Here is a 56051-nt window from a genome sequence, read left to right as displayed (position 1 = left end):
GGCGATGGGCTTCATGGAAGCCGAGATTTCCGTCCTGCAGGTCGAGAAGAGAATCCGCTCGCGTGTAAAACGCCAGATGGAGAAGACGCAGCGCGAATATTACCTCAACGAGCAGATGAAGGCGATCCAGAAAGAGCTCGGCGAGGGCGAGGACGGCCGCGACGAGGCCGCCGAGATCGAGGCGCGCATCAAGAAGACAAAACTCTCCAAGGAGGCCCGCGAGAAGGCGGAAGCCGAATTGAAGAAGCTGCGTTCGATGTCGCCTATGTCGGCCGAGTCGACGGTGGTGCGCAACTACCTCGACTGGCTGTTGTCGATCCCGTGGCAGAGGAACTCGAAGGTCAAGCAGGACCTGAACTACGCGCAGGAAGTGCTCGACGCGGATCATTTCGGCCTCGACAAGGTCAAGGACCGCATCGTCGAATACCTCGCCGTGCAGAGCCGCCAGAAGAAGCTGAAGGGCCCGATCCTGTGCCTTGTCGGCCCTCCCGGTGTCGGCAAGACCTCGCTCGGCAAGTCGATCGCCAAGGCGACCGGCCGCGAGTTCATCCGGATGGCGCTGGGCGGCGTGCGTGACGAGGCTGAGATACGCGGCCACCGGCGGACCTATATCGGCTCGATGCCCGGCAAGGTCATCCAGTCGATGAAGAAGGCGAAAAAATCCAATCCGCTCTTCCTGCTCGATGAGATCGACAAGATGGGCCAGGATTTCCGCGGCGATCCGTCGTCGGCGCTGCTGGAGGTGCTCGACCCGGAACAGAACTCGACGTTCATGGACCATTACCTCGAGGTCGAATACGACCTGTCGAGCGTGATGTTCGTGACGACCGCCAATACGCTGAATATCCCTGCACCCTTGATGGACCGCATGGAGATCATCCGTATCGCCGGCTACACCGAGGACGAGAAGGTCGAGATCGCCAAGCGGCACCTGATGCCGAAGGTTGCGCGCGACCATGCGCTTCAGCCGAAGGAGTTCTCGGTCGCCGACGAGGCCATCCGTGCCATCATCCAGACCTACACGCGGGAAGCCGGCGTGCGCAGCCTGGAGCGCGAGCTGATGAAGCTCGGGCGAAAGGCGGTCACGGAGATCATCAAGACCAAGAAGAAGTCGGTGAAGATCACGGCGAAGAACCTCGAGGACTATCTCGGCGTTCCGCGCTTCCGGTTCGGTATGGCGGAATCGGACGATCAGGTCGGCGTGGTCACCGGTCTTGCGTGGACGGAGGTCGGCGGCGAATTGCTGACGATCGAAGGCGTCATGATGCCCGGCAAGGGCAGGATGACGGTTACCGGCAACCTGAAGGACGTGATGAAGGAATCGATCTCGGCGGCGGCGTCCTATGTCCGCTCAAGGGCGATCGACTTCGGCATCGAGCCGCCGCTGTTCGACAAGCGCGACATCCACGTCCACGTTCCGGAAGGCGCTACGCCGAAGGACGGACCGTCGGCGGGCGTCGCCATGGCGACGGCAATCGTCTCCGTACTCACCGGCATCCCGGTGCGGGCTGACATCGCCATGACCGGCGAGATCACGCTGCGCGGTCGTGTGTTGCCGATCGGTGGTCTGAAGGAGAAGCTTCTTGCCGCACTTCGCGGCGGCATCAAGAAGGTGCTGATCCCCGAGGAGAACGCCAAGGATCTGGCCGAGATCCCCGACAATGTGAAGAGCGGCATGGAGATCGTGCCAGTCTCGAGGGTCGGTGAGGTCCTGCGCCACGCGCTGGTCCGCATGCCCGAGCCGATCGAGTGGACGGAGCCCGCGGAAGCCGTTCCGGCCAAGCCGGACGCTGGTGACGATGCGGGTAAGGCGCTTGCCCACTAAATCTTGGGTGGAATGCGTGACTATTGATAAGCCGGGCCTTGCGCCCGGCTTTTTCATGTGACAAACGGCGGAACTCCGGGATTTCTGCCGCGTTGGCGGTGGCCCGGCAGGGAGAGTTGGAACAAGAAACTCCGAAAAAGTCCGTTATCCGGCGGTTGCGTCCCTGGTCCCGGATTTCTCATGGAAGGAACTATTGATGAACAAGAACGAACTGGTTTCCGCGGTTGCAGAGTCGGCCAAGCTTTCCAAGACCGACGCGCAGTCGGCGGTCGAGGCAGTGTTCTCGGTGATCACCGGGGAGTTGAAGACGGGTGGTGACGTGCGTCTCGTCGGCTTCGGTAATTTCAGCGTTTCCAAGCGTGCCGCTTCGACCGGCCGCAACCCGCAGACCGGCGCGGAAGTCAAGATTCCGGCGCGTACCGTGCCGAAGTTCACGGCAGGCAAGGGTCTCAAGGACGCCGTCAACTGAGCCTTTGAAGTGATTTTTGCCGGAGCCGGGCTCGCCCCGGTTCCGGAAAACTGACAACCCCGTCGTTTTCGGCGGGGTTTTGTTTTGTGCAGGCTCCGGCATCGTAACGCCGCCGTCAGTCAGCCAAACCCTTGTCAAGCAACACAATCGGCGCGATTTGTGACGATTCAGCAACAGTTTCTCAAGAAGGACTGGAGTAGAAACGGGCAAGGCAATATTGCCCACTTCCCGCCATAAACCCGGAGCACCCGGAACATGTCTGAGGCGGGGCCTAGGACGACCCGTAGCCGCCGGTGATGCGGCCAGGAAGAGAATGCGCGGTTTTGTACCTTTCAAGTCCTGTCTGGGCGATGGCGCTTCGAGCGCGGCGCAACAGGTTCAGTCGATTCAAAAAGGCACCGACCGAAAATCCCCGATAGCTGGCTATGACGACGCGAGGATTGCAGGCGGGACGCATGTCGCCAGCGCCGGTCGCCGCACTTTGGTCGAATTGGATCGCCATCATCAAATGGTCGATCGGTGTGGCCCGGATGTGGTCCAGGGCCGACTTCGTTTCGGCAGGCATGTCGCGGGTAACGGGCGCGACATTTCAGGGGATTGTGAAGTGCAGTCGGCGGCATTCGGGCGTTTCACCGTCCGGGCCGGCAAGGCTGTCGCGCGGTCCCTTTCGTGTCGGACCGGGGCGCGGGCAAGGAAGATCAGGACGGCAAGCGACCAGCATAAGCAGGTTGTTGCCCGTTGGAACAAAATGTCGGTGGCGAGCGCTATGGTTATGGCGCCTTTTGTCGCCGGGAGTTCAGAAAAAGACTGCAATGCGTAGTTCGTCGGTTGTGAAATCGGGTGTGATGACGGCGCTTTTGGCCGCGGCGGTGTTTGCCGCCGGTCCGGCGCGTGCCTTCGACGAGCGCATTTTCGACGACAAGGGCGAGGTCAAGGCGCAGTCCAACCCGTGGGCGGTCTTCCAGTTCGGCTTCAGCGCTTACAAGAGCGGCCACAAGGAGCAGGCGGTCGAGGCCTACCGCTACGCGGCCGAGAAGGGCCAGCTCGGCGCCACCTGGAAGCTGGCGCGCATGTATGCGGAGGGCGACGGCGTCGACCGCGACGACTACGAGGCCTTCAAGTTCTTCAGCGAAATCGCCGAACAGGACGTCGAGCCCGGCAGCCCCGAGGAAAGCTACATGTCCGACGCGCTGGTGGCGCTGGGCAGCTACTGGCAGAGCGGCATTCCCGGCAGCCCTGTCGAGGCCAATCCGGCGGCGGCGCAGCAATATTACATGCGGGCGGCGGCGAACTACCGCAATCCCAACGCCCAGTTCGAGATGGGCAAGATGTTCCTCAACGGCGACGGCGTGAAGAAGAGCATCAAGCAGGCCGGTCGCTGGTTGCAGCTTGCCGCCGAGAAGGGCCATGCGGGCGCTCAGGCGACGCTCGGCAATCTGCTGTTCCAGAGCGGCAAGGTGGTGCGCGGGCTGGCGATGATGACCGCCGCGCTCGAGCGAGCCCCGGCGACGGACAAGAGCTGGATCCGCGGCATGCAGGAGGAGGCTTTCGCGCTCGCCCCCGAAGCCGACCGCCGCACGGCGATCGCGCTTGCGGAAGATTATCTGACCAAGGGCTCGCAGTAGGCGGGCGGCGTCACGCCGCCAGTTCAATCGCCACCGGCACGTGGTCCGACGGCTTTTCCCACGACCGTACATGCTTTTCGACAGACGCTGAAGCGAGCAGGTTCGCCGCTTCGGGAGACAGCATCTGGAAATCGATGCGGATGCCGTTGTTCTTCTGCCAGGCGCCGGCCTGGTAATCCCAGAAGGTGTAGACATCGTTCGAATCGGTGACGGCGCGCGTGGCGTCGGTGAAGCCGAGATTGACCAGCCGCCGCAGCGCCTGGCGGCTTTCCGGCTGGAACAGCGCGTCGTTCACCCAGGCTTCCGGGTTTTTCGCGTCGCCCGGTTCGGGGATGACGTTGTAGTCGCCGGCCAGCACCAGCGGCTCCTCCAGCGCCAGCCGGTCGCTCGCCCAGCGCTCCAGCCGGTCCATCCAACCGAGCTTGTAGGAAAATTTCTCCGTGCCGATCGGATTGCCGTTGGGCAGGTAGAGCGAGACGACGCGCAGTACGCCCTTCTCCGTCGAGAACACGCCCTCGATGAAACGCGCCTGTTCGTCGGCGTCGTCGCCGGGCAGGCCGCGATTGACCTCGTCGAACTTCAGCTTCGACAGCAGCGCGACGCCGTTGAACCCCTTCTGACCGTGCGTCTCGACCTGGTAGCCGAGCGTCTCGATCTCGGCGCGCGGGAACTGCTCGTCGACCGACTTGATCTCCTGGAGGCAGACGATGTCGGGCGCGCTGTCCCTCAGCCACGAGGTGAGATTGCCGATGCGCGCCCTGACGCCGTTGATGTTCCAGGTGGCGATTTTCATGAATCCCTCACGAGACATGTCTTGATGGCCGAATCGGCGGACAGTGCGACCGGGACCGGGCCATGCGGCAGGTCCGATGCCGCTCCGACTTGATACTGGGGAAGCGGCGTCCTGTCATCCGCAACCCGCCGCTCGACGCAATACTCCCGACAGTTCCGCCCCAAGCCTGAGCCGACGGAGGCGCGCGATCCGACCCGCCTCGGCGGTCTTGGGCCCGGTGCAAATGTCAGGCTGCCGCTGCGGCCTTCTGTTTGCGGCCGGGCAGCGTCATGGCGATGACGCCGGCGATGACGCAGACCAGACCGATGCCGGCAGTGGAGGTGACGGTCTCGCCGAGGAAGATCACGCCGATGCCGACGCCGATCGGCACCCGCAGATAGGCTTGCGCCGTCGTGCCGACCGAACCCAGGGTGTGGATCAGCCGGAAGTAGATCGCGAAGGCCAGTGCTGTTGAGAAGACCGAAAGGCCGAGCAGCGCAAGCAGCGATCCGGAAGACGGACTGAGCGTCCATGGCCTGTCAATTGCGACGCTGAGTGGGATCAGGAGGATCGCGCCGCAGATCATGGCGCCGGCCGCCGGCATCATCGGATCCAGACCCTTGAAATTCTTGCCGAAGATCACCGCTCCGCCGTAGCAGATGCTCGCGGCGACCACGGCAAGCTGCGCCCATAAGTCATTGCCGAGGCCGCTCAGCGCTTGCATGCCGATGATCAGGCAGATGCCGGCCATGCCGGCCGCGACGCCGAACAGTTTTCGCGCCGTTATCTGCTCGTGCCGGGTGATGGCCGCAGTGAGCAGGAAGGCAAAGATCGGCGTCGTCGAGTTGAGGATTGTCGCAAGTCCGGCGTCGACGGTGCGCTCGGCCCAGGCGATCAGCGTGAACGGTATGGCGCTGTTCAGGCAGGCCTGCACGAGGAAGCGTCTCCATGTCGCGGTGTCCCTCGGCAGGCGCAGCCCACGCCACCAAAGCACGGCGAGCAGAATCAAGCCGGCGATCAACGTCCGTGCGGCAATCAGCGTGATCGGCGGGATCGTCTCCACACCGATCTTGATGAATGTGTAGGAAGCGCCCCACAGCGTCGCGAGGGCAAGCAGCAGGGCGAGTTCGATGGAGGTCTTCGGTGTCGTGGGCATGATATCAGGCGTTCCGATGTTGTCCTTCGAAGACTTCTATCGCGGCGCGCTGCCGGGATGTTTCGATCGTGGCCGAACTGTCGGAGGAAGGCGATCAACTTTCCACAATCGCGCCCCGATCGTCGCACGACGATGACAATCTCGTAGCTTGCGGGTCGGCAACGCGCTAGCTTCGACGATTGGCAAGGACTGGTCCAAGGGAACTGCCTGTCTTCGCCACACCCGGGGGTAGATCATGAGCGAAACGGAAAGCCGGGAGGAACCGGGAACGTACCGCCGCGTCTGGCCGGCGGTGGTGGCTGTTATCCTGCTGCTGGTCGCATTGCCGGTCGCGGTGCTGTTCGATCTGCGCGACCTGACCGAGCAACTGTCGCGCCGCCAGGCCAACGACATCAGCAAGATTATCAATGACATCCGCGGTTTCTACGCCAACGACGTGGTGGCGCGGGTTCTGCAGGCCGGCGATACCAAGGTCACGGCTACCGACAATTACCGGGTCACGCCCGGCGCCATCCCGATCCCCGCGACTTTCTCGCTGGAGATCGGCAAGCTGACCAGTTCACGCGACAACACCGTGCGCTACGACTTTCTCTCGGACTATCCCTTCGCCGGGCGCGAGCCCCATATCCTTGATCCGTTCCAGAAGCAGTCGCTGGCGACGTTCCGGCATGATCCGTCGATCCAGACGCTGGAGGATGTCGAGGGTGGCTGGAGCCCGACGGTGCGGGTTGCGGCGCCCATCCGCATGACACAACCTTGCGTCACCTGCCACAACGCGCATCCCGCCAGCCCCAAGCACGACTGGAAGGTCGGTGACGTGCGCGGCATCCAGGCGGTCTCGGTGACCCAGCCGCTGACCGTCGGCTCTCTCGGCTTCCGCTACCTCTTTGTCTATTTCGCCGTGGCTGTCGCCACCGGCATCGCCTTCATCGTCCTGCAATGGCGGCAGGCGCGGCAGCTCAGCCTCGTCAACAACGAGCTCAAGGACGCCAACAATTTCCTCGCCACGGTCTCCTTGAAGATCGCCAAATACTTGTCGCCGGAGATCTACAAAAGCGTGTTCAGCGGCGAACGCGATGTGAAGGTCACGGCGGAACGCAAGAAGCTGACGATCTTCTTCTCGGATATCGTCGACTTCACCGCCACGACCGAGCGCATGCAGCCGGAAGAGCTGACGGCGCTGCTCAATGACTACCTGACGGAAATGTCGCGCATCGCGCTGGCGCATGGCGCGACGGTGGACAAGTTCATCGGCGACGCGATCCTCGCCTTCTTCGGCGACCCGAACACGCTGGGGCCGCGTGAGGACGCCCGCGCCTGCATGCGCATGGCAATCGCCATGCAGGACAGGCTGCGCGAATTGCAGGTGAAGTGGCGCGACCAGGGCATCGAAAAGCCGTTCCAGGTGCGCATGGGCATCAACACCGGCTTCTGCAACGTCGGCAATTTCGGCAGCGAGGACCGCATGGACTATACGATTATCGGCGCCGAGGCCAACCTGGCGGCCCGCCTCCAGGCGATCGCGCCGGCTGGCGGCATCGTACTCTCTTACGAAACCTTCGCGCATGGGAAGGACATGGTCGACGCCCGCCCGATGGAGCAGATCAGCATCAAGGGCATCAGCCGCGCGATCACCCCCTACAAGGTCGACCGCACGCTTGCCGGCGCCGAGGCGTCGGCAACGGTGATCAGCGAGAACGAGGACGGGCTGTCGCTGAAGCTGGATGTTTCAGGACTGGATGCAGCAAAAGCCGCCAGATTGCGTGGAAAACTCCAGGCAGCGCTGGCAGCGCTCGATTCGAAGATGGGGCAGCTATCGTCGGCTCCAGGGCCGGAAAAGGCCGGGGCGTAGGCCCTCAGATCGAAAAACTGGTGCCGCAGCCGCAGGAAGCGACCGCGTTCGGGTTCTTGATCTGGAAAGACTGGCCCATCAAATCATCGACGAAGTCGATGACAGAGCCCCCCATATAGACAAGCGACAGATCGTCGATCAGCACGGTCGCACCGTTCTTCTCAATCGCTACGTCGTCGTGGTTTCGCGCGTCGGTCAGGTCGAATTTGTAGGAAAAACCTGAGCAACCGCCGCCTTCGACCGCGACGCGCAACGCGGTCTTGCCGGGTTCCTTGGCGACGATGGCGGCGATGCGCTTGGCAGCGGCATCCGTCATCTCGACCTTCATCGCAGACTTGGCGTCGGCATTCATAGCGTCACCTTGCGTTCGCTCATGCGCAATAGGTATGAAGCGGGCGGTGGCAAGTCAACCGGCGGCACATCATGGAGCAGGGCGAACTGGGCGATATCGGCTTCGGCTATCGGCCGCGCGCGCCCTGGGCCTGCGATCCCGCGCAAAGCCGGGGGCGGCTGTTCGACGAGGTGGAAAGCCCGACCCGCACGCCATTCCAGCGTGACCGCGACCGGATCATCCACTCCACCGCCTTCCGCCGCCTGAAGCACAAGACCCAGGTGTTTGTCGCCCACGAGGGCGACCATTTTCGCACGCGGCTCACCCATACGATCGAAGTGGCGCAGATCGCCCGGGCGCTGGCGCGTGCCCTGCGCTGCGACGAGGATCTGGCAGAGGCGTTGGCGTTGGTCCACGATTTCGGCCACACGCCGTTTGGCCACACCGGCGAGGATGCGCTCAACGACAAGATGGCGGAATGGGGCGGTTTCGATCACAACGCCCAGTCGCTGCGGGTCGTGACGCGGCTGGAGCGCCGCTACGCCGAGTTCGACGGGCTCAACCTCACCTGGGAGACACTGGAGGGGCTGGTCAAGCACAACGGCCCGCTGCTCGGTCCTGACGGGCAAGGGCTGAAAGGCCCGGTGCCGCGCACCATCCTCGACTACAACGTGCTGCACGACCTTGAACTCGGCCGCTACGCCAGCCTGGAAGCCCAGTGCGCGGCGATTGCCGACGACATCGCCTACAACACCCATGATATCGACGATGGCTTGCGTGCTGGCCTGCTGACGCTCGGCATGCTCAGCGAGGTGTCGCTGCCCGCCCGTCTGCTGGATGAGGTGCGAAATCTCTATCCGGCGCTCGACGCGGTCCGCACCGGCCACGAGTTGATGCGCCGGCAGATCACCCGGATGGTCGAGGACGTGATCGCCACCGCCAGCCGCAACCTCGCCGAGATCAAACCCGACAGCGCCGACGCGGTGCGCGGCGCGGGCCGCGCCATCGTCGCCTTCTCGCCGGACATGGCGCCGGAGGAGAAGGAGCTGAAAGCCTTTCTGTTCAAGCATATGTACCGGCATCCGGAAGTGGTGCGGGTGCGCGTCGAGGCCGACCGCATCGTTCGAAAACTCTTCGATACCTACTACGCCGATCCGCGCGCCATGCCCGACGGGTGGCGCGAGGGGCTCGACCGTGCCGAGCCGCGCGTCAAGGCGCGCCATGTCGCTGATTTTCTCGCTGGAATGACCGACACCTACGCCATCAAGGAGTACGAGCGCTTGTTTGACCAGGCGCCCGATTTGCGATAGGGCAGGCGCGTTTCCGGCCGGCAACAGCCCGCCGCGTGCGGCATTTTCCAGGACTAAAGTGATGAACGTTTTTGCCGACTTCAACGATCGGATCAAGAGGGTTGTTGAAAACCTTGAATTGAAAAGCACTATCGGTGCGCCGCTTGACCTGTCGCGTGTCGCTGTCGAGCCGCCGCGCGACGCCAGCCATGGTGACCTGGCGACCAACGCCGCCATGGTGCTGGCCAAGGCAGCCGGGCAAAACCCGCGCGCGCTGGCCGAAACCATCGCCGCCGGCCTGCGCGCCGACCCGGATGTGGCCGAGGCCTCGGTCGCCGGCCCCGGCTTTGTCAACCTGCGGCTGCACGATGGCTACTGGCAGAACTATCTCGCCCGCCTGATCGAACTCGGCGTTGATTTCGGTCGTTCCACGATGGGCAAGGGCAGCAAGGTCAATGTCGAATATGTCTCGGCCAACCCAACCGGCCCGATGCATGTCGGCCATTGCCGCGGCGCGGTTGTCGGCGACACGCTGGCGAACCTGCTGGCCTTCACCGGCCATGACGTCACCAAGGAATATCTGATCAACGACGCCGGCGCGCAGATCGACGTGCTGGCGCGCTCGGTGCTTTTGCGCTACCGCGAGGCGCTCGGCGAGGAGATCGGCGAGATCCCCTCCGGCCTTTATCCCGGCGACTATCTCGTGCCGCTCGGCAAGCAGCTTGCCGCCGACTATGGTGACGGCCTGCTGAAAATGCCGGACGACGAGGCGATGGCGATCGTCAAGGACCGGTCGATCGACGCCATGATGGACATGATCCGCGAGGACCTGGCGCTGCTGAACGTCCATCACGAGGTGTTCTTCTCCGAGCGTTCCCTGCACGCCGACAACGCCAAGGCGATCCGCACGGCGATTGCCGAGCTGACGATGGCCGGCCACATCTACAAGGGCAAGTTGCCGCCACCCAAAGGCGAGAAGCCGGACGACTGGGAGGACCGCGAGCAGACCCTGTTCCGCTCGACCGCCGTTGGCGACGACATCGACCGCCCGCTGGTGAAGTCCGATGGGCAGTTCACCTATTTTGCCGCCGACGTCGCCTATCTCAAGGACAAGGTGCGGCGCGGCTTCGACCACACCATCTTCGTGCTCGGCGCCGACCATGGCGGCTATGTCAAGCGCATGGAGGCGCTGGCGCGCGCCGTCGGCGGCAACAGCCTGAAACTCACCGTGCTGCTTTGCCAGTTGGTAAAACTTTACCGGAACGGCGAGCCGGTGCGCATGTCGAAACGCTCGGGCGATTTCGTCACCTTGCGCGAGGTGGTGGAGGAGGTCGGCCGCGACCCGATCCGTTTCATGATGCTCTACCGCAAGAACGACGCGTCGCTGGATTTCGATTTCGCCAAGGTGACGGAGCAGTCGAAGGACAATCCGGTATTCTACGTGCAATACGCCTCTGCGCGCTGCCACTCGGTGTTCCGGCAGGCGACGGAGCAGCTTGGCGAGGTCGACGCCAGCCGGGCCGCGCTGACGAAGGACGTGGCAATGCTGTCCGACGAGAGCGAGATCGCGCTGGTCCGCAAGCTTGCCGAATACCCGCGGCTGATCGAGTCGGCTGCACAGTCATTGGAACCGCATCGGCTGGCATTTTACCTCTACGATCTGGCCAGCGCCTTCCATGCACAGTGGAATCGCGGCAACGAAAATATAGACTTACGGTTTGTTAAGGTTACCGACCGACAATTGACGCATGCCAGGCTCGGACTGGTCCAGGCGGTCTTGGACGTCATCACATCCGGACTGGGACTGATCGGAGCCGAAGCGCCAAGCGAGATGCGCTAGCAAAAAGGGGCCGCATACCGGCCACCGTTTGCCCACATTACGCTGGTATTGCGCGGCATTGCGTGGCGCCGTTCGCGTCGAGTTGTGTCGAAGTTCGGGATTTATAATGGCAGACAAAGCAAACCTGAAGATCGCCGCCCAGCCAGCAATCTCGGATGACGATCCTTTCGCGGAACTGACCCGCATCATGGGTTTCGACCCGCGCCAGCCGGTGAAGCCGGCCTCCATCGCAAAGCCGGCGAAGCCGGTCGAGCCCGCCAACGATGTTTTCAGCGAGACCGATCTCAGTCTCGACCTCGAGCGCGAGCTGATGGGCGACCTTGCGGACAACGAGGCACTGGCACCCGCCGTCGCTGCCGACCAGATCCCCGAGGCGTTTGCCGAGGAAGCGCCTGCGGCTTCCACGGAAGAGCCATCCGCGCCGGTTGCCGAGCAGCCGGAATATGACGAAGTCGCGGAAATGCATGCCAGGATCGCCGAAGCCGAGGCCGCCCATGCGGCGCGCGCTGCACAGCAGGCGCCGCCTGCCGAGCAGCCTTGGTTCCGTCCGATGGAAGCCGAGGATAATGCAGCTTCGGTTGAAGCCGAGGACGATGCGGCTCCTGTCGAAGTGGTGGCCGAGCAAGCCGATGAAGCCGAAATGTCGCTTGCCGAGGCCGAGATGTATGCCCCGGCCGAGCCCGAGATGCCGGCGAATGGCGAGGTTGAGCTTCCCGAGACCGCGCAGGCTTTGAGTGCGGAAGTCCCGGAAGACGTTGAGCCGGAACAGGCGGCTGCTCTGGAGCAGCCGGAAGCGGCGATCGAGTTCGCTGCTGAAACGGACGCCGAGGCAGCGCCGGAAATGGCTGCCGATGCGTCGCCGTCCGAATGGAATCTCGACCAGCACCTCGACACGGCCGTGGCCGAGCAGCGACAGCCAGGAGCCGAATACGAGGCGCATTCCGTCGAGGCGGCCGAAGTCGAGCCGGAACCGGCCCATGCAAATGCGCAAGACTTCGACCCGATCGATTTCGAACCGGTCGGGCACGAAGCACCCCAAGCGGCTGTTGCCGAAGCTCAGGAAATCGCGCCCGAGCACGGGTTGGAAGCAAGCCTGGAGCAGGAACTGAATGCCTTGCTCGGCAATGAGGCTCAGCCGGCTCGGGCTGCCGCTGATGTCCGCTACGAAGAACCGGCCCAGGCTCTTCCGGCCTATGAGCCGGAGGAAGAAGTCTTCGCGTCGCCGGAAGCTTCGTTTGATGATGAGGGCGAGGTGGCGCCTGCCGTCGATCATTACGCTCCCGCGTCGGTTCAGGCGCTGCCAGTCTATGACGAGGCCGAGGAACACAGCGACGATCAGGCCTACGGCACGAGACCGATTGACCTTGCGAATCACCATGGGCAAGTTTGGCAATCGAGTTCTGTCAAGCCCGTGACGCAAGCCACGGAAGACGATCTCGACAGTTTGTTCGACGATCAGGCCTTCGAAGCAGCGATAACCAATGCGGTCACCCGGGCGGATGTGGAGTCGCTTCAGAGCGAACCCGCTACCCGGCGGATGGAGGAATCGGAGGATTCCATGCCTCGGGATGGACACGATCCATATGCGGCGCTGGCCGCCCTCTCGGCGGATCTCAAGTCCGGCCGTTCGTGGCAGGACGCGGCGGTCAAGCCGGCCGAAGCCAATCCCTATACCCCGCCGCAGGTCGCCTTCGCCGGCTATCGCCCCGCCGCATCGGCGCCCGGTGTAGCGCGGCCGGAAATGCCCGACATCGAGACGGTGGACGTTCCCGAGCAGGCCGTCGCGCTGGCCGACGATCTGGATCTCCCCGAGCTTGCCTTCGAGGACGAGCCCACGCTCGCCCCGCGCTACGACGACATCGATGCCGAGTTCTCGCATTTGCTTCAGGACATGAACGTCCGCGGTGCTGAACCGGCCCCGGTGGCACAGGCTCAGTCCAGCAACTACAGCGCTGCCAGCTATCACAGCGACTATTTCGATGATCGTCCGGCTGTCGTGGCAGGTGCAGCCGTCGCGGCCACCGCAGCGGCCCGGCCGGCTTTGGCCGGCGACTATGACGAAGTCTATTCGGATGCGCCGAGAGCGGTGGCCGGGCAGGGCGCTCGGGCCGGGCAGCAACCCGAGTTGACCGACATGGAATTCGCCTACGATCCGGACCTCGACGAGGAGATCGCCGGCCCCGCCTATACGCAGCTTCCCGAGCGTCCACGCCCGCGCCGTGGCCTCATGGTCGCGGCCATCGTCGGCGGCGTCGCTCTGCTGGGTGGCGTGGCGGCATTCGCCTTGTCGTTCGGCGACGGCAAGGGCTCGGAGGAAGTCGCACTGGTCAAGGCCGATCCTTCGCCGGTCAAGGTCAAGCCCGAGAACCCCGGCGGCACGACGATCCCGAACCAGGACAGCAAGGTCTATGATTCGGTTGCCGGCGCCGATGCGCCGACCGCGCCGACGCAGGAGAAGCTGCTTTCCAGCGCCGAGGAACCGGTCGACATGCCGACCACCGAGGATGAACCGGTGGAATCGCCGATGTCGGCAATGGAAGAGGCGTCGGACGGACAGCCTGCCGCGGTCGACAACACACCGACCGCCGGCCCGGTCGTTACCGATGCCGCCACGCCGGCCGCCGATACTCCCGCGCCGAAGGGCGAGGATCGCGTCGAGCAGGCGGTGCAGGACCCCGGCGTCGACAAAAGTGTCGAGGTTGCCGCCGTGGCGCCGCGCAAGGTGCGCACTATGATCGTCAAGGCTGACGGCACGTTGGTCGCCCGTGAGGAGCCGGCGCCCGCCGCCGATCAGCCGGTGACGTCCGCGTCGGAAGGCATCGTAGATCCGGTCGCCTCCACGGCGAAGCCGGCAGGCGAGGGTGCCGACACGACTTCGACGGTGCCTGCTGCCGAGGCCGATCCGGCGCAGCCAGCGCCCGCCTCTGCCAAGCCCGCAGCTTCCGAGCCGGCCGCCGCCGAGCCGCGCGCTGCCGGCGCGACGCCGAACCAGGCTCCTATTGCGCCGACGCGTCCCTCCGACCAGCCGGTCGATATCGTCGGCGAGGTCAAGCCGCAGCAGGTCGCTGCACTCAGCCCGGCCGCCTCCGCCGGCTCCTGGGCCATGCAGATCGCCTCGCAGCCGACCGAAGCTGCCGCGCAGTCCAGCTATCAGGACCTCGCGCGCCGTTACGGCAAGGTGCTCAACGGCAAGCAGGCCACCATCGTCAAGGCCGAGATCGCCGGAAAAGGTACCTTCTGGCGCGTCCGCGTGCCGGCCGGCAGCCGCAACGACGCGATCAAGCTGTGCGAGAGCTACAAGGCCGCCGGCGGAAGCTGCTTCGTCTCCAAATAGTGTTCTGGCCGCCGTCGCGGCCGGAAAATCGATCTCAAAAGACCGGTGCGGCAAGCCTCGCGCCGGTTTTTTGATTCATCCCGAGACCGATACAGGGTAGAAATCTGACATGACCGAATCGAAAGCCATGATCCTCGGCTGCGCCGGGAAATCCCTCACCGAGGACGAGATCCGGTTTTATCGCGACGAGCGGCCGTGGGGTTTTATCCTGTTCGCCCGCAACATCGGCGAGCCGCAGCAGATATCCGACCTTGTGGCGTCGATGCGCGATACGGTTGGGCGGCCCGAGGCTCCGGTTTTCATCGACCAGGAAGGCGGGCGGGTCCAACGCCTGCGTCCGCCGATCGCGCCCAATTATCCGGCAGGCGCCTCTGTCGGCGCGCTCTATCGCGAAGACCGAGAGGCTGGCCTGCGTGCCGCCTGGCTGTTGGCGCGGCTGCACGCCTTCGATCTCCTGCGTTTCGGCATCACCGCCGACTGCCTGCCGGTGCTCGACGTGCCGATCGAGGGCGCCAGCGACGTCATCGGTTCGCGGGCCTATGGCAAGGACCCGGATACGGTCGCCGCTCTTGGCGGCGCCGCGGCAGAAGGCCTGCTCTCCGGCGGTGTGCTGCCGGTCATGAAGCATATGCCCGGTCATGGCCGGGCTTTTTCCGACACGCATTTCGAGTTGCCGACCGTCGATACGCCGCTCGAGGACCTGCGCCGGCACGATTTCGCGCCGTTCAAGACGCTGAACCATCTGCCGATCGGCATGACCGCGCATGTCGTCTATTCCGCGATCGACCCGAGCGCTCCGGCGACGACGTCGGAAAAAGTCGTAAGCCGGATCATCCGCGGCGAGATCGGCTTCGACGGCCTGCTCGTCAGCGACGATACCTCGATGAAGGCGCTTTCTGGGGATTTCCCCGAGAAAGCCGCCGCGATCCTTGCGGCCGGCGTCGACATCGTTCTTCACTGCAACGGCGTCATGCAGGAAATGTCCGGCATCGCCTCGCGCACGCAACCGCTCGCCAGCAAGTCGCTGGAGCGTGCCGAGCGGGCGTTGAACTACGTCAAGGATCGCGACCAGGTCGCCGAAACAGAAGTGCGCGCCGAGTTCGCGCGCTATTTCGAGGCGGTGGCCTAGGACATCAGAAAGGACGGCGTTGGCCGCATCAGGAGAGCAGAAGGGCGCGAAACCCATCCCGATGGACCGCCTGTGGGCGGAGCCGGCGGATGACCGCGCCACCGGCGACCCGGCCTTGGTGGTCGACGTCGCCGGCTTCGAGGGGCCGCTCGACCTCTTGCTGCATCTCGCGCGCAACCAGAAGGTCGACCTGTCGCGCATCTCCGTGCTGGCGCTGGCGGAACAATATCTCGCCTTCATCGACCACGCGCGCACGATCCGCCTGGAACTCGCCGCCGACTATCTCGTCATGGCCGCGTGGCTCGCCTTCCTCAAGTCGAAGCTGCTGATCCCCAAGCAGGCCAATGACAATGGCGAGAGCGGCGAGGAACTCGCGGCCGTGCTGCAGTTCCGCCTCAAGCGGCTGGAGGCGATGCGCGACGCGGCCGCGCGGCTGGTCAATCGCAACCGCCTTGGCCGCGACGTATTTGCGCGCGGCCAGCCGGAACTCGTCATCGTCGAGAAACGCAATCAGTACACCGCCAGCCTCTACGATCTGCTGACCGCCTACGCCATCCAGCGCCAGCGGCAGGCCGTCACCAATGTGCGCATCGCCAAGCGCGGCGTCTGGTCGCTCAAGGAAGCCCGCGACATCCTTACCCGCCTGATCGGGAGTTTTAAGGACTGGACGGCGCTCGACCGCTACCTCGTCGACTATCTGACGACGCCGGAGGAGCGGGCGACCGCGCTCGCCAGTTCTTTCGCCGCCACTCTTGAAATGGTGCGCGAGGGCCAGATCGAGGTGCGCCAGGAGACGGCCTTCGCGCCGCTCTACCTGCGCGGCCGGCAGGCGGCAGCCATCGTCGCGGGAACGGCATCATGAGCGAAAGCGCCAACGCAAAGATCATTCCGTTTTCGGGGGAGGGGCATGAGAACCTCAATCCCGCCGAGCGGCTGCACCTGTCCGAGGCGATGCGCATGGCGGAGGCCATCGTCTTCGCCAGCGCCGAGCCGGTCAGCGAGGCGCAGCTTGCCCAGCGCCTGCCGGACGGCATCGCCGTGCCGCTCATCATGGCGGAACTGCAGCAGGTCTATTCGAAGCGCGGCGTCAACCTCGTGAAGGTCGGCCCGGCCTGGGCCTTCCGCACGGCGCCCGACCTCGCCTTCATGATGACCCGCGACCAGGTCCAGCAGCGCAAGCTGTCGCGCGCGGCCCTCGAGGTGCTGGCGATCATCGCCTACCACCAGCCGGTGACGCGTGCCGAGATCGAGGACATACGCGGTGTCGAGACCTCGAAGGGCACGCTGGACACACTGCTGGAGACCGAATGGGTGCGCATGCGTGGCCGCCGCCGCACGCCGGGCCGCCCGGTCACCTATGGCACGACCGACGGGTTCCTCGACCATTTCGGGCTGGCGGAGATTCGCGATCTGCCCGGTATCGAAGAATTGAAGGGCGCCGGCTTGCTTGCCGCCCGCATGCCCGCCAACTTCTCCGTGCCGCTGCCGCCCGCCGATCCGGAGGAACTGACCGAGGACGAGGATCCGCTGACCGACATCGACCTCGAGGAACTCGGCCTGTTGACACCCCGCGCCACGGATGATTGACCGTTTCCCATCGGGAAAGGGTCAGTCGCGTTGACGATCGAAGAGGCGGGCAAGGTCAATCGCAGGACGGCGGGTGTCACTTTTGCCGCGCGCCTTGTCTTCGAAGACATCTGCCATTCCTTCGCGCTGGGTTCCGAGACGTTGCGCGATGTGTCGCTGGCGGCTGAGCCCGGAGAAGTGCTCTGCCTGCTCGGTCCTTCCGGCTCCGGCAAGACCACGCTGTTGCGCATCGCCGCCGGCATCGAGCCGCAGACCACAGGCCGCGTGCTGCTCAACGGCCGCGAGATCGCTGGGCCGTCCATATTCCTGCCGCCGGAAAAGCGCTCGATCGGTCTGGTCTTCCAGGATTTCGCGCTGTTCCCGCACATGACGATTCTGGACAATGTCCGCTTCGGGCTGACCGCGCTGTCGCGCGACGAGGCGCGCGATGCGGCGATGATCGCGCTGTCGCGCGTCGGGCTGGAAACCTACGCCGCCTCCTATCCGCACGTGCTGTCCGGCGGCGAGCAGCAGCGCGTGGCGCTGGCCCGCGCGCTCGCTCCGCGCCCGGCGGTGCTTTTGATGGACGAGCCGTTCTCCGGCCTCGATTCGCGTCTGAAGGATTCGGTGCGCGCCGAGACGCTGGCCATCCTGCGCGAGAGCCGCGCCACGGCGATCGTGGTGACCCACGACGCCGAGGAGGCGATGCGCATGGGTGACCGCATCGCCCTGCTGAAGGACGGACGCCTGGTGCAGGCCGGCAGGGCGGAGGACCTCTATCTCCGGCCCACCGACCTTTTTGTTGCCGGCTTCTTTTCCGAATTGAATGTTTTTTCGGGCCGCGTGCGCGGTGGTACGGTCGACACCTCGCTGGGCGCCATCGATGCAAACGGCCTCGCCGACGGCGCCGAAGCCACCGTCGCGGTGCGGACAACGGGCTTCGACGTCAGCGAAAACCAGGGAAATACGGAGGCGCGCATCCTGTCACGACGCTATCTCGGCGTCGTCGAACTGCTCGAACTGGCGGTTCCCGGCGCCGAATCGCCGGTCCGGGCGCGGGTGCGCTGCGGCGCTTTGTCGGCCAGGGCACGCGATATCTGGCTTTCCCTGCGCAAATCGGATGTACTTCTGTTTGAAACGCGGCGCGAAAGCGCATAGATCAGTCTCAGGAAATCGCTTCGAGAGAGTTTGACATGGGTTCCTTTTCGATATGGCACTGGCTCATCGTGCTGGTGGTCGTGCTGCTGCTGTTCGGCCGCGGCAAGATTCCTGAGCTGATGGGCGACATGGCCAAGGGCATCAAGAGCTTCAAGAAGGGCATGTCCGACGAGGACGCCGAGACCGCGAACGGAGCCGACCCCAAGACCGTCGAGCATCGCGCGGACGAGACCGTCGCCTCCGCCCGGGAAAAAGCCACCAAGAGCTGAGCCCTTCTTGGGTCAGTCTGGATTGAAAAGCCATGTTTGACATCGGCTGGACCGAGATGCTCGTGATCGCGGTCGTCATGATCGTGGTCGTGGGTCCGAAGGATTTGCCGAAGATGCTGCGCACCTTCGGCAAGATGACCACGAAAATGCGCTCGATGGCGGGCGACTTCCAGAAGCAGTTCAACGAGGCGCTGAAGGAAGCCGAGCTCGACGACGTCAAGCAGTCGGTCGACGCCTTGCGCAGCATGAACCCGGCCAACGAGATCAAGAAGCAGCTCAATCCGTTCGAGAAGGCGGCTGCCGACGTGCGTGCCGGCCTTCAGTCGGCGATGGCGCCGAAACCCTCGGCCGAGCCTGCCGCCCCAGCCGCCCATGAGGCCGAGCCGCTGAAGAACGGCGCGACCGCAATGCCCGGCGCCGCCGGTCCGGAGGCGATGCCAGCCGCGCCGCCGATCGTCACGCCGCCTGCTGCGCCCGCTGCCCCGGCTGCGACGGCCACTCCCGCGCCTTCGCCCGAACCCGCCAAGCCGATGGCTGCAGCAGCGCGGATGCCCGATCCGCAGCCGGCAAAGGTCAACGGGACGAAAAGCCCGGCCGCGCCGAAGCCGGCACCCGCCCGTGTGGCGAAACCGAAGGCAAGCAGCGCCAAACCCGCGGCCAGCGCGAGCGAAACCAAGCCGAAGGTGCCGGCCAGGGCGAAGAGCGCGGCAGCGGCTGCGCCGGCTGCCACAAAGGCAGCCAAGCCAAAACCTGCGGCGTCTGCCCGCAAATCCGCGGAAAAATCGAAGTGAGCACTGCCCGGGACGAAAGCGAGATCGAGGCCTCGTCGGCCCCGCTGATCGAGCATTTGATGGAGCTGCGCACGCGGCTGATGTGGTCGATCGGCGGCTTCTTCGTCGCCTTCCTCGTCTGCTTCTATTTCGCCAAGCAGCTATTCAACATCCTCGTCCAGCCATTCAAATGGGCCGTCAACTGGGCGGGCCTGCAGCATCAGCAGGTCGAGCTGATCTACACCGCGCCGCAGGAATTCTTCTTCACGCAGGTCAAGCTGGCGATGTTCGGCGGACTGGTCATCGCCTTTCCGCTGATTGCCGCGCAGATCTACAAATTCGTGGCGCCCGGCCTCTACAAGAACGAGCGCTCCGCCTTCCTCCCCTTCCTCATCGCCTCGCCGATCCTGTTCATCATGGGCGGCGCGCTGGTTTATTTCTTCTTCACGCCGATGGTCATGTGGTTCTTCCTGTCCATGCAGCAGGTCGGCCCCGGCAATGACGTGCAGATCTCGCTGCTGCCGAAAGTCTCGGAATATCTCAGCCTGATCATGACGCTGATCTTCTCCTTCGGCCTCGTCTTCCAGCTTCCGGTGGTGACGACGCTGATGGCGCGCGTCGGCCTGCTGACCTCGCAGGGCCTGAAGGAAAAGCGCAAATGGGCGATCGTGCTTGCCTTCATCGTCGCGGCGGTGTTGACCCCGCCCGACCCGATGAGCCAGATCGGCCTCGCCGTGCCGACCATCATCCTCTACGAAGTCTCGATCTGGGCCGCCCGCTTCGTCGAGAAGAAGCGCGAGGAGGAAAAACTCGCCGCCGAGAAGGAAGAATCGGGCACGCCAGCGGCGACGTGAAATTCCGGGAACAGTTTACTCCATTCCGGCGTCGAGCACTGCTGCAACCGCAGCGCGGAAACCCGAATTGAGTAAACTGTCCCCGGATTTCGCCCCGAATTTCCGTGCCAAAACGGGGATGGAATTTTCGCCTCGACAAGAAAGTTTTTTGAGCGCGGACAGCCAAGTCGTTGTTTTCGCTCGACCCGCCTTTTCCGTCCGACACGCGAAAATGCCGGCGGATACGATTCTCATCCCCCTCGCCAAAACCTGCCTCATAATCCTCCGCAGTTTCTCCCGCCGGGAACGCTTCCGGAGTCGTTCGAAAGTGGGGAGGAACCGGCGCCTCCGCCATGTTGCCGACGAAGCGGCATGGCCGGGGAGGCCGCGTCCGAAGGTTCCTCCCCGGGTACTACGACCCGGGCGCACTGGACGAGTGCTTAAGACCGGGCCAGCCGAGGCTAGAAATGCCGGAGCCGGAGCAAGGCGAAGCGGAACGGGACGAGGCCAAAAATCGCCGGCGGGCGCGGGAAGCTGCGCCGTATCTAATTCTAGTGAGGCAAGGCATTTTGCGCCCGCTTCCCGACTTCTCCCTCCGCGGCGGGGAGCGTTCTTTGAAATGGCCAGACGCGAAAGCGGGCGTGGCAACGAGGGAGGTTGTATGCAGGGACAGTTTCCTTTTATCCCCGGAAAGGCTCGGCTTTGGAAAGGGTTGCGCGAGGGGATAAAAGGAAACTGTCCCCGGTGCGGCACCTGCACCAACGTCCGTGATTTGACACCGCCGCATCGCTCCGGCATGAGCGGCATCGAAAATCCCCGCAACGAAATCGTCCGATACCGCCCATGCTCGACATCAAATGGATTCGCGAAAAACCGCAGGCCCTGATCGACGCGCTGGTGAAGCGCCAGTGGTCCGAGGAGGACGCGCGGTCGGCTGTCGATGACGTCATTTTGAAGGACGAATCGCGCCGTGCCCATCTCGGTGAGTTGCAGGTCAAGCAGGAGCGCCGCAACGCCGCCTCCAAGGAGATCGGCAATGCGATGCGCAACAAGGACATGGCGCTCGCCGAGACGCTGAAGGAAGAGGTCAACGGCATCAAGGCATTCCTGGCCGAGGCGCAGGAAACCGAGCGCCGCAACGACAAGGCGCTGGAGGATGCGCTGGCCGTGCTGCCCAACGTACCGCTGGAAGACGTGCCGGTCGGCGCCGACGAGCACGGCAATGTCGAGGTCCGCAAGGTCGGCGAGGTAAAACCACGTCCGAATTGGGTGAAGGAGCATTTCGAGATCGGCGAGGCGCTCGGCCTGATGGATTTCGAGCGCGCCGCGAAACTCTCGGGCGCCCGCTTCACCGTGCTCAAGGGCCAGCTTGCGCGGCTCGAACGCGCGCTCGGCCAGTTCATGCTCGACCTGCACACCACCGAGCATGGCTACATGGAGGTGCAGCCACCGCTGCTGGTCCGCGATGAAGTGCTCTATGGAACCGGTAGCCTGCCGAAGTTCGAGGAAGACCTGTTCTTCGTTCGTCATGGCGAAGGCCGTCTCGGCCTCATCCCCACCTCCGAACCTCCGCTGACAAACTTGGTGCGCGAAGAAATCCTCAAGCATGAGCAATTGCCGCTGCGCTTCACCGCGCTGACGCCGTGCTTCCGTTCCGAGGCCGGATCGGCGGGACGCGATACGCGCGGCATGCTGCGTCAGCACCAGTTCTACAAGGTCGAACTGGTCTCCATCACCGACCAGGACAATTCGCTGACCGAGCACGAGCGCATGACGCAATGCGCCGAGGAAGTGCTGAAGCGCCTCGGCCTGCCGTTCCGCACCGTAACGCTCTGCACCGGCGACATGGGGTTCGGCGCCCGAAAGACTTACGACATCGAGGTGTGGCTACCCGGCCAGAACGCGTATCGCGAAATCTCGTCCTGCTCGGTCTGCGGCGATTTCCAGGCGCGCCGTATGGACGCCCGCTATCGGCCGAAGGACGAGAAGGCGACGCGTTTCGTCCACACGTTGAACGGCTCCGGCGTCGCCGTTGGCCGCGCGCTGATCGCCGTCATCGAGAATTACCAGAACCAGGATGGTTCCGTTAGCATTCCTGAAGCATTGCGCCCCTATATGGGTGGGCTCGAGAAGATCGGGGCCTGAAATGCGCATTCTTCTGACCAATGATGACGGCATCCACGCCGAGGGCCTGCAAGTGCTGGAGCGCATTGCGCGGCAGTTGAGCGACGACGTCTGGGTGGTCGCACCGGAGAACGACCAGTCGGGTTTCGCGCATTCGCTGTCGCTGTCGCAGCCGCTGCGCATGCGAAAACTCGACGATCGGCATTTTGCCGTGCGCGGCACGCCGACCGACTGCGTCATCATGGGCGTCAAGAAGCTGATGCCGGAACCGCCCGATCTTGTGCTGTCGGGCGTCAATTCCGGCTCCAACGTCGCCGACGACATCACTTATTCCGGCACGGTGGCCGGCGCCATGGAAGGCACGCTGCTCGGCATCCGTTCGATCGCGCTCAGCCAGGCCTATGTGCTGAAGCAGGATATCGGCCGCGACGTTCCCTGGGAGACTACAGAGGCGCATGCGCCGGCGCTGCTGGACAAGCTGCTCGCGACCGAGCTGCCGGCAGGCGTCTTCCTGAACCTGAATTTCCCGAACTGCGCGCCGGACGAGGTCGAGGGCGTGAGCGTCACTGGGCAGGGCAAACTCGGCTACGGCATGTGGATCGACGAGCGCGCCGACGGCCGCGGCTTTCCCTATTACTGGCTGCGCTTCGGCCGCGGCACGACGGAACCGCTTGCGGGCACCGACCTGCACGCGCTGGACAGCCGCCGCATCGCGGTGACGCCGCTGAAGATGGATCTGACCGCGCACGAATTGCGCGACCAGCTCACCAGGGCGCTTGCATGATCGGCGGTCCCGACCGCGAGGGCTTTGCCGCCTTCATGCTGCGCCTGCGCGGCCGGGGCGGCGTGTCGAACGCGGTGATCGCCGCCTTCGAGGCGACGCCGCGCGCGCCATTTCTGGCCGGGCATTTCCACGATCTCGCCTGGTCCGACCGCATGTTGCCCATCGCCTGCGGCGAGGCGATCGAGGGCGCCGACCTGCAGGCGCAGGTGATTTCAGCGCTCGCCTTCGAGCCCGGCAACCGCGTGCTGGAGATCGGCACCGGTTCGGGATACACCGCCGCCGTCATCTCGCGGCTGGCCGGCCGCGTCACCACCATCGACCGCTACAAGACGCTGGTCGACCAGGCGAAGCAGCGCTTCGAGCAATTTGGCATCCAGAACGTGATCGTGCGCCAGGCCGACGGTGCCAATGGGCTGGCCAGCGAAGGGCCGTTCGACCGCATCGTCGTCTGGGCCGCCTTCGACAGCCATCCGCGCATCTTCGTCGACCAACTTTCCACCGGCGGCACGATGGTCGCCGCTATCGGCCCGGAGGAGGGGAAGCAAGTCCTGGTGCGGCTGACGAAAGTCGGCAGCCGCTTCGAGCGCGAGGATATCGGCGAGGTCCGCTTCCAGCCGATCCTCAAGGGCGCTGCCGCCGTTCTGTGATCGCGACCTGACGCCGGCCGGCCGGGCTGGCACAGGCTTAAAAAAGCGGCAGAAACGTCCGACCTCTTAACCGACCAGTAACATTAACGCGCTTTAATCATACCAGTGTTTGTACCGGGTGTAAGCGGGTCATTGCGATGCTGGTAAGTGTGTTGCGGTCGGATAAGCGCAGGCTTTGGTGCGGCGCGGCCCTGCTCTTGATTACGGGAATGACGGCGGGCTGCAGCTCGCAATTCTCGCGCTTCAACTCCTCGGACGACGTCTTCACCGGCTCGACCGCCAACCAGCGCCAGATCATCAACGGCGAGAGCCAGCCTTATCCCGGCGACAGCGCTCCAATCGCGGCCGCTCCGGTGGATAATGTCTCGACCGGTTCCGTCAATCGCGGCGCGCTCTCTCCTGTGTCATCGCAGCCCTTGCCCGCTCCGGTCGCCGCCGCGAAGTCCGCCCCGGCGCCTGCGAAGGTTGCTGCCGCGCCTGCCGAGCATACGCTGAGGGAGCCTGTTCCGGTTGCCGCTGCCCCCAGGCCCAAGCCGGTGAAAGAAACGGCGGTCGCGTCGACTGCTCCTTCCGAGCCGAAGATGGCGGTTGAGGCGACGGAGCCAGCCGGCTGGTCGCGCGCCGGCGGCACGCAGGTCACCGTCAAGGAAGGCGAGACCGTCTACAATCTGTCGCGCCGCTTCGGCGTGCCTGCCCATGTCATTTCGCAGGTGAACGGGCTTCCGAATGGAGGCGGTTTGCAGGCCGGCCAGAAAGTCGTCATCCCGACCTACGTCTATTCGAACAAGGCGCCGGTCTCCGCGCCCGACAGCAATCCGAATGTCGCCGACGCGAAATCGTCGACCGGCACGAAATTCGACGTTCCGGCAAACAAGGTGCCCGTGCCGTCCAAGGCGCCGCAGGAAAAGCTCGCGGTCCTGCCGCAGCCGCCGAAGGTCAACAAGGCTCCGACTCAGGCTGTGGCGGATACCGCCGCGTCCAGCGACGCCAAGCAGCCCGCAAAGGTCGCAAAAGCTGAGACGGCCAAGACCGAGCCGGTCAAGACGGCGAAGGCTGAACCGGCAAAGATGACCGCCGCCAAGGGCGCCTATACCGTCGAATCGGGAGACACGCTGTCGAAGATCGCCAGGAAGACCGGCGTCAGCGTCACCGCGCTCAAGGCCGCCAACGGCATGCAGGACGGCATCCTGAAGATTGGCCAGACGCTGAAGGTCCCGGCTCCCGGCGAGACGACCGTCGCCAAGGCGGCTCCTGCTCCGGCCGTCGATCCGGTCTCGACCAGCGCTGTGCCGGCGGCACCAAAGAAGGTGGCGCAGGAAGAGACGGTCGTGGCGGCTGCTCCGCCCAAGAATGACGGAAAGGTCATCGAGCAGGCTGAGAAATCCGACGCGGCCGCCCCGAATTCCACCGGCATCGACCGCATGCGCTGGCCGGTGCGCGGCAAGGTCATCTCCGGCTACAGCAAGGGTGGGGGCGGCGAGAAGGACGGCATCGACATCGCGGTTCCCGAGGGCACGCCGGTCAAGGCTGCCGAGAATGGCGTGGTCATCTATGCCGGCGACGGCCTGAAGGAGTTCGGCAACACCGTGCTGGTGCGCCACGAGGACGGTCTGGTCACCGTCTACGGCCACGCCAGCGAACTCAAGGTGCAGCGCGGCCAGAAGGTGAAGCGCGGTGACGAGATCGCGGTTTCGGGCATGAGCGGCAACGCCAATGCGCCGAAACTGCACTTCGAAGTCCGCAAGAACTCCGCTCCGGTCGATCCGACGACCTATCTGGAATAGGCGGCTCGATATCCCTCCCGTCCTTCGAGGCAACTCTCGAAGGACGCACGGCGCCCTAATCCTTCAGCGGCTTGCCCAGCCTCCCCGCCAGGTCCTGCACGAATTGCCAGGCAACGCGGCCAGAACGACTGCCGCGTGTCGTCGCCCATTCCAGCGCTTCGGCGCGTAGCACGTCCGGGTCCATATCGAGATCGTGATAGCGGACGTAGCCGTCGATCATTTCCAGATATTCGTCCTGCGAACATTTGTGGAAGCCCAGCCACAAGCCGAAGCGGTCGGACAGGGACACTTTTTCCTCGACCGCCTCGGACGGGTTGATCGCCGTCGAGCGCTCATTGTCGATCATGTCGCGCGGCAATAGGTGCCGGCGGTTCGACGTTGCATAGAAGATGACATTGGCCGGCCTTCCCTCGACCCCGCCTTCGAGCGCGGCCTTCAGCGACTTGTACGACGTGTCGTCGTGATCGAAGGAAAGGTCGTCGCAGAACAGGATGAAGCGGTACGGCGCCTTTTTCAGGATCGTCATCAGCCGCGGCAGCGTGTCGATATCCTCGCGATGGATCTCGACCAGTTTCAGCCGCGTGCCATCGGCGCTTTGATGATTGATCGTCGCATGGGCAGCCTTCACCAGCGACGATTTTCCCATGCCGCGCGCGCCCCACAGCAGCACGTTGTTGGCTGGGAGCCCGGCGGCGAAGCGCTGCGTGTTGTCGACGAGAATATCGCGTACCCGGTCGACGCCGCGGATCAGGCCGATCTCCACCCGGTTCACTCGATGCACCGGCTCGAGCACGCCATGTTCCGCCGACCAGACGAAGCAGTCCGCCGCGTCGAGGTCGGCTTCCGGCGGCGGGGGAGGGGCGATGCGGTCGACGGCTGCGGTCAGTTGGTCGATCCGGTCGAGGAGGGCTTGCAGGGATGGGCTGGGCATGAAATCGGTCCGGTCAGGTTTCGCATGGGGTCTGTTGACTGCCAGCGATACGCGAATCCCAGCCTTCGCCCAAGGGGAGGGCGGTGGTCCAGATGCGGCAAAAGGCAGTTATGCCTCATGATGGCCTGCGGTCTGCGGCGATAAACCGCGAGAATGGCCGAAATCGGGGCTGAAAACCGCTGGCAATGCCTACAGGTGTAGTTGCATTGGCAGTTCGACCGACTATATTCCGGCCAACTTTGGCGGGCCCCGCAGGGCCCTTTTTCCGTTTCAGGAGCAGACTGCATGATCGTGACCCCGGCATACGCGCAAGGCGTGGGTGCGTCCCCCGACATGTTCATCAGCATCCTGCCCTTCGTGCTGATCTTCGTGATCATGTATTTCCTGATCATCCGGCCGCAGCGCACGCAGTTGAAGAAGCGCCAGGAGATGCTGGCGGGCGTCCGCAAGGGCGATACGGTGGTTACCGGCGGCGGCTTCGTCGGCAAGGTCACCAGGGTGATCGACGACAACGAGCTTGAAATCGACCTCGGCGGCACGAAGGTCACCGCGCTTCGCTCGACGATTTCAGACGTGCGCGTGCGCGGCGAGCCGGTCGCCAACCAGAACGTCAAGAAATAAGCGTCTTCGGGGGTTATACTCCCGTTTGGTCGCCCGACTGACAGAGGCAAGATGCTCTATTTTTCACGCTGGAAGACGATTTCGATCTGGGGTGTCGTGCTCCTGGGCGTGATCTTTGCTATCCCTAATCTATTCTCGGAATCCTTCCGCAACAGCTTGCCAGGCTGGGTTCCCGACCGCCCGATGACGCTCGGCCTCGACCTGCAGGGCGGCTCGCACATCCTGCTCGCCGTCGACCGCAACGACCTCGTCAACGAACGCCTGCAGACCGTGCGCGACGATATCCGCACTTTGCTGCGTGACGCCAAGATCGGCTACACCGGCCTGTCCGGCACCGGCACGTCGGTGCAGGTGCGCATCCGCGAGGCCAACGAGGTCGAGAAGGCCAAGACGGCGCTGGCGACGCTCACCCAGCCGGTGACCAACAGCCTGTTCGGCACGGGTGCGATTTCGGAACTGACGCTGGAAGAGCCGGAGCAGGGGCTGCTGCGCTATACGCTGACGGAAGCGGGCATCAACTATCGCATGTCCTCGGCGGTCACGCAGTCGATCGAAGTCATCGGCCGGCGCGTCAACGAACTCGGCACCACCGAGCCGACCATCCAGCGCCAGGGCGCTGACCGCGTGCTGGTCCAGGTGCCCGGACTCCAGGACCCCCAGCGGCTGAAGGATATTTTGGGCCAGACCGCCAAGCTGACCTTCCAGATGGTTGATCAGTCCGTGCCGGTGCAGGAAGCCATTCAGGGCCGCCCGCCGGCGGGCTCCAGCGTGCTTTATTCGACCGACGATCCGCCGGTCCCCTACCTGATCGAGGACCGCGTCATCGTTTCGGGCGAAAACCTCACTGACGCCCAGGCGACATTCGACCAACGCACCAATGAGCCAGTGGTCTCCTTCCGTTTCGACGGCAAGGGCGCGGCTCGCTTCGGCCAGGCAACCCAGCAGAATGTCGGAAAACTCTTCGCCATCATCCTCGACAACCAGGTGATCTCGGCGCCGCGCATCAATGAGCCGATCCTCGGCGGCAGCGGCCAGATCTCCGGAAATTTTACCCCTGAATCCGCGAACGACTTGGCCGTGCTGCTGCGCGCCGGCGCCTTGCCGGCCGACCTGACCATTGTCGAGGAGCGCACCGTCGGCCCGAGCCTCGGCGCCGACTCCGTCGCGGCTGGTGAATTCGCGGCGATCATCGCCGGCATCCTCGTGGTCGCCTTCATGCTGGTCGCCTACGGCACGCTGGGCATCATCGCCAACGTCGCGCTCGCAGCCAACGTCATCCTGATCATCGCCATCCTGTCCGTGCTCGGCGCGACGCTGACGATGCCCGGCATCGCCGGCATTGTGCTGACGGTCGGCATGGCGGTGGACTCCAACGTCATCATCTACGAGCGCGTTCGCGAGGAGCGGCGATGGGGCCGCTCGCTGGTCCAGTCGCTCGATCAGGGTTTTGCACGCGCCCTGGCGACTATCGTCGATGCCAACTTCACCACCTTCATCGCGGCGGTCATCCTGTTCTATATGGGCACCGGCCCGGTGAAGGGTTTCGCGGTCACGCTCGCCATCGGCATCGTGACGACGGTCTTCACCGCCTTTACGCTGACCCGCTGGATGATTGCTTTCTGGCTGAAGCACTATAAGCCGAAGGAACTGCCGAACGGCCTCATCCGCTTTATCCCGGACGACACCAAGCTGCCCTTCATGAGCTGGCGCCGCTATGCTTTTACCCTTTCGGCGACTGCGTCGCTGGCGGCAGTGATCCTGTTCTTCTCGGTCGAGATGAACTACGGCATCGACTTCCGCGGCGGCACCAGTATCGAGGTTCAATCGAAGGACGGCCCGGCTGACTCGGCTGCCGTGCGCGAGGTGCTGAACGAACTCAATATGGGCGACGTGCAGGTGCAGGAGTTCGGGTCTGATCGCGACCTGTTGATCCGCGTCGAAGGCCAGCAGGCCGGCGACAATGCCGAGCAGAGTGTCGTCGAAAAGGTCCGGCTGTCGCTGGAGGACAGCTACGACTTCCGCCGCGTGGAATCCGTAGGCCCGACCGTTTCTTCGGAACTCGCCTGGGCCGGAACGATGGGCATCCTCGCCTCGCTGGTGGCGATGCTGATCTATATCTGGTTCCGGTTCGAGTGGCAGTTCGGCCTTGGAGCGGTGATCGCCACGGTTCACGACGTCACCATGATGGTCGGCCTCTACGTCGTGTCCGGACTGGAGTTCAACCTGACCAGTATCGCGGCAATCCTGACCATCGTCGGCTATTCGATCAACGACACCGTTGTGGTCTATGACCGCGTGCGTGAAAATCTGCGCAAATACAAGAAGATGCCGATCGAGCAACTGCTCGACCTGTCGATGAACCAGACGCTGTCGCGCACCGTTCTGACCGGCGTCACGACCCTGCTGGCGCTGATTGCACTCTACCTGTTCGGCGGCGAGGTCATCCGCTCTTTCACCTTCGCCATGATCTTCGGCATCCTTGTCGGCACCTACTCGTCGATCTTCGTCGCCGGCCCGCTGCTGATCCTGTTCCGGCTGCGGCCGGAAGGTTCCGGGGCGGATAATAAGGACGACGCCAAGCTGCCGACGACTGCCCAGCCTTCGCAGACCTGACCGGCCGCTTCGTGACGGCCGGCATAGTCATCAGGGACGCACATTTTCCGGGCAGGGCGCCGATAGAAGCCTACGGCAATGGCGGCTTTCGCTTCGCCGACATGTCGCATCGTGGCTCGCTGCTCTGCCTGCCTTCCGGCGTCTATGGCTGGGAGCCGGCCGATCCGGCGGCGCTGACGCCTGCCGACTTTGTACGCCTGATCGCCGAGGCCGAAGGCGTCGAAATCCTTTTGGTCGGCACCGGCCGGAACTTGCGCCCGCTGCCAGCCGCCTTGCGGGCCGCACTGAAGGAAGTGCGCATCTCCGCCGACCCGATGTCGACCGGCGCCGCCGTGCGCACCTACAATGTGCTGCTGGCCGAGGACCGCGCTGTCGCGGCCGCCCTGATCGCCGTCGACTAGGCATCCGAGACTTAGCCGTGGTGGATGAAAAAAAGCTGGTGGCCGATCAGGTCCGCGCCGCGGACTACGACCACTATCTCAGTGCGCTCTACGCCCCGCAGGTCAAGCGCGGCGCACTGCTTTCGCTCTACGCCTTCAATGCCGAGATCGCCGGCATTCGCGGCCGCATCCGCGAGCCGATGCCCGGCGAGGTTCGGCTGCAATGGTGGCGCGACGTGATCGCCAACCGGAACTCCGGCGAGGCGACCGGCCATCCCGTCGCCGACGCGCTGCTCAGGACGATTGCTGAATATCATCTCCCGGAACACGCCTTTGACAATTACCTCGAAGCCCGCGTCTTCGACCTCTACGACGACCCGATGCCGTCGCGCACAGACCTCGAAGGCTATTGCGGCGAGACGGCGGGCGCGCTGATCCAATTGGCGGCGATGGTGCTCGACGCGAAAGCCGCGCCGGATTTTGCGGCACTCGCCGGCCATGCCGGCTGCGCGCAAGCCGTCGCCGGCATTCTGCGGCTGCTGCCGCTGCACCGGGCGAGTGGGCAATGTTATGTGCCGCGCGATATCCTTGCAGCCGCCGGGACGACGCCGGAAGAATTTGTCTCCGCTGGCGCGGGCGAGCCGACCGAACGTGCCGTTGCGGCGATGGTCGCACTGGCGCAGGACCATCTCAGCGCCTTCGTTGCCGGTGCGCGCACGCTTCCGGAGTCGCTACGCCCCGCCTTCCTGCCCGTCGCGCTGGTCCCGGCCTATCTGGCGATCCTGTCTCGGAAACCGAAACAGGCTCTTGCGCACACGGCAAACACCCCTGCCTGGAAACGGCACTGGTCGCTTCTGCGCACCGCCTCGCAGGGCTGGTGAGCAAGCTCTTTTTTTGACGTAAACGAGCCGGCGGAGTAGTCAATCGTCGATCGGTTCCAGCGGTTCGCCGCGCAGGATCGCCTCGTAATCGCGGCCGCGCCGGAAGATGTTGGTAATCCAGACGGTGTCCTCTTCGATCACGTAGCAGATCAGCGCCGACTTCTCGAAAGCGATGGTTCTGAGACCTGCTGCGAGGTCATCACGCGGCCGACCAGAACGGGGAGCGTTGCCGATCCGCCTGCATCGCTCCTCGATGCGCGCTGCATAACCGATTGCCAGACGGCTGAGGATGTCGCTGCCTCGATGGCGTCCGCAATATCAACGAGATCGTGTTCTCCCCGCTTACTCCAACGGACCGGCAGAATCTTCATGCAATCCTCCCGCCCGGGCCTCGTATCGGCGGCGGATGTTATCGATCACCTCCTCACCGGTATATCCAGGCCCCTTGTCTTCGATCGAGGCCTTGATCCGTGCCCTGATGGACGCCATGCGCTCTTCATGTTCTTCGTCATCGCGCCGCAAGGCGCGTAGCGCCGCGCGGACTACCTCGCTGGCCGAGCCGTAAGATCCGTCCTCCACCTTTTCGCGGATCATGCGGGCCATAGCCGGGGTAACAGTGACCGAAAGTTTTTCAGCGGATTCCATCGGTTCGCTCCAGAAGAATTTTGCGAGTAGGATATTATCCTACTCGCAAAATTCTGTCCAACGAGGACCGGATCGACTACTCCGCCGCTCGCACCTCCGGCGCAATACCCAGCCACGCCCGGCAATCGGCCAGCGCCCGTGCCGTCGTTGCCTTCTTCTTGGCGATCGTCTTGTCCTTGCCGCGGAAGCGTCCCTCGAAATCGTCCGGCTTGAGTTTTGTGCCGGGCTCCAGCGGCGGGAACAAGCCAAAATTGACGTTCATCGGCTGGAACGAGCGTTTTCCGGGTTCGTCGTCGGAAACGATATGCCCGCCGGTGATGTGATTGAGCAGCGCGCCGAAGGCGGCGGTGGCCGGCGGCGCCGAGACCCGCCGGCCGAGCCGCTCGGCCGCTGCAAAGCGTCCAGCCAGCAGGCCGATCGCCGCGCTCTCGACATAACCCTCGCAGCCGGTGATCTGGCCGGCGAAACGCAGGCCCGGCCGGTCCTTCAACTGCAAGGTTGGGTCGAGCAGGGTTGGCGAGTTGATGTAGGTGTTGCGGTGCAGCCCGCCGAGCCGCGCGAACTCGGCGTTCTCCAGTCCGGGGATTGTCTTGAAGACGCGCACCTGCTCACCATGCTTCAGTTTTGTCTGGAAACCGACCATGTTGTAGAGTGTGCCCAGCGCGTTGTCCTGGCGAAGCTGCACCACCGCATAGGCCTTCACCGTCGGATTATGCGCATTGGTCAGCCCCATCGGCTTCATCGGCCCGTGCCGCAGCGTTTCCACGCCGCGCTCGGCCATCACCTCGATCGGCAGGCAGCCGTCAAAATAGGGCGTGCCTTCCCACTGCTTGAATTCGGTCTTCTGGCCGTCGACCAGTGCTCTGACGAAAGCGTCGTATTGCGCCTTGTCCATCGGGCAGTTGATGTAATCCTTGCCGGTCCCGCCCGGCCCGACCTTGTCGTAGCGCGACTGGAACCAGCAGACATTCATGTCGATCGTGTCGAAATGCACGATCGGCGCAATCGCATCGAAGAAGGCCAGCGCATCGGCGCCGGTCTTTTTGGCGATTGCTTCGGCAAGCGCCGGCGCCGTCAGCGGGCCGGTGGCGACGATCGCCTGGTCCCAGTCCTCAGGAGGCAGGCCGGTCATTTCCTCGCGCACAATGCTGATCAGCGGATGTGCCTCGATTTTCGCGGTCACCGCTGCGGAAAATCCGTCGCGGTCGACCGCCAGCGCGCCGCCGGCCGGCACCTGGTGCGCGTCGCCGCATGCCATGATCAGCGAATTCGCCAGCCGCATCTCGGCATGCAGCAGGCCGACCGCGTTGGTCTGGGCATCGTCGGAGCGAAAGGAATTGGAGCAGACCAGTTCAGCCAGCCCGTCGGTCTTGTGCGCGTCGGTGCCGCGAACCGGCCGCATTTCGTGCAGGATTACAGGCACGCCGGCCTCTGCCGCCTGCCAAGCTGCCTCGGAGCCGGCCAGCCCGCCGCCGATGATGTGGATGGGATTTGTCATCGCACGGCAAATAAGCCCCTCGCCGGCCTAAAGCAACGGTCGCGAGGACTGGAGCCGGGTGAGCGAGCGGAACTGAATTAAAGCCAGGCCCCAAAAACACAACACCCGCCGGGGGAGGAGGTCCGGCGGGTGTCGCATAGGCCGGGCAGCGTTCGGGAGGAGGAGAAGGCTGCCCGTAGTCGCCGGACCCTGGGAGGAGGATGGGCCAGCGATGTTCTTTTCGCATATGGTGGGTGCGAAACCCGATTTCAACAGCACCCGCCGGGGGAGGAGGTCCGGCGGGTGCCGTTTTGGTGGCCAGTCATCGGGAGGAGGAGAGACTGGCCGTATCCGTCGGAACCGGGGAGGAGGTCGGTTCCGGCGAAATTCCTTAGATGGCCTTGCGCGCGACGTAAGGGATGTCGCTGCGGCTGAAGCCGAGATCGGAAAGCTCGCGGTTCGACAGGCGGCTCAGCTCGGAAACGGTTTCCCGGTAGCGGCGCCAGTTGCGATAGTTGCGGATCAGGTTCATGGTCGTACTCACTTCGTCTTTCGTTCTTTTCTTTTTTTCACGATCCGAAAATAAGCACGCGCGGCCCGTATGAAAAGTGTCTATCCCGCATAGCAGCAATGCAGTTTGTGCATTGCAGCATTAAACGATTTTAGGGAGTGCGGCGCAATTGCGGTTGATTCGGATTTATATCGTGGCGCCAGAGGGTTGCGCTCTCAAACTAAAGTCGGAGGCGCCTGGAGTGCGAGGGGTGGGATGAGCGGTTATTCGAAGCGACTGGCACGCGACATCGAGCGCTGGATCGGCAACGGCCTGATCGACCGCGAGACCGGTGAAACGCTGCTGCGCGACGCCCAGGCTAATGATCGGCGCTCCTTCAGTTTCGGCTTCATTCTCATGATGATGGCGGCACTACTGCTGTGCGCAGCACTTCTGCTGGTCATCGCCTCCAACTGGGACGCGATCCCACGTTTGACCCGCGTGCTTGCCGTGTTTGCGCTCATCCTTGCGGGTTACGTCGGCGGCGCGTTGCTCAAGATGCGCGGCCACGACGCCTTCGCCCAGGCGGCGTGGCTGGTGGCCGCGGCGGCCTTCGGCGGCGGCATCGCCCTGATCGGCCAGATGTATCATCTGTCCGGTGACGAGGAGACGGCGATCCTGACCTGGTGCGCAGGGACGGGCCTCGCCGCCATCCTGTTGCGCTCCGGCCCGCTGACGATCGGCACAGCGGCGATTGCAGCGTCATGGCTGTTCACCGAGGGCTTCGACATCTGGGGCAGGAGTATTGTCCCGGTTTCTTATCCGCTGGTCGCTGCTGCGATCTGGCTGATGTCGCTTTGGACCCGAAGCGCCGCGACCCGCCATCTGATCGTCCTGTCGCTGATTGCTTATGCAGTCCTGCTTGCCGCCGACCGCGACGTCACGCTCTTCGGCTCGTTGCTTGCCGGGCTTTCGCTCGTCCTGCTCACCCTGTCGGTGCTTGTCGGCCCGGCGGTGGAGCGCATTGTGCAACTCGACGGCCGGCTGCCGCTGCATGCGCTGCTGGGTTTCCTGACAGGCGCCGCCATGCTGCAATTCGAGCACACGGAGAATGCGGCGGTGCTGGTCGCGGCGGCGCTGGTGGTCTTCGCCGTCATCGCCGGCACAATCTACCTGCTCGGGCGCGACAGCCGGGGCCTGCGCTGGCTCGCCTATCTCGGTTTCGCCTTCGAACTCTGTTTTCTCTATATGGCGACGATCGGCACCATGCTCGGCACGGCGGGGCTGCTGCTGGCGGTCGGCTTGGTGCTTGCGGTTGCCGCCTTCCTCATCATCCGCATCGAACGTCGCATGAAGATGGAACCCGCATGATGCGCCGCTACTGCCTGCTTGTTGCCGCTCTGGCGCTGGCCGTCCTCCAGATCGGCTTCCTGTCGTGGATCATCGCGGCTCGTGCCGCGCTGCTGCGCGACGGCCGCGAGGTGCTGCTGAAAGTCGAGCCGGTCGACCCGCGTGATCTCTTGCGCGGGGACTATGTGCGGCTGGGCTATGATATCTCCACCATTCCGCGCGACCTCGTTACCTTCGGTCCGCCAATCGAAACCGAGCGCGGCGCCGATGTCTACGTGCGCCTCAAACGGCAGCCTGACGGATTTTGGGGCGTGGCTTCCGCTTACGTCGATGCGCCACCAGCGAGCCCGCCGCCGGATGGCGAGGTCGATTTGCACGGCAAGCTCGCCTATTCCGGTCCCGACGATCCGATCCGCGTCGACTACGGCATCGAGCGTTTTTATCTTCCCGAAGGCGAAGGCAAGCCGATCGAGCGCGATATGCGGGTGCGCAGCTTCGGTATCCTCGCCGCGGTCGGCGCCCACGGCGCGGTGCAGATCAAGGCGCTGATGGACGGCGACACAAAGCTCTTCGAGGAGCCGCTCTACTGAACGCTCGGCTTGTCGCGCGCGGCTGCGCCGTTGACAGAAGCCGAAGGGCATGGGAATGCCGGGTCAGTGCGGATGTGGCGGAATTGGTAGACGCCCTGGATTTAGGTTCCAGTGCCGAAAGGCGTGGGGGTTCGAGTCCCTTCATCCGCACCAAATTTCCCTTTTTGGCGGTTGCTGACGGGAACGGCCAGACTATCGGAGCGGCGGACTTCATTCTTCCTTCCCGATCCAGCCCGCGCGCCTCCAGCAATTGGCCCACGGTACATCGATGTGCTAGAAAATGGCCGCGCTTTTGCGGACGCGCCGACTTTTGCAGCGCGCAAAAAATTGAGAAGGACGGATGCAGAAGGTCAACACAGTCGGCAAAAAGAAGGCGGCGCCTAAGAAGATGTTGCCTGGGCCGATTGCCATCCTCACGGCCGAGAAGAATTTTGCCCACCCGTGGATCGGCAACCCGCTTGCCAACCGCATGGGACTGCATGTCGGACGCATCCTGCTCGCCACGGCCTTCGACCGCTTCCGCCGGCTTCGCAACATTCCGCATCGTGACGATCGCGTATGGATCCAGCAATTGCGGCGGGACGGTGTGGTCGCCATACCGGACTTCCTGCCCTCCGACGAGTTCGCAAGAATGCGGGACGAGATCGTCGGCACGATCCGTGACAGCTTCGAGCGCTTCCCCTTCCAGGAAAACACGGAAACGGGTTTTGGTCAGCGCAAGAACCTCGGCGAAATCGGCTTCGACCGCTTTGATGGCGGCACGCTCAACCGCTTCCTGTCGCTCGACCGGAACCGGACACCGGCAAGCTTTGCGCTGGTCCGCTCGAAGCGGTTTCGCCGCCTGTACAAGACGGCGCTCGGCTTCGGCTTCAACCCCGGCGCGCTGCAGCTTTATTACACGCGTTTCGGCAGCGAAGCGAACCACGACAGCCAGAAGGATTTCCACCGCGACACGTTCCATCCGACCTTGAAATTCTGGTATTTCGTCGAAGACGTTTCGGCCGAGGACGGGCCGTTCATCTATGTTCCCGGCTCGAATCGGACGTCCTCCGCGCGGCTTTCCTGGGAGCACCGGCGCAGCGTCGAGGTTTCGGCGCGGACCGCCAGGAAAGGCGGCGCCTTTCGCATTGACGAGGAAGAGTTGAATGCGCTGGGTTTCGCCGAGCCCCGAACTTTTGCGGTGCGGGGCAACACGCTTGTCATAGCCGACACCTATGGCTTTCACCGTCGCGGCGACGGCAGGCCGGGAGCGGAGCGTTTTGCGCTCTATGGGGGCGTCCGGCGCATGCCCTATCTTTTCTGAGGCGACAGGATCCCGGCCTTGGTAGGCGCTGGCCCTTTCGGTGCCGTTGCGGAATGCCTGACGTCTTTCGGCGAACGGCAGGCGCTGCCGGTCCCTCACGGCCCTGAAAGTCGCGAAGAGAGTTGAAAAAGCCACACTCCTGTGACAAAAGGCGTCACAAAAGTGACGGGATGTGACGGTCCGCTTCGGAAATTCGCGGTAAGAAGCAGGAAGAACAAAGACTTACCGGAATATCTGGAGCGCAGGTGAGAACATCTCTTCCTGGATTCCCGAGGGAAGCTGGGTCTCGTTTTTCCTAACGCCAGATCGTCGCCGGGCAAAGAGATCAGGGACGCGGACGGTTTCGCCGCCGCGGTCCTTTCGAGATAACAAAGGTTTTATGATGCAGGTTACCGAGACACTGAATTCCGGCCTGAAGCGCGAGATCACCGTGAAGGTGCCCGCCGGCGACATGGAATCGAAGCTGCTGGTGCGGCTGGAGAACGCCCGCGGCAAGGCGCGGATCAACGGCTTCCGCCCCGGCAAGGTGCCGCTCCAGCATCTGCGAAAAATGTACGGCAAGTCGTTCATGGCCGAGGTGGTCAACGAGATCCTGTCCGACACCCCGCGCAACATCGTCTCCGAGCGCGGCGAGAAGGCCGCCATGCAGCCCGAGGTCACCATGACCGAGGACGAGAAGGAAGCCGACAAGATCCTGTCCGGCGGCGCCGATTTCGAGTTCAAGCTCGCCTACGAGATCATCCCGGCCTTCGACATCAAGGATTTCACCAGCATCGCTGTGACCCGCCCGGTCTATGACGTGCCGGAAGAGGAGATCGACGAGCAGGTCAAGCGTGTCGCCGAATCGGCGCGCAGCTACGAGACCAAGGACGGCGCGGCCGCCGAAGGCGATCGCGTCACCATCGACTATGTCGGCAAGATCGGCGGCGAGGCTTTTGCGGGCGGCGCCGGCACCGGCCAGCCGCTGGTGCTCGGCTCCAAGGAATTCATCCCCGGCTTCGAGGATCAGCTTGTCGGCGCCAAGGCGGGCGACGAGAAGCAGGTCACCGTGACCTTCCCGGAAAACTACCAGGCCGCCAATCTGGCCGGCAAGGAAGCCACCTTCGACGTGTCGGTCAAGGAAGTTGCCGCTCCCGGCCCTCTCGAGGTCAATGACGAGACCGCCAAAAGCCTGGGTCTCGAATCGCTGGAACGCCTGCGTGAGATCGTGAAGGGCCAGATCGAGAGCCAGTTCGGTTCGATGACCCGCCAGAAGGTGAAGCGCCAGTTGCTCGACCAGCTCGACGCTTCCTATTCGTTCGAGGCCCCGTCAAAGCTGGTCGAGGCCGAGTTCAACAACATCTGGACGCAGGTCAACCGCGACCTCGAAGCCGCCGGCCGGACCTTCGCCGACGAGGAGACCACCGAGGAAGCCGCCCGCGCCGACTATACGAAGCTTGCGGAGCGCCGTGTGCGCCTCGGCCTCGTGCTGGCCGAGATCGGCGAGAAGGCAGGTGTGCAGGTTTCCGATGAAGAGCTGCAGCGCGCGCTGTTCGAGTTCATCCGCCGCTTCCCCGCCGACCAGCAGCAGGGCATCTACGAATATTACCGCAACAATGCCGCCGCGCTGACGACGTTGCGCGCGCCGATCTTCGAGGAGAAGGTGGTCGACCACCTGCTCGGCCAGATTTCGGTCACCGACCAGAAGGTCAGCAAGGAAGAACTGATGGCCGAGGACGAGGACGCCGAGACGGCGACCAAGTCGGCCGGCAAGGCCAAGAAGGCTGCGAAGAAGGCCGAGGCTGCATCGGACGAGGCCGCCGAGGAGCCGAAGAAGAAGGCTCCGGCCAAGAAGAAGGCCGCCAAGGAAGCCGACGCCGAATAAGGCGCTTGCCATCGTGCATACGATCAAGCCGCTCCGTTTCGGGGCGGCTTTTTCTTTGGCGGAAAGTTTGGGCAAGGTACGCGAGCGGTCGGTTCCGGAAGGCCGTTTGCCATCCCGCATTGCTGCGATGCACAAGCGCGGCTTGCAATTCTTACCCACATGGGCCATATGCGCAGCCATAAGGCGCTTGGGCCGCGCGATTTGCGGCTTTCCTCATCGGATGGGACTGGTTGCGTCTGTAGTTCTCCTTCCCGAAAAATCGGTCCGGAGACGAAGCCCCGCGATTTCTGAAGCGCGGGCACGACAGCGCAGCCGCGCGGGCAAAAAAGCCCGCCGCCTTGTCGTTTCATGAAATCATCGTCGACGGCGGGTTGCGCCCCGCCGGGATGGATTATTCGCGGCCGTTGAGCCGCGCGAAAGAAGAAGAACTTGGATATCGAAATTTCCGCGAACCTCGATGGTTTCGCATCCCTCGGAATAACCGGCGCGCTGCTGAAAGCCACCGAAAACGCCGGCTTCGACACGCCGAAGCCGATCCAAACGCAGGCGATTCCGCCGCAGCTTGCCGGTCGCGACATTCTGGGCGTCGCCCAGACCGGTTCGGGCAAGACGGCTGCCTTCAGCCTGCCGATCCTGGCAAAAATCACCGCGCTCGGCACCAAGCGGCTGCCGCGCACCGCCCGCGCCCTCATCCTCGCCCCGACGCGCGAGCTTGCCGTGCAGATCGAGGAGACGATCCGCGTGCTCGCCAAGGGCATGCATATCTCGACCGCGCTGGTGCTCGGCGGCGTCTCCCGCCACAGCCAGGTCAAGCGCATGGCGCAGGGCGTCGACATCCTCATCGCCACGCCGGGCCGCCTGACCGACCTGGTGCGCGAGGGCGAGGTGAAACTCAACGAAACCCGCTGGCTGGTGCTCGACGAGGCCGACCGCATGTTGGACATGGGTTTCATCAACGACGTCAAGCGCATCGCCAAGGCGACGCATGCCGACCGCCAGACGGCGCTGTTTTCCGCCACCATGCCTTCCGAGATCGAGCAACTGGCGCGCGGCATCCTGAAGGATCCGGTTCATGTCGAGGTAGCCCCGCAAGGCACGACGGCCGCCGAGATCAAGCAGAGCGTCGTGCTTGCCCGCCTCAAGCAGAAGCGCAAGGTGCTGTCGACCATGCTCGCGGACCCGGCGATCAGCTCGGCGCTGGTGTTCGCCCGCACAAAGCACGGCGCCGACCGCGTCGTGCGCGATCTCGAGCGCGACGGCATCCAGGCCGCCGTGATCCACGGCAACAAGTCGCAGAATGCCCGCCAGAAGGCGCTCAACGGCTTTCGCGATGGCTCGGTGCGCATCCTCGTCGCTACCGATATTGCGGCGCGCGGCATCGACGTGCCCGGCATTTCGCATGTCATCAATTTCGACCTGCCTGACGAGGCGGAGAGCTACGTCCACCGCATCGGCCGCACGGGCCGCAACGGCGCCGACGGCATCGCCATCACGCTCTGCGATCCGAACGAGAACGCAAAGCTGCGTTCGGTCGAGCGCATCATCCGCATGAAGCTGCCGGTACTGGCCGACCACCTCGGCGAGCCGGACCCGCAAGGCGAGCCGCGCAGCCATGAGCCGCGCCAGGACCGGGACGCAGCGCCGCGCGAGCACCATCGTGCCGGCCGTCCCGGAGGCGACAGGCCGCGCCAGGGTTTCGGCAAGAAGCCGTTTTCCGGAAAGCCGAATGGCGAGAAGCGCTTCGGCGGCCAGGCCAACGGCGAGGGCCGTCCTGCCGGTCAGCCGGCCGGTGAAAAGCGTTTCTCCGGCAAGAAGCGGCCGTTTCGCGGCCGCGGAAATGCCCCACGGGCTGCTTGATGTGGCAGTAGGCAGTAGGCAGTAGGCAGTAGGTGGAGCATTCGGAGTAGAATCAGCTCCTCCTCACGCCTTGACCTTTTTCGACTGCCGACTGCCGAATGCCCATTCCCGATTGCCTCTCCTTGCACCGACCGAACCCTCGTTTGGTCCAATTGCCTCCATCCAATGCATGACATACGGCGGTTGAGGCGAAAGCTTCGGCCGCCGTTGTTTTTCAGGCCGGGAGGAGAGGGCAGGGGATGGCCGGCATAGCGGCACTGGCGATCGCCTATGTGCTCTCGCAATTCTACCGAGCCTTCCTGGCGGTGCTGACGCCCGTTCTGGGCACAGAGCTCGGCGTCACCAAGGGCGACTTCTCCCTGGCCTCGGGCGTCTTTTTCCTGACCTTCGCCCTGTCGCAGTTTCCGATCGGCGTGGCGCTCGACCGGATCGGACCGCGCCGCACCGCGGCCGTCCTGCTCGCCGCCGGCGCGGGAGGCGGCGCTCTGCTGTTTTCCTTCGCCACGGCGCCATGGATGATCATCGCCGCGACCGGGTTTTTGGGCATCGGCTGCGCGCCGGTGCTGATGGCCTCGCTCTATATCTTCGCCCGCCTCTATCGGCCGGCGAGGTTCGCCATGCTGACCTCCTGGCTGGTGGCCTTCGGCACCGCGGGCAATGTCATCGGCTCGGCGCCGCTGGCCTATGCCGAAGCGACCTTCGGTTGGCGCGCGGTTATGGTCGGCCTTTGCCTGATTTCCTTGCTTGTCGCCGCCGCGCTGTATCTGCTTGTTCGCGACCCCGAGCACCCGGAAGCCGCGCGGAAACGCGAAGCCGGCTTTTCCGGTTTTGCCGAGCTTTTCCGCTTGCGCGTGCTCTGGCCGATCATCCCTCTCAGCGCCGTGGCCTACGCGCCGTCCATCGGCATTCGCGGCCTCTGGGCCGGCCCCTATCTCGCCGACGTTTTCCAGGCCGACATCTTCCTGATCGGCGACGTGACGTTCTTCATGGCGCTCGCCATGGTGGTCGGCGCCTTCGTCTACGGGCCGCTCGACCAGTTGTTCGGCACGCGCAAATGGGTGGCTGTCGGCGGAACCAGCATGTGCCTGCTGGCGGTTGCCGGCCTCGGCTTTTTTCCACAGACATCGGTCGGCGTTTCCACCGCGCTACTCATCCTGGTTGGTCTGGCCGGCGGCAACTACGGCTTGCTGATGGCGCATTCGCGCGCCTTCCTGCCGCCGCATCTGATCGGCCGCGGCGTGACGCTGATGAACTTCTTCTCGATCGGCGGAGCAGGCGTCATGCAGTTCGCGACCGGTGCTGTGGTTACCCGCAGCATCGTACCGGGAGACCCGGCCGCCGCCTATTCAGCGCTTTTCCTGTTCATCACGCTGGTGCTGGCCGTTGCCCTTGTGATCTACCTGTTTTCACGCGACGCCAAGCCGAACCACGTAGCCTAGAAACCGATGATATCGGCCAGCCTGCGATGCAGCGGCCCGGTGAGATGCAGGCTGCCGTCGCTGACGAGAAAACCGATGCAGGGCCGATCGGTCTCGGCAACCGGCCGATGGTCGACCGTCTCGTCTGCGATCGAGATGTCGCCGCGCTGAAAGCGGCCGCGCTGATCGTTGAAGGCGCCGTCCAGCACCAGGAACAGTTCAGATCCTTCATGCGTATGGTCCGGTATCGCCCGGCCCGGCCGCAGCCAGAACAGGCTGGCGCTGCATCCGTCGATCTCGCCGAGATTGTATTCCCGAAAACCTGGCAGCTTGCTGCGCCACGGCACATCGGCGACGCCGAAGCCGATGAAGTCGATCAGCGGCTGAGGCAACACGTCGCCGGATTCGCGCTGCCGGTTTTTGATGGCCGGCGACGGACTGGCGAAGATCGCATCGAGCCGGCCCTGTCGGTTTCCGAGCCCGACCGGCTCGGCGCCGGTCAGCGCGGCGCCGGCCAGTAACTCCAGTCGCGCCACCAAGGCACGGCTCGCGGGCTTGATCGCCAGGTGGCTTTCGACGAGCACGCGAACCGGCGCAGGAAGACCGCCCGCGACATAGCGGGCGAGCAGCACGTCCAGCGGTTCGGATATTTCGGGAGCCATTTGTCCATCGCAGGGGCCGCCTGATGGCGGCGGAATTGCCAAGTCTACGCGGGATTTACCGGTCTGGATTGCTACGCTTTTGGTTTTCGGCGCATTTGCCGATGTCGGCTAACGCGAAAATTCGCATGGGCCAAGCATTTTCGTCGGAAACGCTGTTGTTGAATGTGCTGCCCGTCTCTGGCAGGAAGTCGGACAACGTCACGGCCGGTCTTGGTCGCGGCATCGGTTGCAATTGCGGCGGCCCTGCACTGGGCTCCGCCAGTATGACGGGAAGTTCGTGATGATGGGTTCGGTCATCGATGCGATCGGCAACACGCCGCTGATCCGGCTGCGCCGCGCCTCCGAGGAAACCGGCTGCGAAATCCTCGGCAAGGCTGAATTCATGAACCCCGGCCAGTCGGTGAAGGACCGCGCCGGCCTGTTCATCATCCGCGACGCCGAGAAACGCGGCCTGCTGAGGCCGGGCGGCGTAATTGTCGAGGGCACCGCCGGCAACACCGGCATCGGCTTGACGGTGGTCGCCAAGGCGCTGGGCTACCGCACGGTCATCGTCATTCCCGACACGCAGAGCCAGGAAAAGAAGGACGCGCTGCGGCTGCTCGGCGCCGAACTCATCGAGGTACCGGCCGTGCCATACAAGAACCCGAACAATTACGTAAAAGTGTCCGGCCGTCTTGCCGAGCAGATCGCCCGCAGCGAGAGCAGCGGCGCGATCTGGGCGAACCAGTTCGACAATGTCGCCAACCGCGATGGCCATATCGCCACCACGGCACAGGAAATCTGGAACCAGACGAATAGCAAGGTTGACGGCTTTGTCTCGGCGGTCGGCACCGGCGGCACGCTGGCCGGGGTAGCAGCGGGCCTGAAGGAGAAAAGCAAGGCGGTGAAGATCGCTATAGCCGATCCGCTAGGCGCCGCGCTGTTCAGCTACTACACGTCGGGCGAGTTGAAGGCCGAGGGCAGTTCGATCACCGAGGGCATCGGCCAGGGCCGCATTACCGCCAATCTCGAAGGGTTTGCGCCGGATTTCTCCTATCAGATACCCGACGAGGAAGCGCTGCCGATCATCTTCGATCTCGTGCAGGAAGAGGGACTGTGTCTTGGCGGCTCGACAGGCATCAACATCGCCGGAGCGATCCGGTTGGCGCGCGACCTCGGTCCGGGCCACACCATCGTGACCGTGCTCTGCGACTACGGCACGCGCTATCAGTCGAAACTGTTCAACCCGGAATTCCTGCGGACAAAAAACCTGCCGATCCCGCATTGGATGGACCGCACGCCACAGATCGACGTGCCGTACGAGAAGGTCGCTTGATGCCGTTCCAGACTGCGGCTCTGTTTCGCGACGACGCCTGTCTCAGCGAGACCGCAGCGACAGTGGTCGCGGTCAATGAGCGCGGCGGCATCATTCTGGACCGCACGATCTTCTACGCGACTTCCGGTGGCCAGCCCGGCGATACCGGACACCTGATCCGTGCCGACGGCACGCGCCTGGCGGTTTCAGCGACGGTCACCGGCGAGACCAAGGACGAGATCATCCACGTTCCCGCACCAGGCCAAAGCGTGCCGGCAATCGGTGAGGGCGTGGGGCTCGCAATCGACTGGCCGCGCCGCCATCTGCTGATGCGCATGCACACCGCCTGCCACCTGCTCAGCGTCGTCTGTCCTTTTCCGATCACCGGCGCCGCGGTCAGCGAGGACGACAGCCGTGTCGATTTCGACATTCCCGACCCGAGCTACACCAAGGAACTGGTGACTGCACGGCTGATGGAACTGGTGACGGCCAACCACCCCATCTTCATCCGCTGGATCACCGACGAGGATCTTGCCGCCAATCCGACCCTGGTGAAGTCGAAGAACGTGCGCCCGCCATCCGGCACCGGCCGCATCCGGCTCGTCTGCATCGGCGATGGCGCCAGTGTCGACAGCCAGCCCTGCGGCGGCACGCATGTGGCGGCGACGGGCGAGGTCGGCGATATTCATATCGGCAAGATCGAGAAGAAAGGCCGCGAGAACCGCCGATTCCGTATCCGCTTCGGGCCGCTTCCAGCGCAATAAATTCAGCCGTACATCCTCGTCTGCAGCACCTCGTGATGTGTCGAGCGCTGGTCCCAGCGTTTGAGAATCTTTCGCGCTTCCTCCGGCACATAGGCCGCCTCGTAGTCCGCACCCTGGAACGCGATGACATTGTCGAGCGAATCGAAACTCATCACCGTCGTGAATTGAATCTCGTCGCCCGCCACGCGCCGCAACAGTTCGATCGAGCGATAACCGGCGATCTTTTTCGCCTCGATGCCCGGAAAGACAAAAGTGTCGAGAAGGCGCTCATAGGCGTCAGCGTTTTCGCGGGTTGTATAGCCGTTCCAGATTCGCTTGATCATGGCATTGCTCCATGGACGTTCTTGTTTGCAGGGGCTGGCCCTTTTTTGCGCTGCACCGATATGTAACAAGCTTGGCGCCGAGTTCGACAGGGAGTTCATTGTATGCCGGAAAAGAGCCCGTTCGTCGTCGATGCCGACTGGCTGCAGGGGCAGTTGGGCCGGCCCGGCCTGTCTATCGTCGACGCCTCCTGGTATCTGCCGGCGCAGAACCGCGATCCGAAGGCCGAATACGACGCCGCGCATATTCATGGCGCGATCTTCTTCGACCAGGACCTTGTCGTAGATCCCGACTCCGATCTGCCCCACACGCTGCCAAAACCATCGCTGTTCGCCCAATATGTGGGCTCGATGGGCATTTCGGCCGACGATACCATCGTCGTCTATGACGGCCCCGGCATGTTCACCGCGCCGCGCGTCTGGTGGATGTTTCGCATCATGGGCGCGCCGGAAGTGTTCGTGCTCGATGGCGGCTTCGACAACTGGAAGGCCGCGGGCCGTCCGGTGACCTCGGAGCCGACAAAGACCGCACCGAATATTTTTTTCACCGACTTCGATGCGAGCCGCGTCGCCGGCATCGACGATGTCCGCAAGGCAATTGCCACCGGTGGCAGCCAGATCGCCGACGCCCGCCCGCCGCGCCGCTTCTCGGGAGAGGATCCAGAGCCGCGCAAGGGCGTGCGGGGCGGTCATATGCCGGGCGCGAAGAGCGTGCCGGCGCTGTCGCTGTCCAAGAACGGCTATCTGCTGCCGGTGGAAGCGCTTCGCCGCACGCTGGAACATGCCGGGCTTGATCTCGACAAGCCGGTGATCACCTCTTGCGGTTCCGGCATCACGGCCGCCGTCATCACGCTGGCGCTGCAGAGCGTCGGCCATGGCGACAACCGGCTCTATGACGGGTCGTGGACCGAATGGGGCGGGCGTGGCGACACTGAAGTCGTAACAGGCAAGGACTGACATGGCGAAGAAGACCAAGCCGGAAACCATCCCGGTAACCGTGACCTTTCTCGAAATGGCGCGGCCGCCGGCGCACTATGCGCCGCTTCCCTACAACAGGCAGATCGCGCTGCTGCGGGTGCGCAACATCCAGGTTCATTATTACCGTTACCTCATCGACCGGGTCGGCCGGAAATGGCACTGGGTGAACGCGCTGCGCCTTTCCGACGAAGAGATTGCCGAAGGCCTGGGCAAGCCGGACCGCGACATCCGCGTGCTTTATCTCGAAGGTGCGCCGGCCGGCTTCTTCGACATCAAGCCGCATGCGCCCGGAGAGATCGAACTGGCCTATTTCGGCATGATGGAGCATGCGACGGGACAGGGGCTGGGCCGCTGGTTCCTGAGCGCTGCGGTGGAGGCCGCGTGGTCGTACAAGCCGGACAGGGTGATCGTGCAGACCTGCACGCTCGACCACCCTGCGGCCTTGCCGCTCTACCAGAAGATCGGCTTCTCGCCCGTCGGCCAGGCGCAGGAGATGGTCCATCCCATGACAATGGAAGAGCGCGCGGCGGTAATCGTCCGGCCCTGATCTCCCAAGCCGATGCTGAACGCGGCGTTCAGCGTCAATTCAGCTTGGAAAAGCCAGAATCCGGCATCACTCAACAAGCTTCACTGAGGACATGCCCATGCCGACCCGCCGCCAGATCGCAGCCTTCGCGCTCGCCTTGCTTGCTTTCCCCACAATGGTGTCCGCCCAGTCGGCGATGCCGTCGGCCACGCAAATCGAGCGCAAGCTGGAAGCGCCGGCTGCGCGCTCCGTGCGGCCGAACCAGCGCGTCACCGTCCGCGAGTTCAAGCGCCGCCCCGACCTTCGCCGCGCCGCGCCGTCGATCGATATCCAGTCAATCAATTTTGCCTTCGGCTCCTCCGAGATTCCGGATTCGCAGTATCGCAAGGTCGAGACCATCGCCACCGCTCTGGAGCGCCTGCTGCGCCGCCGGCCAGGCACGAAAGTGCTCATCGAGGGCCACACCGATGCGGTTGGTTCGGCGGCTTCCAACCAGATCCTCTCGGAAGACCGCGCCGACTCGCTGCGCCGGGTGCTGGTGCGCGAATTCGGCATTCCGCGCCGCGCACTGGAGACGGTCGGTTATGGCGAGGAATTCCTGCTCGTGCCGACGCAGAACGAGAACTGGCAGAACCGCCGCGTCACCCTGCTCCGCATCGACGATTTTCTCCAGTAGGCTGCCGTCCGAACCCGCCCGCCGTTTTCGCCGAGCGCGCAGGTTTCGGGTGGAGGGTTGGGCGGCGGCGCTGTAATTTTCGGCTCATCACCAGATCGAGGAGCCAGCCGATGCTTATCCGCTTCAAAGCCTTGCCGACCGACGCCGTTCGCGCTCTCCAGCGCGGCGGTGTAGACGCCTACGGCTTCGTTCCCGAGCAGAAGATATCCGATGGCGACGGCGTGCCGTGCCGGCATTGCCTACGCACTGTCGCGGCCGGCAAGCCTTACCTGATCCTCGCCTACCGCCCGTTTCCGGCGCTCCAGCCCTATGCCGAGACTGGCCCGATCTTCCTGTGCGCCGAGGAATGCGACCGCGCTCCCGAAACCGACGTGCTGCCCGACATCTTCCGCTCGACGCCCGACTATATCTTGCGAGGCTATGGCGCTGACGACCGCATCGTCTACGGCACCGGCGCGGTCACGCCGACGCAAAGCATCTGCGGCCGGGCGCATGAACTGTTCGAGCGTGACGACGTCGCCTATGTGCATGTGCGTTCGGCCAGGAACAATTGTTACCAGTGCCGGATCGAGCGGGCGTGAGGGCGGCGGGGTTTTGGCGTTAACCTTTTGTTAACGATCCGATGCCTACCATCAGCCATCTGATCGGGTTCCGACCACGGATGGACTGGCGGAAAGTCGATTGAAAAAAGCGGGGTTTATCCCCGCTTTTTTGTTGAACTCCCATGACAAATCCGGCCTCGAAGGCGGGATTTATCTTGTATGAAAGGTTCGTTCAGGCGGCGAGCACCTGCTTCGGCTCGGCCATCTCGTAGCCGAGTGCTTCCGCCACGGCGCGGTTGGTGATGCGGCCCTTGTGGACGTTGAGGCCGTTGCGCAGGTGGTGGTCGTCGACCAGCGCCTTCAGGCCCTTGTCCGCAAGCTGCAGGCCGTAATGCAGCGTCGCGTTGTTAAGCGCATGCGCCGAGGTGACCGGCACGGCGCCCGGCATGTTGGCGACGCAGTAGTGGATGATGCCGTCGACCTCGTAGGTCGGCTCCGCATGGGTCGTGGCATGCGAGGTTTCGAAGCAACCGCCCTGATCGATGGCGACGTCGACCAGCACCGCACCCTTCTTCATGCCGGACAGCATTTCGCGCGTCACCAGTTTTGGTGCCGCCGCACCCGGGATCAGCACCGCGCCGACCACGATGTCGGCGGAGAAGCACTCTTCCTCGAGCGCTTCCACCGTTGAGTAGCGGGTGTGCACGCGGCCATTAAAAATGTCGTCGAGTTGGCGCAAGCGCGGGATGGAGCGGTCGATGATGGTGACGTCGGCGCCGAGGCCGGCGGCCATCTTGGCTGCATGCAGGCCGACCACGCCTCCGCCGAGCACGGTCACCTTGCCCGGCAGCACGCCCGGCACGCCGCCGAGCAACACGCCGCGGCCGCCATTGGCCTTCTGCAGTGCCGTCGCGCCGGCCTGGATCGACAGGCGGCCGGCGACTTCCGACATCGGCGCCAGCAGGGGAAGCCCGCCCCGCTCGTCGGTCACCGTCTCGTAGGCGACAGCGGTCACGCCGGAGGCCAGCAGGCCCTTGGTCTGCTCCGGATCGGGCGCGAGGTGCAGATAGGTGTAGAGGATCTGGTCGCCGCGCAGTTGTACCCATTCGGCTGGCTGCGGCTCCTTGACCTTCACGATCATATCGGATTTTGCGAACACCTCTTCGGCGGTCTTGGCGATCCTGGCGCCGGCGGAGCGATAGGCATTATCGTCGGCGCCGATGCCGGCGCCCGCGCCGGTCTCGACCAGCACCTCATGGCCGTGGGCCGCATATTCGCGCACCGAACCGGGGGTCAGGCCGACGCGATATTCGTGATTCTTGATTTCCTTCGGACAACCGACTCGCATGGCTCTGTTCCTCGTTTGACGCCTTGACGGCTTGTTCCCTGTATCCTGCAAGGATACGCGCCTTGCGGCCGAAAGAGTTTGCGAAGTGAATTGCTTCCACCGGGATACGCCGCTATTCGTTGCGTGAAACTCACCGATCATCGAAGAAAGTTCGAACGATGCCGCTCGACAGGATCGATATCGCGATATTGGATACGCTGCAGAAGGATGGCCGCATCCCCAATGCCGCCCTGGCGGAGAAGGTCGGGCTGTCGCAATCGGCCTGTTCGAGACGTCTGGACAATCTGGAGAAGAACGGCGTCATCCGGGGCTATCACGCGCGTTTGTCGAACGCCGCGCTCGGCCACCAGATGACGGCGATCGTCCACATCTCGCTGTCGGGCCAGTTCGAAAAGACGCTGTCCGACTTCGAGGCGGCGATCAAGCGTTGCCCCAACGTGCTGTCCTGCCACCTGATGTCGGGCGAATACGACTACATCCTGCGCATAGCCGCAAAAGACCTCGCCGACTACGAGCGCATCCACAAGGAATGGCTGTCGGCCATGCCGCATGTGACGAAGATCAACTCGAGTTTCGCGTTGCGCGAGATCGTCGACCGCACCGCGCTGGGGCTGAAGCCGGAGATGGCTTAGGTTCTTCGGTTCAGCTTGCTTGGCCTTGGCCGCATGTTGAGTGCGCGAATTTGCGGTTTCAGAGGATTGTCGCCTCCGTCACGATCCGCTCCATCGCTATGTCGTGCGGCTGCGCATAGATCGTCGGGATGGCCTGCATCGTATAACCGACGCCGACGACCAGCGGTTTCGCGGGCAGGGACGCCAATGTGCGGTCGAAGAACCCGCCGCCATAGCCCAGCCTATAGTTTTGCGGATCGAAGCCGACCAGCGGCGCGATGACGACGTCGGGGATGACCGGCCCGCCGGAGGCGGGGACCGGAATGTTCCAGACTCCCTTTTCGAGCGGATCGCCGGGCCGATAGGCGCGAAAGACCAGCGGCCGGCCCTTTTCGACGACGACCGGCAGGGCGATGCGGCCGCCACGCTCGGCCACGGAGACGATCCACGGGCGCAGGTCGGGCTCGCCGCGAAACGGCCAGTAGAGGCTGATCATATGGCCCCTGATGTCGCCGATAACGGCATCGAGTCCTCGCGCGATGCGGCCCGCCATTTCCGTGCGTATTTCGGCGGGTATGGCGAGCCGCGCCTCGATCAGCCGTTCGCGCTCGGCCTTGCGCCATCGGCGGACATCGGCCCACAAGACCTGATCGGATGGGCGGCCGGAGCCGAGACCTACCTCGATCTCGTGCATGAAACAGGGAGGCGACGCGTAGCGCGGCGGGTCTTTGTCGTCGCGATCGTGATCCATCGGATATCCTCGCTCGTCCGGCTTTTATGAAGAGGCTAGACTTGGCGGGCGAGGGCGGCATGCGCATTCGCGACATCGGGCGTCCGAATGTCCGGAAGGTCATACGCCTGTGCGGAAACGGCCGCCCCAAAGGGTACGGTGCTTGTTTCAGGCGGTCGCGCGCCCCATCCTTTGCATGGCCTGATCGCCATCGAACGGGACGAGTGCAAACACATGACCGCTTTCTCTCATCACGTCGTCGTTGTCGGGGCCGGCTTCGGCGGCCTCGAATTCACGCGCGCGCTTGCCGGCGCACCTGTTTGCGTGACCGTCATCGACCGGCGCAACCATCACCTGTTCCAGCCGCTGCTCTATCAGGTCGCGACCACCTCGCTGGCGACTTCGGAGATCGCCTGGCCCGTTCGGCACCTTCTGCGAAAGCGCAAGGATGTGACGACGCTGCTCGGCACCGTTGTCGGGATCGATCCCACTGGAAAGCGTGTGCTGCTGGAGGATGGCACGGCAGTCGCCTACGACACGCTGGTGCTCGCCACCGGGGCGCGGCACGCCTATTTCGGCCATGACGAATGGGAGCCGTTCGCGCCTGGCCTGAAGACGCTGGAGGACGCGACCACAATCCGCAGGCGCATCCTGCTTGCCTTCGAACGGGCCGAACAGGAGAGTGACCCGGACAAGCGGCGGGCGTTGATGACGCTGGTCATCATCGGCGGTGGGCCGACCGGTGTCGAACTCGCCGGCACGATCGCCGAACTGACACGCGACACGCTTATCGGTGAGTTCCGTAACATCGACACAAGCACAACGCGCGTCGTCCTGATCGAGGCCGGCGACCGCGTGCTCCCAGGTTTCAAGCCGGAATTGTCGGCCTATGCGAAGGCAGCGCTGGAGCGGCTCGGCGTCACCGTCGAACTCGGCCGTCCGGTGTCGGAATGCACCGCCGACGGTGTGGCGTTCGGCGGCGAGCGCCTTCCGGCCGCAACGATCATCTGGGCGGCCGGCGTTGCCGCCTCGCCGGCGGCCGAATGGCTGGGCGTTGCCGCCGATCGCGTCGGCCGCATCATGGTCGAGCCGGACCTGACCGTACCCGGTCACCCCGATATCTTCGCCGTCGGCGACACCGCCCATGTCGAATGGAAGGAGGGGCGTCTGGTCCCCGGCGTAGCGCCCGCCGCCAAGCAGCAGGGCAAGCATGTCGCGGCAACCGTCAAGGCGCGTCTGGCTGGCGACACCGCGCCGCGGCCATTCCGCTACAGGCACGACGGCGACCTTGCCACGATCGGCAAGCGCGCCGCGGCGATCGATTTTGGCTGGATAAAGCTGAAAGGCTGGATCGCCTGGTGGATATGGGGCTTTGCCCACATCTATTTCCTGATCGGCCTCCGGAACCGGCTGACCGTGTCGTTGAGCTGGCTATGGATCTATGTCACCGGGCAGCGCAGCGCCCGGTTGATCACGCAGGGAGATGCCGACAGGAAATGACGGGTGCCAGGGTTGGCGCCGGGTGCGATGGATCATTTGCCGGCAAATGTCATCGACATGTCATTCCTTCTTGCTGGACTCGGCTAAATTTTGGCGCGAAAGTTTTGGTTTCGGGGTCGATCTTTCGCTTTCCAGTTTCACCAGGAGAATCCATGTCCGAGATGCTTCACCCGATATCCCGCCGCTCTTTCCTCGCCGGCGGCGCCGCTGTTGGCGCGCTGATCGTGCTGCATCCTTTTTCCGCGCGCGCTCAGGCCAACCAGGCGCATCTGCGCATCATGGAGACCACAGACATCCATGTGAACGTGCTGCCCTATGATTACTACGCCGACAAACCAAACGACACGATGGGCCTCTCGCGCACGGCCTCGCTGATCGACGCGGTTCGCAAGGAAGCTACCAATGCAATGCTGATCGACAATGGCGACCTCTTGCAAGGCAATCCGATGGGCGACTACATCGCCTATGAGAAGGGCATAAAGGAGGGCGATCTCCATCCCGTCATGAAGGGCATGAACCTGCTCGGCTACGAATGCTCCACGCTCGGCAACCATGAGTTCAACTACGGCCTGTCATTCCTCGATAAGGTGCTGGCCGGAGCGAATTTCCCCTTCGTTTGCGCCAACCTGATCAAGGGCACCGAACTCGCCGCGAACCCGCGCGACGACAAGCTTTACCTCAAGCCCTACGTGATCCTTGAAAAAAAGATCAAGGACGGCTCGGGCGCCGAGCAGCCGATCAGGATCGGAATCATCGGTTTCGTGCCGCCGCAGATCATGCTGTGGGACGCCAAGAACCTGACCGGCAATGTGGTGACGCGCGACATCGTCGAGGCGGCAAAGGCCTGGGTACCGCAGATCAGGGAGGAGGGCGCGGACGTCGTCATTGCGCTCTCGCATTCCGGCATCGACGTCAAGCAGGGCGACATGATGGAGAATGCTTCCTTCTTCGTCGCGGGCGTGGAGGGCATCGATGCGGTCTTTACCGGTCACCAACACCTTGTCTTCCCTGGAAAAAAGGATTTTCAGGAACTCGCGGGCGTCGATACGGCGGCGGGTACGCTGCAAGGCAAGCCGGCGGTCATGGGCGGCTTCTGGGGCTCGCATATGGGCCTGATCGACCTCTTGCTGGAACGCGACAGCTCGCAATGGAAGATCGTTTCTGCGACCTCGGAAGCCAGGCCGATCTATGAGCGCGTCGAAAACAAGAACAAGGCGACGGTCGGCGACGACCAGCACATCGTCGAGGCGCTGAAGGAGGATCACGAGGCGACGCTCGCCTATGTCAGGCGGCCGGTCGGCAAGACGTCCGCGCCGCTCTATTCCTATTTCGCGCTGGTCGCCGACGACCCGTCGGTGCAGATCGTCAGCCAGGCGCAGACCTGGTATATCAAGGACTTGCTGAAGGATACTGAGTGGAAGGATCTGCCCGTCCTGTCGGCTGCGGCGCCATTCAAGTCGGGCGGGCGCGGCGGTCCGGACTACTATACGGATGTTCCCGCCGGAGACATCGCGATCAAGAATGTCGCCGACCTTTATCTCTACCCGAACACAGTTCGGGCGGTGGAGATCACGGGGGCGCAGGTCAAGGAATGGCTGGAGATGTCGGCCGGCATCTTCAATACGGTCGAGGCCGGCAAGTCCGACCAGGCTCTGATCAACCTCGACTTCCCGTCCTACAATTTCGACGTGATCGACGGCGTGACCTACAAGATCGATCTGTCGCAGCCGCCGAAATACGATCCGAAGGGTGGGGTGATCAATGCGTCGTCCGAGCGCATCAAGGACTTGATGTTCGACGGAAAACCCATTGATCCGGTCCAGAAGTTCGTCGTCGCTACCAACAACTACCGGGCCGGCGGCGGCGGCAATTTTCCCGAGATCAACGCCTCGAAGATCATCTTCGAGGCGCCGGACACCAACCGCGACGTGATCGTGCGCTACATCATCGCGGAAGGTACGATCAACCCCTCGGCGGACGCCAACTGGACGTTCTCGCCGCTGGCGGGCACGTCCGTTTTGTTCGAAACCGGCCCGAAGGCCAAGGATTTCATCGCCAGCCAGAAGGCGGTGAAGATCGAGGCGGCCGGCGACGGCGAGAATGGTTTTGCGAAGTACCGCATCACGCTTTGACGGCGGAGCCTGACAAGGCCTCCACCAAGCGCGAGTGATCCGTAGGCGGGGCGAGGTGGGTTCTCCCCTACGCCGCCTTTGCCAAGGGCCTTGCCGCCAGTTCCCGGACCGCGGCGGTCGCCTTTTCCAGCGCTTGCGCTACGGCCTCCTCGCCCATCCCGACGCCTTCGATGCGGATGACCTCGACCTCGGTGATGCCGATGAAGCCGAGGACGGACTTCAGATAAGGGATGGCGAAGTCGTATACCGCCGACGGGCCTTCGGAGTAGATGCCGCCCGAGGCAAGCACGATATAGACCTTCTTGCCGGTCACGAGCCCTTTGGGGCCGCTCTCGCCATAGGAGAACGTCTTGCCGGAGCGGGCGATGTGATCGATCCACGATTTCAGCGTCGACGAAATGCCAAAATTGATCATGCCAGTCGACAGGATGATGTGGTCGGCCGACAACAATTCGTCGATGGCGCGGTCGGAGACGCCGACAACCTCCGACTGGTGGGCGTCGCGCGCCTCGGGTGCCGTATGGATGCCGGAAGCATAGGCCGGCTCAATGTGCGGAAGCGGGTTCTTCACAAGATCGCGGGTGACAACGGTGCTGCCGGGCAGCGCCTTGTGCAGTTCTTCGGCGAGTTCGGTCGCAACTTTCGTGGAGAGGGAGGCTTCGCCGCGCGGGCTCGATGTGACAACCAGAATGGACATTGCCGTTTTTCCTTCAATGATGACCGGCCAACGTCTCGGGCCGCCGGGCATTGAGATAGGAGGCGCTATCCATTATAAAAATCGGGAAAATTTCTATCCGATATATCGATTTTCTGGATACATCATGCAGGCCAACCCGACCCTCGACCAGTTGCTGACATTTCTGACCATCGCCGAAACAGGCAGTTTTTCAGCGGCGGGGCGGCGGCTGAACCGGGCGCAGTCGGTGATCAGCTACACGATCGCCAACCTCGAAGCGCAACTGGAACTGAAACTCTTCTCCCGCGCCGGCACCCGCGAACCGACGCTCACGGCGGCTGGAGAGGCGATGTTGCCCGATGCCCGCAGAATGATCGGCGTCCTTCAGGATATCCGCGCCTTGGCAGAGGGACTGAATGCAGGGCTGGAAGCCGAGCTTTCCATCGCCGTCGACGTGACATTGCCGTCGCTGGCGCTGATCGATGTCCTGAATGCCTTCGAAGCCCAGTTCCCGACCGTCGCCCTGGTTCTCAGCGTCGGCGCGCTGGGCATCGTGTGGGATCAGCTTCTGGAGCGGCAAAGCGACGTCACCTTCGGCGGTCCGCCCGTGGTGCTGGCGCCGGGCCTGGTCTCGATCCGGATCGGCAGCGCTTCGATGTCGCCGGTGGCGGCGCCCGGTCATCCCCTGGCGGTCTATCCCGGACGGGTGCCGCTGTCGGCGGCGCGCGAGCATATCCAATTGGTGGTCTCGGATCCGACCAAGATGACCAAGGGCCGCGACTTCGGTGTGTTCGCCTATCGAACGTGGCGAATGACCGACATGAACACCAAGTACCAACTGATCCTGTCCGGCCTCGGGTGGGGTGGCTTGCCGTCGTGGATGATTGCAGACGACGTGGCGGCAGGCCGCCTCATTGTGCTCGACCTCGAGCCTTATCCCGTCAGGCCGTATTCGCTCTACGCCTTCCATCGGGCCGACAAGCCGCCGGGCCCTGCCGCCCAATGGTTGATCGACCGTTTCAAGCAGAAACTTCTGGAGATGTGAATCGCACTGCCCGCAAAAGCTTTCCAGCCGAGGTAGCCCTGCTGTCATGCCCGCATGACGCAGATGAAGTTACCGGATCGACGGCGAGGCAAGGCTGCTGCGCGAGCCTATCGCATTGTTGGTGCCTGGTGTCGGAATTCCGATCTGGTTGCCGCCGCCATAGGGGTTCTGTCCGACATTGCGTCCGAGCGGATCGATGGGCACCGTAACCGTCGGCGTGGCGTTGGGCTCGATTATGCCGAAGCCGGTATCGGGCGATGGATTCTGGAT

53 protein-coding genes, 1 tRNA gene and 1 pseudogene (2 of these 55 cut by a window edge) are annotated in these 56051 nt (G+C 63.8%); 40 read left to right on the top strand and 15 right to left on the bottom strand.

Features of this window, described 5'->3' with window-relative positions:
• Together lon and hupB are read left to right on the top strand one after the other, a co-directional pair.
• A protein-coding gene (gene lon / locus ACH196_RS04190) for an endopeptidase La (protein ID WP_396645175.1) crosses the window boundary here: on the top strand, positions 1–1825 show its 3' portion. It extends 590 nt beyond the left edge of the window; only the last 1825 of its 2415 coding nucleotides appear in the window; its start codon lies off the left edge, out of view; the stop codon is at positions 1823–1825.
• A gap of 196 nt (positions 1826–2021) precedes the next feature.
• Complete coding sequence (gene hupB / locus ACH196_RS04185) at positions 2022–2294, top strand: DNA-binding protein HupB (protein ID WP_396645174.1); 273 nt, start codon at positions 2022–2024, stop codon at positions 2292–2294.
• A 271-nt stretch (positions 2295–2565) separates the two neighbouring features.
• On the opposite strand, the gene ACH196_RS04180 is transcribed toward hupB, so the two are convergent.
• Positions 2566–2859: a hypothetical protein gene (locus ACH196_RS04180; RefSeq protein WP_396645173.1), complete on the bottom strand. Its 294-nt coding sequence runs from the start codon at positions 2857–2859 to the stop codon at positions 2566–2568.
• Positions 2860–3106: 247 nt separating this feature from the next.
• Between ACH196_RS04180 and ACH196_RS04175 the strand changes: the two genes are divergently transcribed.
• A complete protein-coding gene (locus tag ACH196_RS04175; protein WP_396645171.1) occupies positions 3107–3919 on the top strand; it encodes a tetratricopeptide repeat protein in 813 nt (270 codons plus the stop codon).
• Positions 3920–3929: 10 nt separating this feature from the next.
• Here ACH196_RS04175 and xth read toward each other — a convergent pair whose 3' ends face one another.
• Together xth and ACH196_RS04165 are read right to left on the bottom strand one after the other, a co-directional pair.
• Positions 3930–4712: an exodeoxyribonuclease III gene (gene xth / locus ACH196_RS04170; RefSeq protein WP_396645169.1), complete on the bottom strand. Its 783-nt coding sequence runs from the start codon at positions 4710–4712 to the stop codon at positions 3930–3932.
• 226 nt (positions 4713–4938) lie between these two features.
• A complete protein-coding gene (locus tag ACH196_RS04165) occupies positions 4939–5847 on the bottom strand; it encodes a DMT family transporter (RefSeq protein ID WP_396645168.1) in 909 nt (302 codons plus the stop codon).
• A 235-nt stretch (positions 5848–6082) separates the two neighbouring features.
• Between ACH196_RS04165 and ACH196_RS04160 the strand changes: the two genes are divergently transcribed.
• On the top strand, positions 6083–7699 hold the full coding sequence (locus ACH196_RS04160; protein WP_396645166.1) for an adenylate/guanylate cyclase domain-containing protein: 1617 nt from the start codon (positions 6083–6085) through the stop codon (positions 7697–7699).
• Positions 7700–7703: 4 nt separating this feature from the next.
• Here the strand turns inward: ACH196_RS04160 and erpA are convergent, their stop codons facing one another.
• Positions 7704–8051, bottom strand: a complete 348-nt coding sequence (gene erpA / locus ACH196_RS04155) for an iron-sulfur cluster insertion protein ErpA (RefSeq protein WP_396645165.1) — start codon at positions 8049–8051, stop codon at positions 7704–7706.
• Between the two features lie 71 nt (positions 8052–8122).
• On the opposite strand from erpA, the gene ACH196_RS04150 reads away from it, so the two are divergent.
• The 14 genes from ACH196_RS04150 (at position 8123) to ACH196_RS04085 (ending at position 25557) form a co-directional block, all read left to right on the top strand.
• Positions 8123–9340, top strand: coding sequence for a deoxyguanosinetriphosphate triphosphohydrolase (locus ACH196_RS04150; protein ID WP_396645164.1), 1218 nt, complete (start codon positions 8123–8125; stop codon positions 9338–9340).
• Between the two features lie 61 nt (positions 9341–9401).
• Entirely contained in the window at positions 9402–11159 is a 1758-nt protein-coding gene (argS, locus tag ACH196_RS04145; protein WP_396645163.1) for an arginine--tRNA ligase, read from the top strand.
• 106 nt (positions 11160–11265) lie between these two features.
• Positions 11266–14493: an SPOR domain-containing protein gene (locus ACH196_RS04140; RefSeq protein ID WP_396645162.1), complete on the top strand. Its 3228-nt coding sequence runs from the start codon at positions 11266–11268 to the stop codon at positions 14491–14493.
• A 109-nt stretch (positions 14494–14602) separates the two neighbouring features.
• A complete protein-coding gene (nagZ, locus tag ACH196_RS04135; RefSeq protein WP_396645160.1) occupies positions 14603–15622 on the top strand; it encodes a beta-N-acetylhexosaminidase in 1020 nt (339 codons plus the stop codon).
• Between the two features lie 61 nt (positions 15623–15683).
• Positions 15684–16484, top strand: a complete 801-nt coding sequence (locus ACH196_RS04130; protein WP_396645381.1) for a segregation and condensation protein A — start codon at positions 15684–15686, stop codon at positions 16482–16484.
• On the top strand, positions 16481–17209 hold the full coding sequence (gene scpB, locus ACH196_RS04125; RefSeq protein ID WP_396645159.1) for an SMC-Scp complex subunit ScpB: 729 nt from the start codon (positions 16481–16483) through the stop codon (positions 17207–17209). Before ACH196_RS04130 ends, scpB begins: the two co-directional genes overlap by 4 nt.
• A gap of 30 nt (positions 17210–17239) precedes the next feature.
• On the top strand, positions 17240–18346 hold the full coding sequence (locus ACH196_RS04120; protein WP_396645157.1) for an ABC transporter ATP-binding protein: 1107 nt from the start codon (positions 17240–17242) through the stop codon (positions 18344–18346).
• Between the two features lie 35 nt (positions 18347–18381).
• Complete coding sequence (locus tag ACH196_RS04115; RefSeq protein WP_396645156.1) at positions 18382–18615, top strand: twin-arginine translocase TatA/TatE family subunit; 234 nt, start codon at positions 18382–18384, stop codon at positions 18613–18615.
• A gap of 32 nt (positions 18616–18647) precedes the next feature.
• Complete coding sequence (tatB, locus tag ACH196_RS04110) at positions 18648–19406, top strand: Sec-independent protein translocase protein TatB (protein WP_396645155.1); 759 nt, start codon at positions 18648–18650, stop codon at positions 19404–19406.
• Positions 19403–20239, top strand: a complete 837-nt coding sequence (gene tatC, locus ACH196_RS04105) for a twin-arginine translocase subunit TatC (protein ID WP_396645153.1) — start codon at positions 19403–19405, stop codon at positions 20237–20239. Before tatB ends, tatC begins: the two co-directional genes overlap by 4 nt.
• An 822-nt stretch (positions 20240–21061) precedes the next feature.
• Complete coding sequence (serS, locus tag ACH196_RS04100; protein ID WP_396645152.1) at positions 21062–22363, top strand: serine--tRNA ligase; 1302 nt, start codon at positions 21062–21064, stop codon at positions 22361–22363.
• A 1-nt stretch (position 22364) separates the two neighbouring features.
• Positions 22365–23126 (top strand): 5'/3'-nucleotidase SurE, encoded by a 762-nt coding sequence (gene surE / locus ACH196_RS04095; protein ID WP_396645151.1) that lies wholly within the window; start codon positions 22365–22367, stop codon positions 23124–23126.
• A complete protein-coding gene (locus ACH196_RS04090; RefSeq protein ID WP_396645149.1) occupies positions 23123–23773 on the top strand; it encodes a protein-L-isoaspartate(D-aspartate) O-methyltransferase in 651 nt (216 codons plus the stop codon). The genes surE and ACH196_RS04090 overlap by 4 nt, the downstream gene beginning before the upstream one ends.
• A gap of 137 nt (positions 23774–23910) precedes the next feature.
• Positions 23911–25557 carry a peptidoglycan DD-metalloendopeptidase family protein gene (locus tag ACH196_RS04085; RefSeq protein WP_396645148.1) on the top strand — a complete coding sequence of 549 codons (1647 nt, stop codon included), beginning with the start codon at positions 23911–23913 and terminating at the stop codon, positions 25555–25557.
• A 55-nt stretch (positions 25558–25612) separates the two neighbouring features.
• Here the strand turns inward: ACH196_RS04085 and ACH196_RS04080 are convergent, their stop codons facing one another.
• A complete protein-coding gene (locus tag ACH196_RS04080; RefSeq protein WP_396645147.1) occupies positions 25613–26488 on the bottom strand; it encodes an ATP-binding protein in 876 nt (291 codons plus the stop codon).
• Positions 26489–26773: 285 nt separating this feature from the next.
• Here ACH196_RS04080 and yajC point away from each other — a divergent pair, with 285 nt between their 5' ends.
• From yajC to ACH196_RS04060, 4 genes are read left to right on the top strand one after another with little or no spacing between them, the layout of a single operon-like run.
• Positions 26774–27109 (top strand): preprotein translocase subunit YajC, encoded by a 336-nt coding sequence (gene yajC, locus ACH196_RS04075; RefSeq protein WP_396645146.1) that lies wholly within the window; start codon positions 26774–26776, stop codon positions 27107–27109.
• A gap of 51 nt (positions 27110–27160) precedes the next feature.
• The gene (secDF, locus tag ACH196_RS04070; RefSeq protein ID WP_396645145.1) at positions 27161–29722 is read left to right on the top strand and encodes a protein translocase subunit SecDF; all 2562 of its coding nucleotides are present in this window, start codon (positions 27161–27163) and stop codon (positions 29720–29722) included.
• A gap of 11 nt (positions 29723–29733) precedes the next feature.
• Complete coding sequence (locus ACH196_RS04065; protein WP_396645144.1) at positions 29734–30123, top strand: Mth938-like domain-containing protein; 390 nt, start codon at positions 29734–29736, stop codon at positions 30121–30123.
• 17 nt (positions 30124–30140) lie between these two features.
• Complete coding sequence (locus tag ACH196_RS04060; RefSeq protein WP_396645143.1) at positions 30141–30983, top strand: phytoene/squalene synthase family protein; 843 nt, start codon at positions 30141–30143, stop codon at positions 30981–30983.
• A gap of 144 nt (positions 30984–31127) precedes the next feature.
• Here ACH196_RS04060 and ACH196_RS04055 read toward each other — a convergent pair.
• The 4 genes and pseudogenes from ACH196_RS04055 to ACH196_RS04040 form a co-directional block, all read right to left on the bottom strand.
• Positions 31128–31217 (bottom strand): annotated as a pseudogene (locus ACH196_RS04055) (type II toxin-antitoxin system RelE/ParE family toxin); the annotation flags it as partial.
• A gap of 108 nt (positions 31218–31325) precedes the next feature.
• Positions 31326–31628, bottom strand: coding sequence for a type II toxin-antitoxin system ParD family antitoxin (locus ACH196_RS04050; protein WP_396645142.1), 303 nt, complete (start codon positions 31626–31628; stop codon positions 31326–31328).
• Positions 31629–31704: 76 nt separating this feature from the next.
• Positions 31705–33126, bottom strand: coding sequence for a methylenetetrahydrofolate--tRNA-(uracil(54)-C(5))-methyltransferase (FADH(2)-oxidizing) TrmFO (gene trmFO, locus ACH196_RS04045; protein ID WP_396645141.1), 1422 nt, complete (start codon positions 33124–33126; stop codon positions 31705–31707).
• Between the two features lie 370 nt (positions 33127–33496).
• On the bottom strand, positions 33497–33637 hold the full coding sequence (locus ACH196_RS04040; protein WP_308055198.1) for a DUF1127 domain-containing protein: 141 nt from the start codon (positions 33635–33637) through the stop codon (positions 33497–33499).
• Between the two features lie 234 nt (positions 33638–33871).
• Here ACH196_RS04040 and ACH196_RS04035 point away from each other — a divergent pair, with 234 nt between their 5' ends.
• The 7 genes from ACH196_RS04035 (at position 33872) to ACH196_RS04005 (ending at position 41998) form a co-directional block, all read left to right on the top strand.
• On the top strand, positions 33872–34966 hold the full coding sequence (locus ACH196_RS04035; protein WP_396645139.1) for a DUF2157 domain-containing protein: 1095 nt from the start codon (positions 33872–33874) through the stop codon (positions 34964–34966).
• The gene (locus ACH196_RS04030) at positions 34963–35535 is read left to right on the top strand and encodes a GDYXXLXY domain-containing protein (protein WP_396645137.1); all 573 of its coding nucleotides are present in this window, start codon (positions 34963–34965) and stop codon (positions 35533–35535) included. Before ACH196_RS04035 ends, ACH196_RS04030 begins: the two co-directional genes overlap by 4 nt.
• Before the next feature lie 68 nt (positions 35536–35603).
• A tRNA-Leu gene (locus ACH196_RS04025) sits at positions 35604–35688 on the top strand.
• A gap of 187 nt (positions 35689–35875) precedes the next feature.
• The gene (locus ACH196_RS04020; RefSeq protein WP_396645136.1) at positions 35876–36838 is read left to right on the top strand and encodes a phytanoyl-CoA dioxygenase family protein; all 963 of its coding nucleotides are present in this window, start codon (positions 35876–35878) and stop codon (positions 36836–36838) included.
• Between the two features lie 382 nt (positions 36839–37220).
• On the top strand, positions 37221–38702 hold the full coding sequence (gene tig, locus ACH196_RS04015; RefSeq protein ID WP_396645380.1) for a trigger factor: 1482 nt from the start codon (positions 37221–37223) through the stop codon (positions 38700–38702).
• 429 nt (positions 38703–39131) lie between these two features.
• Positions 39132–40559 (top strand): DEAD/DEAH box helicase, encoded by a 1428-nt coding sequence (locus ACH196_RS04010; protein ID WP_396645135.1) that lies wholly within the window; start codon positions 39132–39134, stop codon positions 40557–40559.
• A gap of 239 nt (positions 40560–40798) precedes the next feature.
• On the top strand, positions 40799–41998 hold the full coding sequence (locus tag ACH196_RS04005) for an MFS transporter (protein WP_396645134.1): 1200 nt from the start codon (positions 40799–40801) through the stop codon (positions 41996–41998).
• On the opposite strand, the gene ACH196_RS04000 is transcribed toward ACH196_RS04005, so the two are convergent.
• Positions 41995–42639, bottom strand: a complete 645-nt coding sequence (locus ACH196_RS04000; RefSeq protein ID WP_396645132.1) for a ChrR family anti-sigma-E factor — start codon at positions 42637–42639, stop codon at positions 41995–41997. The genes ACH196_RS04005 and ACH196_RS04000 overlap by 4 nt on opposite strands.
• A 23-nt stretch (positions 42640–42662) precedes the next feature.
• Here ACH196_RS04000 and ACH196_RS03995 point away from each other — a divergent pair, with 23 nt between their 5' ends.
• Genes ACH196_RS03995 through ACH196_RS03985 form a run of 3 tightly spaced genes read left to right on the top strand, consistent with a single transcriptional unit; the run spans position 42663 to position 44697 of the window.
• On the top strand, positions 42663–42920 hold the full coding sequence (locus ACH196_RS03995; protein ID WP_396645130.1) for a hypothetical protein: 258 nt from the start codon (positions 42663–42665) through the stop codon (positions 42918–42920).
• On the top strand, positions 42920–43954 hold the full coding sequence (locus tag ACH196_RS03990; protein ID WP_396645129.1) for a cysteine synthase A: 1035 nt from the start codon (positions 42920–42922) through the stop codon (positions 43952–43954). The genes ACH196_RS03995 and ACH196_RS03990 overlap by 1 nt, the downstream gene beginning before the upstream one ends.
• The gene (locus tag ACH196_RS03985) at positions 43954–44697 is read left to right on the top strand and encodes an alanyl-tRNA editing protein (RefSeq protein ID WP_396645127.1); all 744 of its coding nucleotides are present in this window, start codon (positions 43954–43956) and stop codon (positions 44695–44697) included. Before ACH196_RS03990 ends, ACH196_RS03985 begins: the two co-directional genes overlap by 1 nt.
• 2 nt (positions 44698–44699) lie before the next feature.
• Here the strand turns inward: ACH196_RS03985 and ACH196_RS03980 are convergent, their stop codons facing one another.
• Positions 44700–45020, bottom strand: coding sequence for an antibiotic biosynthesis monooxygenase (locus ACH196_RS03980; RefSeq protein WP_396645125.1), 321 nt, complete (start codon positions 45018–45020; stop codon positions 44700–44702).
• A 102-nt stretch (positions 45021–45122) separates the two neighbouring features.
• Here ACH196_RS03980 and sseA point away from each other — a divergent pair, with 102 nt between their 5' ends.
• From sseA to ACH196_RS03960, 4 genes are all read left to right on the top strand, one after another.
• On the top strand, positions 45123–45974 hold the full coding sequence (gene sseA, locus ACH196_RS03975) for a 3-mercaptopyruvate sulfurtransferase (protein ID WP_396645123.1): 852 nt from the start codon (positions 45123–45125) through the stop codon (positions 45972–45974).
• Position 45975: 1 nt separating this feature from the next.
• Positions 45976–46542 carry a GNAT family N-acetyltransferase gene (locus tag ACH196_RS03970; RefSeq protein ID WP_396645122.1) on the top strand — a complete coding sequence of 189 codons (567 nt, stop codon included), beginning with the start codon at positions 45976–45978 and terminating at the stop codon, positions 46540–46542.
• A gap of 97 nt (positions 46543–46639) precedes the next feature.
• Positions 46640–47197: an OmpA family protein gene (locus ACH196_RS03965; RefSeq protein ID WP_396645120.1), complete on the top strand. Its 558-nt coding sequence runs from the start codon at positions 46640–46642 to the stop codon at positions 47195–47197.
• Between the two features lie 110 nt (positions 47198–47307).
• The gene (locus tag ACH196_RS03960) at positions 47308–47778 is read left to right on the top strand and encodes a DUF1203 domain-containing protein (RefSeq protein ID WP_396645118.1); all 471 of its coding nucleotides are present in this window, start codon (positions 47308–47310) and stop codon (positions 47776–47778) included.
• 193 nt (positions 47779–47971) lie between these two features.
• Here ACH196_RS03960 and ald read toward each other — a convergent pair whose 3' ends face one another.
• On the bottom strand, positions 47972–49087 hold the full coding sequence (gene ald / locus ACH196_RS03955) for an alanine dehydrogenase (protein ID WP_396645116.1): 1116 nt from the start codon (positions 49085–49087) through the stop codon (positions 47972–47974).
• A gap of 158 nt (positions 49088–49245) precedes the next feature.
• On the opposite strand from ald, the gene ACH196_RS03950 reads away from it, so the two are divergent.
• Entirely contained in the window at positions 49246–49719 is a 474-nt protein-coding gene (locus ACH196_RS03950) for an Lrp/AsnC family transcriptional regulator (protein WP_396645115.1), read from the top strand.
• 58 nt (positions 49720–49777) lie between these two features.
• Here ACH196_RS03950 and ACH196_RS03945 read toward each other — a convergent pair whose 3' ends face one another.
• Positions 49778–50449 (bottom strand): 5-formyltetrahydrofolate cyclo-ligase, encoded by a 672-nt coding sequence (locus tag ACH196_RS03945; RefSeq protein ID WP_396645113.1) that lies wholly within the window; start codon positions 50447–50449, stop codon positions 49778–49780.
• 213 nt (positions 50450–50662) lie between these two features.
• Between ACH196_RS03945 and ACH196_RS03940 the strand changes: the two genes are divergently transcribed.
• Positions 50663–51928: an NAD(P)/FAD-dependent oxidoreductase gene (locus tag ACH196_RS03940; protein ID WP_396645111.1), complete on the top strand. Its 1266-nt coding sequence runs from the start codon at positions 50663–50665 to the stop codon at positions 51926–51928.
• A 152-nt stretch (positions 51929–52080) separates the two neighbouring features.
• Positions 52081–54060, top strand: coding sequence for a bifunctional 2',3'-cyclic-nucleotide 2'-phosphodiesterase/3'-nucleotidase (locus tag ACH196_RS03935; RefSeq protein ID WP_396645110.1), 1980 nt, complete (start codon positions 52081–52083; stop codon positions 54058–54060).
• Between the two features lie 67 nt (positions 54061–54127).
• On the opposite strand, the gene ACH196_RS03930 is transcribed toward ACH196_RS03935, so the two are convergent.
• Positions 54128–54757, bottom strand: a complete 630-nt coding sequence (locus ACH196_RS03930) for an FMN-dependent NADH-azoreductase (RefSeq protein ID WP_396645109.1) — start codon at positions 54755–54757, stop codon at positions 54128–54130.
• Between the two features lie 124 nt (positions 54758–54881).
• On the opposite strand from ACH196_RS03930, the gene ACH196_RS03925 reads away from it, so the two are divergent.
• Entirely contained in the window at positions 54882–55781 is a 900-nt protein-coding gene (locus tag ACH196_RS03925; RefSeq protein WP_396645108.1) for a LysR family transcriptional regulator, read from the top strand.
• Positions 55782–55850: 69 nt separating this feature from the next.
• Here the strand turns inward: ACH196_RS03925 and ACH196_RS03920 are convergent, their stop codons facing one another.
• Positions 55851–56051, bottom strand: the 3' portion of a protein-coding gene (locus tag ACH196_RS03920) for a hypothetical protein (RefSeq protein WP_396645107.1). 210 nt of this gene lie beyond the right edge of the window; the window shows 201 of its 411 coding nt (coding positions 211–411); its start codon lies beyond the right edge, outside the window; the stop codon is at positions 55851–55853.

It is taken from the genome of Mesorhizobium sp. IMUNJ 23232, assembly GCF_044326205.1.
In the GTDB taxonomy this organism is placed as follows: Bacteria; Pseudomonadota; Alphaproteobacteria; order Rhizobiales; family Rhizobiaceae; genus Kumtagia.
Note: the sequence above shows the minus strand (reverse complement) of the source record. Positions and strands in the feature narration are given on the sequence as shown.

Coding starts and splice junctions, on each gene's coding strand:
- hupB (WP_396645174.1), top strand. CDS start 2,022: ATGAACAAGAACGAACTGGTTTCCGCGGTTGCAGAGTCGGCCAAGCTT.
- ACH196_RS04180 (WP_396645173.1), bottom strand. CDS start 2,859: ATGCCTGCCGAAACGAAGTCGGCCCTGGACCACATCCGGGCCACACCG.
- ACH196_RS04175 (WP_396645171.1), top strand. CDS start 3,107: ATGCGTAGTTCGTCGGTTGTGAAATCGGGTGTGATGACGGCGCTTTTG.
- xth (WP_396645169.1), bottom strand. CDS start 4,712: ATGAAAATCGCCACCTGGAACATCAACGGCGTCAGGGCGCGCATCGGC.
- ACH196_RS04165 (WP_396645168.1), bottom strand. CDS start 5,847: ATGCCCACGACACCGAAGACCTCCATCGAACTCGCCCTGCTGCTTGCC.
- ACH196_RS04160 (WP_396645166.1), top strand. CDS start 6,083: ATGAGCGAAACGGAAAGCCGGGAGGAACCGGGAACGTACCGCCGCGTC.
- erpA (WP_396645165.1), bottom strand. CDS start 8,051: ATGAATGCCGACGCCAAGTCTGCGATGAAGGTCGAGATGACGGATGCC.
- ACH196_RS04150 (WP_396645164.1), top strand. CDS start 8,123: ATGGAGCAGGGCGAACTGGGCGATATCGGCTTCGGCTATCGGCCGCGC.
- argS (WP_396645163.1), top strand. CDS start 9,402: ATGAACGTTTTTGCCGACTTCAACGATCGGATCAAGAGGGTTGTTGAA.
- ACH196_RS04140 (WP_396645162.1), top strand. CDS start 11,266: ATGGCAGACAAAGCAAACCTGAAGATCGCCGCCCAGCCAGCAATCTCG.
- nagZ (WP_396645160.1), top strand. CDS start 14,603: ATGACCGAATCGAAAGCCATGATCCTCGGCTGCGCCGGGAAATCCCTC.
- ACH196_RS04130 (WP_396645381.1), top strand. CDS start 15,684: ATGGACCGCCTGTGGGCGGAGCCGGCGGATGACCGCGCCACCGGCGAC.
- scpB (WP_396645159.1), top strand. CDS start 16,481: ATGAGCGAAAGCGCCAACGCAAAGATCATTCCGTTTTCGGGGGAGGGG.
- ACH196_RS04115 (WP_396645156.1), top strand. CDS start 18,382: ATGGGTTCCTTTTCGATATGGCACTGGCTCATCGTGCTGGTGGTCGTG.
- tatB (WP_396645155.1), top strand. CDS start 18,648: ATGTTTGACATCGGCTGGACCGAGATGCTCGTGATCGCGGTCGTCATG.
- serS (WP_396645152.1), top strand. CDS start 21,062: ATGCTCGACATCAAATGGATTCGCGAAAAACCGCAGGCCCTGATCGAC.
- surE (WP_396645151.1), top strand. CDS start 22,365: ATGCGCATTCTTCTGACCAATGATGACGGCATCCACGCCGAGGGCCTG.
- ACH196_RS04090 (WP_396645149.1), top strand. CDS start 23,123: ATGATCGGCGGTCCCGACCGCGAGGGCTTTGCCGCCTTCATGCTGCGC.
- ACH196_RS04085 (WP_396645148.1), top strand. CDS start 23,911: ATGCTGGTAAGTGTGTTGCGGTCGGATAAGCGCAGGCTTTGGTGCGGC.
- ACH196_RS04080 (WP_396645147.1), bottom strand. CDS start 26,488: ATGCCCAGCCCATCCCTGCAAGCCCTCCTCGACCGGATCGACCAACTG.
- yajC (WP_396645146.1), top strand. CDS start 26,774: ATGATCGTGACCCCGGCATACGCGCAAGGCGTGGGTGCGTCCCCCGAC.
- secDF (WP_396645145.1), top strand. CDS start 27,161: ATGCTCTATTTTTCACGCTGGAAGACGATTTCGATCTGGGGTGTCGTG.
- ACH196_RS04050 (WP_396645142.1), bottom strand. CDS start 31,628: ATGGAATCCGCTGAAAAACTTTCGGTCACTGTTACCCCGGCTATGGCC.
- trmFO (WP_396645141.1), bottom strand. CDS start 33,126: ATGACAAATCCCATCCACATCATCGGCGGCGGGCTGGCCGGCTCCGAG.
- ACH196_RS04040 (WP_308055198.1), bottom strand. CDS start 33,637: ATGAACCTGATCCGCAACTATCGCAACTGGCGCCGCTACCGGGAAACC.
- ACH196_RS04035 (WP_396645139.1), top strand. CDS start 33,872: ATGAGCGGTTATTCGAAGCGACTGGCACGCGACATCGAGCGCTGGATC.
- ACH196_RS04030 (WP_396645137.1), top strand. CDS start 34,963: ATGATGCGCCGCTACTGCCTGCTTGTTGCCGCTCTGGCGCTGGCCGTC.
- ACH196_RS04020 (WP_396645136.1), top strand. CDS start 35,876: ATGCAGAAGGTCAACACAGTCGGCAAAAAGAAGGCGGCGCCTAAGAAG.
- tig (WP_396645380.1), top strand. CDS start 37,221: ATGCAGGTTACCGAGACACTGAATTCCGGCCTGAAGCGCGAGATCACC.
- ACH196_RS04005 (WP_396645134.1), top strand. CDS start 40,799: ATGGCCGGCATAGCGGCACTGGCGATCGCCTATGTGCTCTCGCAATTC.
- ACH196_RS04000 (WP_396645132.1), bottom strand. CDS start 42,639: ATGGCTCCCGAAATATCCGAACCGCTGGACGTGCTGCTCGCCCGCTAT.
- ACH196_RS03995 (WP_396645130.1), top strand. CDS start 42,663: ATGGCGGCGGAATTGCCAAGTCTACGCGGGATTTACCGGTCTGGATTG.
- ACH196_RS03990 (WP_396645129.1), top strand. CDS start 42,920: ATGATGGGTTCGGTCATCGATGCGATCGGCAACACGCCGCTGATCCGG.
- ACH196_RS03985 (WP_396645127.1), top strand. CDS start 43,954: ATGCCGTTCCAGACTGCGGCTCTGTTTCGCGACGACGCCTGTCTCAGC.
- ACH196_RS03980 (WP_396645125.1), bottom strand. CDS start 45,020: ATGATCAAGCGAATCTGGAACGGCTATACAACCCGCGAAAACGCTGAC.
- sseA (WP_396645123.1), top strand. CDS start 45,123: ATGCCGGAAAAGAGCCCGTTCGTCGTCGATGCCGACTGGCTGCAGGGG.
- ACH196_RS03970 (WP_396645122.1), top strand. CDS start 45,976: ATGGCGAAGAAGACCAAGCCGGAAACCATCCCGGTAACCGTGACCTTT.
- ACH196_RS03965 (WP_396645120.1), top strand. CDS start 46,640: ATGCCGACCCGCCGCCAGATCGCAGCCTTCGCGCTCGCCTTGCTTGCT.
- ACH196_RS03960 (WP_396645118.1), top strand. CDS start 47,308: ATGCTTATCCGCTTCAAAGCCTTGCCGACCGACGCCGTTCGCGCTCTC.
- ald (WP_396645116.1), bottom strand. CDS start 49,087: ATGCGAGTCGGTTGTCCGAAGGAAATCAAGAATCACGAATATCGCGTC.
- ACH196_RS03950 (WP_396645115.1), top strand. CDS start 49,246: ATGCCGCTCGACAGGATCGATATCGCGATATTGGATACGCTGCAGAAG.
- ACH196_RS03945 (WP_396645113.1), bottom strand. CDS start 50,449: ATGGATCACGATCGCGACGACAAAGACCCGCCGCGCTACGCGTCGCCT.
- ACH196_RS03940 (WP_396645111.1), top strand. CDS start 50,663: ATGACCGCTTTCTCTCATCACGTCGTCGTTGTCGGGGCCGGCTTCGGC.
- ACH196_RS03935 (WP_396645110.1), top strand. CDS start 52,081: ATGTCCGAGATGCTTCACCCGATATCCCGCCGCTCTTTCCTCGCCGGC.
- ACH196_RS03930 (WP_396645109.1), bottom strand. CDS start 54,757: ATGTCCATTCTGGTTGTCACATCGAGCCCGCGCGGCGAAGCCTCCCTC.
- ACH196_RS03925 (WP_396645108.1), top strand. CDS start 54,882: ATGCAGGCCAACCCGACCCTCGACCAGTTGCTGACATTTCTGACCATC.